Here is a 57,671-nt window from a genome sequence, read left to right as displayed (position 1 = left end):
AGGCTGACACGCAATTTATCGCCGGGTCCGGCAAGATAAATAGCGCATTCAGGGTACACCCATATAGCGCAACAACGCCGTCATGCAGGCCGCGCTCAGAATAATGAAAATCAGCGGAGCTCTACGCCAGGCAAGGAACAGGGCAAACCCGACGCCCAGCACTCTGGCCATCCCTGCAAAATGCTGGCCTTCAAACAGCGTGGTGGTTGCCGCAACCGCAAGCAGCAGTACAGTGGCAGCATCGGATAACATGTTTTGGGTTCGTTCACTGACGGGCAGACGATTGCCGAGTTTAACACCCGCGAAACGGATGGCGTAGGTGCCAGCAGCCAGCAACGCAATACCTGCAATAATCATGGCGTGATTCATTTGCGCGATCTCCATGTAAAGAGGCCCAGCAAGGAAAACAATACGGGCATACCGGCAGGTACGAAAGGCGTGACCACCAGCGACAAAAACGCACCAGTCATAGCAGGAATGCGGGTGCGCGCTTTGCGTAAGGCAGGAAAGATCAGCGCAATCAGGATCGCGGGAAAGACCGCATCCAGGCCGATAGCAGACACATTCGGAATAAACTGCCCTATCGCCGCGCCAGCCATTACGGTCACAGGCCAGATCACGCCAATACTGATGCCGCATATCCAGAATGCCTGGCGACGTTGCGCCAGCGTAGGCTGGGAAATGCCAAACACGACACTTTCGTCATTCATGATGTGGCATCCTAGCAGACCCCGTCTGCCCTGACCGACCAAATCCTTGACAGTGATGCCAAAGGGAAGATGACGCGCATTGACCAACAGCCCCGCCGCTGCCGCCGTGAGAGGACTGCCACCGCCCGCCACGATACCGATAAACAGGAACTCCGACGCCCCCGCCAGCACCAGCGTCGATAACGCCAGCGGCACCCAAAACGGAAAACCCTCTGCAAGAGCGAGCGAACCATATGACAGGCCAACAATGCCATCGGCAAGACAGACAAGGAAAATGGCTTTTATCACGCCCTTGTCCAGCGTCTCTTTTTTATCCAGCATCACGATTAGATCCCATAACGAACGATATACCCATTATAATGAACGGACCGCAGCAGCATTACAAGATGAACGATACGTTCGCTATAACGAACAGGATGCAGGATGAGTACACCCATTGATATTATCGCCAGCAGTTTAGTCAGAGAGCGCCAGCGGGCAGGACTGACTCTCGCAGAAGTCGCGCGTCGGGCTGGCATAGCAAAGTCGACCCTTTCTCAACTTGAGGCGGGGAACGGTAATCCTGGCATTGAGACGTTGTGGTCACTTTGCGTTGCCCTGAATATTCCGTTTGCCCGCCTGATGGAGCCGGAAGCGAACCGCCTGCAGGTTATTCGTCGCGGTGAAGGCCCTGCCGTTGCCGCCGAGCAGGCGGATTATAAAGCCGTCCTGCTGGCAACCTGTCCGCCCGGTGCGCGACGGGATATCTATCTGCTGCACATCCAGCCCGGCAGCGAGCGCCGCTCGCAACCGCATTCGCCGAACACCATTGAGCATCTCATCTTGACTCAGGGACGCGCGCTGGTCGGGCCCACAGACTCGCCCGTCGAACTGGCACCGGGCGACTACATCAGCTATCCCGGCGACACTGAACATATTTTTCGTGCGCTGGAGCCGGATACGCTGGCCGTGCTGGTCATGGAGCACATCTGAGGGTGCTCTGCCTCAGTCATCAGGCAGGCTAATCGCATCAAGGGAAATGACCCGGTGTGCACTCTTCTCAAGTAGCGTGAGATCATGACTGACCAGCAGAATGGCGCAGCGTTGCTGCATGGCCAGGTCAGTCAGTAAGGCCAGCGTCTGTTGCTGAACCACAGGATCGAGACGCGACGTGGGTTCATCGGCAAACAGGAACACGGGATTCAGCAACATCGCCCGAAGCAGAGAAAACCGTTGAAGCTCACCGCCTGACAATCCTGAAGCCGGACGGTGTAACAACGCCTGTCCGAGCCCCAATTGCCGCATCCGCTCATCACGTCGCCTCACCGGGATTGTGTGGCGCTGCAGCAGATCGTCGATGATCTGGGCCATAGTGATATCCGGTGGAAAAACCGCAGAAGGATCCTGGTACAGTTTTTGATAACGCAACGGATGAAACCTGCCCGGTCGGGTTATCGTTCCCTTATCGGGCTTAATCAAGCCCGATAGCGTATCTCCCAGGCTGCTTTTGCCACTGCCGCTCTCACCATAAAGCCCAACGATTTCACCGGCGCGAAAGCATAAATTTACATTGCGGAACAACGTTTTCCCGGCGCGTTTCAGAGTAAGCCCTTCGGCCCGTAATACGAGGGTGTCATCACAGGGCAACAACGTGGCTGGTGGCCAGGCATGGGGTTCGGCGGCCAGCAACTGTTTCGTATAAGCCTTCTGCGGCGCATTCAGGACTTGCGTGGCATTGCCCTGCTCAATCACCTTTCCCTTATGCATCACGACAATGTCACCGCCTAACTGCCTGGCCAGTGCGATATCATGGGTGATGGTCAGCAAGGCTTCGCCGCGGGCTACGGCCAGGTTGAGCATGTCACCAATTTCGTCCCGTCGCGCCACATCCAGTCCTTTCGTCGGTTCATCCGCGATAAGCAGAGTGGCACCGCCCGCCCGCGCAGCGGCAAAGCACACCCGTTGGGCCATTCCACCGGAAAGCTGCCAGGGGAAACGCTCTGCCGCGTGGGCCAGCCCCAGCGAGTCCAGCGCCAAACCTGCCGCCTGCTGTGCGCCCTGACGCGTGTACCCCTGTATGTACCGATAACCCTCTTCTGTCTGGCCTTTCACACGCATCGTCGGATCAAGCGCCAGCAAGGGCTCCTGAGGTAACGCGGCAATACGGTGTCCCCACAGCGCACGGAGTGCTGTCAGATCGGTTTGCAGATTATATTGCTGCCCGTCAATGACTACTGTTCCTTCAGCCCGCAGTCCGTCGGGTAAGGCGCCGAAAATCGCCTGCGCAAACAAACTTTTTCCCGATCCTGTCTCACCAATGAAGGTGACGGGCCTGCCGGGATGGATGCTCAGACTTACAGGCTCAACAATGCAGGTATCCGCGAAGACGGCGACCTGTTTGATTACGATACTTGCCATTTGCGCTCCTTGTTGACCAACAAATTCAGCCCCTCCAGCAGGATAAACAGCACAACCACAGGCTGCAGTAATAGCCAGGGCGCTTCCCAGGCATAGGGGAACAGCTCCGTCATCATCAGGCCCAGCTCAGGTGTGGGTGGACGAACGCCAACACTGATAAATCCCAGCGCCGATACGGCCATAATGGCATTGCTGAATGCATAGACGGTCAGTGTCAGCAATAACGGAGACAGGGCCGGCCAAAGATGTCGGCGAAAGAGATAAACAATGGAGAAGCCAAGCAGTGAAGATGACTGAACGGCTGGCGACATGACCACAGGCCGCAGCGTGGCGCGCGTCACACGGAAAAATTCCACCCACAGTACCAGTGAAAGTCCCAGCCATAACATGAGCGGCGCGTCAGGTGCGATTGCGGCGAGCAGCAGGACTAACAGCAGGCCCGGCAGCGCCAGACACATGTCGGCAAGCATACCGAAAAGTCGATCGACCCATCCGCCGTACCAGGCGCTGGCTATTCCCGCCAGCAGCCCCATAAGCATTGCTGTAATCACACACAGGGCCGCCAGCCCCAGCGACAATCGCAGCGCCGCACTCAGGCGCGCCAGCATCGAACGCCCTAAATGGTCATAACCCAGCCACGCGTTATCCGAGGGTGGCGTTAACATCTGCAACAGATCCTGCTGCAGGGGATCGTTCTGATTCAACAACGGCATCAGCCACGCAAAGGCCAGCAAGGTTAAAATTATCACCAGCCCCGTTTTTTGGCGGTACGTCATACGCGTTTACCTCGGGGATCCAGGACATAACACACGCCATCAACAAGCATATTTAAGGTGACAAAGGTCAATCCCAGTACCACCGCACTGGCCTGAATCACCGGAACATCCCGGGCAAAAATCGCATGTACCAGCGCGTGTCCGACACCTGGCCAGGCAAAAAGAGTTTCGATCACCACCACACCTTCCACTAACCAGACGAACTGCATGCCGATCCAGGTGACGACAGGGACACTGAGATTGCGCAAACCATGTCGCCAGAACAGGTGCGGCGCGGAAAGGCCCTTTTGCGCTCCCCAGCGATACCAGCCTGCTTTCACAGCCTGACAGGTTGCCTCACGGACAACACGCGCCCCTACCGCGCTCAACGTTAATGCCAGCGTCAGCGCCGGGAGGATGACATGTTGCCCTTCCCCATGCCCCGCACTGGGTAGCCAGTTCAGGCGCAGCGAAAACAACATAATCAGAAGTAAACCCAGGGCAAAATGTGGAATCGATTTAAACGTGGGTGCCAGCACGTTAATGAGCCGATCAACAACACCGCCCGGCCGACATCCTGCCCAGACCCCCGCAGGAATAATGAGAATCAACATCATCAGCAGTGCTACACCGGCCAGAGCAAGGGTTTGTGTTAACTGCCAGCCCAGCTCACTGCTGACCGGCTCCCCTGAGACGAGAGATCGCCCGAAATCGAAGCGCAGCAGATCCCACATCCAGTGCCATAGTGCATTTCCCTGAGCGGAAAAGTCCGTCAGCTGTTGCTGCACGCGGGTAACCGCCGCCAGGTCGACCCGGTCATAACCATATCGTCCCGACGCAATGCGCCACGCCATATCGCCCGGTAACGCCTGTACTAAAACGAACGTTAAAATACCGACGGCAAAAATCACAAAGGCAGCCTGACCCAGGCGCCAGACGAGTTGTTTAAGCATTATTCCGTCCATTTCATTTCACGCAGGCCAAAATGGCGTTCAAAGGGATCCAGTTTTATGGCGGCGAGCTTCGCGTTTACTGCTGCTGACTGCTGGTACCAGGCAACCGGAATAACCGGTAAATCACGCTGTAATGCGGCGGTGATGACCGCTCTTGCCTGCTGTCGTTGATCAGGATCGTTGCTACGTGAAAGCGTGCTGAGCGCCTTATCAAACGCGTTGTCGTGCCAGTTCATTGCGCCCCAGTCACCTCCCTGCGAACCGTAATCCTGAAGTAGCGTGCCGCCAGGATCCGGCGTCAGGGCGAAATTACGGGCATAGAGCGCCATTTGCAGGCTGCCATCATGATGACGCGCGGGTATCTCACTGGAATTGGTTGAATTGATGATGACCTCGATCCCGACCTCTCGCAGTTGTTGCTGAATGACCACGGCGATTAAGGGCAGCTCGGGGCGATCGGGATATGTCAGCAGCGTGAGGGTAAAGCGCTGGCCAGCGCGGGTTAACATGCCGTCCCGGCCGGACATCCATCCGGACTGTGCCAGTAAGGCGGCGGCAAGCTGAGGAGCATAATCCAGAGGCTGTAAAGACGCGTTGTGCCACCCGGCCATAGAGGGCGGGAACATCTGTGTTGCCGCACCGGGATAGCGTAATATGGCCGCAGACAGCGCATTCCGATTGATCGCCAGGCTGAGCGCTTCGCGCGTGGTTTGTTCCTTCAGGAACGGATGAGCGACGTTCAGCTTCAGCATCACCGTACGGGGTACGGAAACGGTAAGCACCTGTAGTGAACTTTTGTGTGACAAGCGCTGACGGCTGGCGGCGTCCAGATTAAAGACGTAATCCGCATCACCACTTTCTGCAAGTAATGCGCGCGTTTCGGCCCGACCCGCGGACAAATAACGGGCACGTTCAATGCTGGGTTTCTCTCCCCAGTATCCTTCAAACCGTTTTACACTCAGTGACTGAGGTGGCTGGAAACTGACGAGCTGGAAAGGGCCACTGCCGATGACGCGCGTAATGGTATTAGTATCGTCCCAGGAACTCAGCGCGAGGATTTGCGAACGGCTTTCAGCCAGCACTGCCAGCAGCGGCGTGAAAGGCTCGCTCAGCGTGACCGTCACACGCCGATCTTCTCCGCTGACCGACGTAATGGGTGCCTTGTCGAGTAAACCTGGCTTACTGCGGGCGGTATTCAGCGATTTTACGACGCTCTCAGCAGTAACAGGCGATCCATTATGAAAATGGGCGTTGCTCCGCAGCGTAAAATGCCATTGCAGCCCATCAGGCGAAATGTCCCAGCTTTCGGCTAACGCGGGTACCGCCTTGCCTTTCTCATCCGTTTCCACCAGCGTTTCCACCACATCCATACGAAGCAGAATGTCGCCTGAAAGGGCGGGATCGGGACCTTTAATCTCGAAAGGTGCGGCAATGCGAACGGGCTGATTGCGATCGGCGTAAGCACTTAATGACGCAAACAGCAGGCCAGTAAGCGTACCGAAAAACCAGTATTTGAATTGTGTCATGATATGTCTGTTTACCACATAATGTTTCCCAGAATTAATTATGTTATAACATAACAATTAAAATATGAACCCGTTTAACGCTCAGCCAGTCGCATCAGCCTGCTCGCTTTCAGTCTTAACAGCAAAGAAATGGAAACCCTGAATCCAACAAAGCATATTGAAAATGGCCGCTATTTTGTTATGTTATAACATAATATATTCGCCATTTGAGGATCACTTCATGTCAGGCCACTCTCTTTCATCGCCCACAGACAAACGTTTGCCCGTTTCCGTGCTGTCCGGCTTTCTCGGGGCAGGCAAAACCACCCTTCTCAACCATATCCTCAATAACCGTGAAGGCAGGCGCATCGCCGTGATTGTCAATGACATGTCGGAAGTCAACATCGATGCAGCCTTAGTACGTAATGGCGGTGCGGCACTGTCTCGTACGGATGAAAAGCTGGTGGAAATGAGTAACGGCTGCATCTGCTGCACGCTACGTGAGGATCTTTTGCTGGAGGTGAAACGGCTGGCGTCGGAAGGTCGTTTCGACCATCTGGTCATTGAATCAACCGGCATTTCCGAACCGCTGCCCGTTGCCGAAACGTTTACCTTTGCCGATGAAGAAGGTGAAAGCCTGTCGACGGTGGCAAGGCTGGATACCATGATCACTGTTGTGGATGGTTATAACTTTCTTCGTGACTACCGTTCACTGGACTCCTTACAGGCGCGTGGCGAATCACTGGGCGAAGAGGATGAGCGCTCGGTTGTGGATTTGCTGATCGATCAGATTGAATTTTGCGATGTTTTGATTGTGAACAAAACCGATCTTATCAGCCATGAGGATCAACGTACGCTCAAAGCGATGCTGCACAGGTTGAATCCACGGGCGCGCATTATCACCAGCCATTTTGGTAATGTTCCGCTCGATCAGGTACTGGATACCGGCCTGTTTGACTTTGACCAGGCCGCTCAGGCACCAGGCTGGCTAAAAGAACTTCGCGGCGAGCATCAGCCAGAAACAGAAGAGTACGGTATTCGTAGCTTTGTCTATCGCGCAAGACGTCCGTTTCATCCTGAACGATTCTGGCATGCGGTTAATCATCAGCTTGAGGGGGTGATCCGTTCGAAAGGTTATTTCTGGCTGGCCAGCCGTCCTGAATATGCAGCGTTGTGGTCTCAGGCGGGTGCGATAGCCCGGCATGGCTATGCAGGCAGCTGGTGGGCCAGTATCCCGCGTGATAAATGGCCACAGGACAGTGAATCCCTCGCGTTTATTGCCGACAACTGGATAGACGGGACGGGCGATGCACGACAGGAACTGGTTTTTATCGGCATCGATATGGATGAAACGGCAGTGCGTGCTGCGCTTGATCACGCCTTGTTAACCCCTCAGGAAATGGCGGCGGGGCCGGGATACTGGGTGACGCTTTCCGATCCCCTGCCCGGCTGGTTCGATGACGCAGAATCGTAACGGATCTTTTTCTGCAAAGGATCCTGTTTTGTGTCAGGCAGAAATCAATGTTGTTATCCGATGGGAAAAGACAGTAAGCCGGCGCACTGCTGCGCCGGTGTAGACTCAGGGGATAATAAAATACTGGTTAGCGCCGGTTTTTCCAGACTGTCTGAATATTACAGAACTCATGGACGCCAAAGTGCGATAACTCACGACCATAGCCGCTCTTCTTCACGCCACCGATAGTCACGCGTGGATCGGATGCACCATTGCCATTGATAAATACAGCACCCACTTCGAGGTTTGCCGTCATCTGCTCAGCACGATCGGTGTTGTTCGTCCATACCGTTGCACTGAGTCCGAATTCGCTGTTATTAGCGATTTCCAGCGCATGATCCGCATCACGGGCGACTGCGATAGCGGCGACAGGCCCAAAAAGCTCTTGCCTGAATGCTGTCATGTCACTTGTTACATCAGACAGGATCGTCGGTGCATAATAATTGCCCTGCCCTGCTATTTTTTCGCCACCTAACACCAGACGTGCACCTTCACGCAGACTCGCTTTGACCTGTTCATCCAGTTCATCGCGGAGATCGTAACGGGCCATTGGGCCAATGTACGTTTGTTCATCCAGCGGATCGCCGATTTTAAGCGCCTTAACGGCTTCAACAAAACGCATTTCAAACGCTTCCGCAATCGGCGCTTCAACGATAAAGCGTTTCGCTGCCATACAAACCTGCCCGGTGTTCTGGAAACGGCCTGTGACTGCGGATTTAACGGCTTCATCAAGATCAGCATCAGCCAGCACGATGAAAGGATCTGAACCACCTAACTCCAGCACGGTTTTTTTCAGCGCCGCACCCGCCTGGGCAGCTATAGCGGCACCCGCCCGGACGCTGCCTGTTACTGCAACCGCTGCGATGCGATCATCCCGGATTGCGGTTGAAACGCCTTCGTTATCGACGTTTATCAGGTTAAAACCGCCTTCAGGCAGATCTGTAGCATCGAACAGTTCTGCCATCAGCATTGCGCTTCCCATGACATTAGGGGCGTGTTTCAGCAGATAAGTGTTACCCGCCAGCAGCATCCCTACAGCACCGCGCAGAACCTGCCAGAAGGGGAAATTCCAGGGCATTACCGCCAGAATAGTCCCGATTGGCCGGAATGACTGCCACGCATCGGGAATCTGTGAGGGTTGGTCTTGCAGCATGGCAGGGCCAAATTCAGCGTACCAGTCACACAAACTGGCACATTTCAGGATCTCTGCTCTTGCCTGTGCAACAGGTTTACCCATTTCCAGGGTTATCATTCGCGTCAGTTCTGGCTCACGCTGGCGAAGTTGTTCGCTCAGTTGACGAAGTACGTTGACACGCATGTCCATGCTGCTTTGCCGCCACGCTTTACTGGCCTTGGCACTTGAGTCTAACGTCTGCTCCAGTTCAGAAGCGGTTTGCATTGGATATTTTGCAAGAATTTCACCCGTTGTGGGATTACGCGAAATGGCAAAGTCAGTCATGATCGTGATCCTTAGTAATGACGAAATTCTGTCACCATACGCCGTAGTAATACTGATGAAAAATGAATAATAGTGATGAACTTGTTTCTGAAAAATGAAGGTACAAGTGAGTGCGTTTGTCCGGGACGGGTGGCAGTTACCTTATCTTTTTTAAAAAAAAACGCTATTCAGAGAAACATCACTATGATCTGTTATCGCTGAGTTATCCACTTATACAGTGAATAGTTCCTATATAACGATCATAGAGAGATCCATAATAGATCCAAAGAGATCCCCGATCGCTGCAGGCCGCACCACACAAGGGCTGAGAGGGGGTTGGTGTTCACTGTAATCAGCAAACTATTCACTGTAATCAGTACTTTATTCACTACACACTGTAGAAAGTTCACTATAATCAGTGCTAATGTTCACTGTAATCAGAAAACGATCCTTTTCATCCACAGAATGAAGATCTTATCCCATGGCAGATAAAGATAGTGAAAACAAAGCGTTACTAGAGCCTTTTCTGTCTGTGACTAAAAACAGCGGTGAAGTTATTCAGCTTCATCCCAATAAAAATAACACTGTTCAGCCTGTTGCCTTGATGCGACTGGGACTGTTTGTACCAACCCTTAAATCCACCGCGCGGGGGATTTCAGGCGCGATGGCGTCCACGGATGCGACGAAAGAACTTAAAAACCTCTCGCTGGTGAAAGCGGAAGGGTATGAAAAGATTACCATCACCGGTGCCAGGCTGGATATGGATAATGATTTCAAGACATGGGCAGGCATCATCCAGTCTTTTTCGCGTTATCCTACTCAGGGCGATACGGTCACGCTGCCCTTCATCGATTTCGTTAAAATGTGTGGAATACCTTCAGCAAACTCTTCTGCTGCCTTACGTAAGCGGCTTGATGCATCCCTACGGCGAATTGCGACCAATACGCTGTCCTTTGAAGGAAACGGTAAGGCCTATCACACGCACCTTGTTCAGTCTGCCTACTATGATCGTGAAAAAGATATTGTTCGCATACAAGCTGATCCCAAGCTTTTTGAGCTCTATAACTTCGATCACAAGGTTTTACTTCAGCTACGCGCCATCTCCCGTCTGAAACGTAAAGAATCGGCTCAGGCGCTCTATACGTTCCTTGAGAGCCTTCCCACCAACCCTGCGCCTATATCACTGGCACGCCTGCGTATGCGCCTGAATTTAGGATCTAAAATTACGACGCAGAACCACGTTGTGCGACGCGCAATGGAGCAGCTTAAAGAGATTGGCTATCTCGACTATTCTGAAGTCAAACGCGGACGCTCTGTGTTTTTCATTATCCACAGCAGGACGCCTAAACTGGATGGTATCGGCAATCTTGAAGGCATTGATACCCTTGAAGACATTGAATTTGAAGAATAGCGCGCGCATTTACTGTAATCAGTAAGTTTTGCGTTGCAGTGTCACTTTTAACGAAAAAGTGACACTGCACGCCAGTTCATATACTTCTTTCACTCCTTACCTACAATCATTCACTGTAATCAGCGGCATTCACTATAGTCAGTAACGCCGCTGAAGTTATGCTGTTGGAACGTCTGCCATCTGATTTTATTTTAATAATATTTCAATGACTTATAAGTAAGTATGTGCTTACTATTATTTTATTGATTTTCTGCTTATCCTTTTTTGCCTCGTCTTACTGATTACAGTGAATACTGGCTGCGTTTATTCGCGCCCTGCCTTTTACTGGTTACAGTGAACGTTTGTGGAGAATGATATAACTGACTATAGTGAATTTTTTTATTAATTAATTGATTTTATTTGGTTTTTTTTGGGTTGGACAACGCAGGGTTGAACACGTTGGCATTAATGAACAATCACAGTAAAAAAGTGACAGGGTTAGTGGTAACGCTGATTACAGTGAATGTTATGACGGGTTAAGCCGACAAAATGCATTTACTGATTCCAGTGAATCTGTCCTCTGTTCGTCACGAGGTTCCTGCTGATTACAGTGAACGTTCCGAAGTTAGATCCAGATTACTGACGGTGGCAGCTACGTTTACTGATTACAGTGAACGCTATCAACGTGTCATGGATGGACCACAATGTCAGGCAGCGGCTGATTCAGATCAGGGCGTTTACTGATTACAGTGAATGTTATTGGAAAGCGTATCATTCTTATAGCCTTTCCAGCCTGATGCCATGAGCATTTTCTCCTTCTGAAGGCTGCAAGTGTTACTGATTACAGTGAATATTCAGGGGACCGGGCTGATGAAGCCTCTTCCGGACTTCTCTACCCGACAACAAAGACTGCCACGCTGGTATGGGTTTTCTGCTACTGATTACAGTGAATGTTTACGTCATTCCCCTTCCCTGTTTATTTTTCGCTAAAGGCTCGTCACGGTCTGTATCGCTACGTCTTTATCGCCAGGCCCGGCCTTGAAGCTGGCCCGGCATCGCTTACTGATTACAGTGAATGTTTTAGTCGATGCCTTTCCACATCTGTTGCGACAGAAGCAAGTCGTGTGGCAAATAGCGGCATCTCTGTGGTCAGGCTTTTCATCTGCAGGCAACTGGAAGGGATACTGATTATAGTGAACATTGCGGATGTATATGTTCGCTCTGTCAGATTTTTAGAGAGTTAGCATTGAGACACAGCTTGCTTCAGTGAACACAGGATGGGTCCAGAACGCCCCCGCTGAGTCTGAGTAATAGATATTGATGCTGAATCACCTGCTGTGCTGTTTTAGCTGTCTGTCATCCTGATTCTGGCCACACGCTCGGCGCTCATCCGCTACTGAATACAGTGAATCTTTTACTGATTACAGTGAACGAATACAGGTTAAAAGGCACCTGCTGGTCAGATGCCCGTTAAATACATTCGCCAGCAGTGACGCCACAAGCGCGGTAGCTGCTGACCCTCTGCTACGCAGTTTTGCGCTCATGTGATCGGCGGGCTTTACTGATTACAGTGAATGTTCGCTTCTCGTTGTACGTACTGACGTTCTACTTTTCCTGTATAAACCGAGCGAAGATAGCCTCACGGTATTTTTGTCCAGCTGTATGGGCGAGACGGATTAAGTTCATCCTCCTGTATAGTCCACTCCTGAACGCATCGCAGATGCTTATTACAGTAAATTATGTGTATAGCGTCACATAAATCATAAGTTCAGCATTAAACACAGGATAGCGTTTATAAGATAAATTCTTGCCCGATGTGCAGGATTTAGGTATAAAGTCGTAAATCCTACATATCTGGAGTAAGTATGGCTAACGATGACAGTCAGGTCATGAAAGTTGCTCAGCGTTCTGAACGGATGCTATTGAGCCTTACTGAACAAATTCAGGCGCAAAAGCTTGAGTTACAGGAAAACAGTTATTACCAGATTTATGCGAAGGCTGCGCTGGCTAAACTGCCAAAATTAACCCGCGCCAGTGTGGATTATGCTGTCAATGAGATGGAAGAAAGTGGCTACCAGTTTGATAAGCGCGCTGCGGGAAGTTCGGTCAAATACGCCATGTCCATACAGAATATCATTGATATCTATCACCATCGCGGCGTACCGAAATACCGTGATCGCCATCCTGAAGCCTTTACGTTGTTTGTCGGAAATTTAAAAGGCGGCGTATCTAAAACCGTTTCGACAGTTTCTCTGGCGCATGCGCTTCGCGCTCACCCTCACCTGCTCTATGAAGACCTGCGCATTCTGGTTATCGATCTTGACCCACAATCCTCAGCGACCATGTTTTTAAATCATGAACGCTCAGTCGGTTTGGTTGAGGCTACGGCCGCGCAGGCCATGCTACAGAACGTGAGTCGTGACGAGCTGGTGAATGAGTTTATCGTATCGTCCATCATTCCGGGCGTAGATGTGCTGCCCGCCTCCATCGATGATGCGTTTATTGCATCTAGCTGGGATGAGCTCTGTGCCACGCATCTTCCAGGACAGAATGTTCATTCAGTGCTTTATGACAATGTTGTCTCAAAACTCAAAAAAGATTATGACTTTATCTTCATCGACAGTGGTCCCCATCTGGATGCCTTTTTAAAGAACGCGATTGCTGCTTCTGATCTTCTGATGACGCCGGTGCCGCCTGCACAGGTGGATTTTCATTCCACTCTCAAATATCTGACGCGTTTACCTGAGTTGATTGGCATCATTGAAGAATCGGGGGCAGAGTGTCGCCTTCAGGGAAATATCGGCTTTATGTCGAAACTCTCGAATAAAGCTGACCATAAGCTGTGTCACAGTCTCGCTAAAGAAATTTTTGGCGGCGATATGTTAGATGCAACGCTTCCGCGACTGGATGGTTTTGAACGCTGTGGAGAGTCATTTGACACCGTTATATCTGCTAATCCATCCACCTATGTGGGCAGCAGCGAAGCGCTAAAAAATGCGCGTTCTGCCGCTGAAGATTTTGCAAAAGCGGTTTTTGACCGCATCGAATTTATTCGCCTGAACTGAGGTTTTTATGAGTGCAAAAAGAATAACGATTGGTCGAACCTTCAGCCAGACGCCGTTAACTACCGAAAAATCCTCTGAACTCCCCTCACAAACCTTTGTGCTTTCGACGGGGAAACGCGCCGTGTTCAGGTTTAATCATATACCTGCCAGCGAAGTGGCTGCTAAAACCTTCGTAAATATGGAAACCAATGGTCGCGACCAGTCTGGTCTTACACCTGATTCATTACGCGACATTATTCGTACCATCAAACTCCAGCAGTTTTTTCCTGCCATTGGCATCATGCAGGACGAACGTATCGAGATACTGGATGGTTCAAGGCGACGGGCCGCAGCGTTGCACTGTAAAACCGGTCTTGATGTGTTGGTTACCGATGCTGCAATCACGTCCGATGAGGCACGCAAGCTTGCTCAGGATATACAGACGGCGCGCGAACATAATTTACGTGAAGTCGGCATGCGTTTGCTTGCGCTTAAAGAAGGCGGACTTTCACAAAAAGAAATAGCTGAAAATCAGGGGCTGTCTCAGGCTAAAGTGACCCGTGCATTACAGGCGGCGAGTGTGCCTGCCGATCTGATTTCGCTTTTCCCCAATCAATCTGAACTGACTTATCCTGATTATAAAGCTCTGCTCCAGGCTTCAGACAAGCTCAGTGAAACAGGGCAATCAGTTGACGCATTGATTAATGCGATTTCTGCTGAAATCGATGTGGTCAGAGCGCGTGAAAATTTAGCTGAAGATGAGCTAAAGAATAATATTCTTCGCTTAATCCGTCAGGGCAGCCAGACGTTGATTAAAGAGCCCGAAAAAGACAAAACCACTGCCATTGCGCTGTGGTCTTTCGCAGATAAAGATCGTTTTGCGCGTAAAAAAACGCGAGGAAGGATGTTCAGTTATGAATTTAATCGCCAGTCTAAAGAGCTGCAGGATGAGCTGGATAAAGTGATCTCAGAAACCCTGAAAAAGTTCATGACACGATGAGCGTCTAACCCTGACCAGGCAAATAGCCTTTGCCTGGTTTCTTTCCTCCCTTCCTGCTTTGTTTATGCTGCTATTTACACTCGCAATTTCAGGCTGAAATCGCCATCTAATAATCTTCCTTGTCGATATTAATATATTGAAAAATAGGTTCTTTTTTATCTCAGTGCCGTAAAATTTCGCCCGAAATTCTGTTTCGGGTCTTGGCTGTGCTGGTCGAAATTGTGCATGATCTGTAAGACTGTAATGAAAGCCTGACGTTCAGAAATCCGGTCTTATAATCATCTTATGGATGATATTTGTTCAACCGCTTACGCTTTTATCAGCTCTTCGTGCTGTCTCTCGACTGTTCGTACTAAAAGGAAAGTTTGAAGGAGTGATGGAATGCTTTGATGTTACGCTATAACGGCGATAAATTTGCGATTTTCTCTTATATATGCTTGTATTATATAGCTTTTATTTTGGCGATTTCACCCTGAAATTTTTCTAAAACTGCCAGCAATGTAAACCTCATCGATATGAGCTGACACCGTATCCTCACTAAACTTATTTGCCGCGAGAAAATCTGATAAACAATAAAATTATCAATAATGACGATATACAGAAAATATCCCTTAGTTATCCACAGAAAAAGTGGATAACTAAGGCTGTGATGGATAAATCACTCTGTATGATGATGTGCTAACGGGAAAGTATTTGGTAATGAATAAGCCAAAGTTGTCAATGCATGGCACCATCACGATTTTGCCCGAATCTCTGCCACACGCTGATTAGCGCCCTCATCCCTCCTTTCTTTAAAAGTGAAGCCTGTAGTCGCCCGCACACTGCAGGACTGGGGCCAGCGAGTGAGGAAAGGTGAGACAAATGATATCACCCCTTTTTCTGTAAGGCGCTGTGAATGATGATGCAAATTCTCGTTGTATTAATAAAACCGCTTAAGCCTGCGGGTTGCGTCAGTATCATTGCTGTTGAATCGGCCGCAAAACGTTTCAGGCACCAGAATGCAGGTGACACAATCATTGGCTTTAATCTCACTTTTAGAAAACAAAGAAAGGCTTATTACATCTGCTCCGGCTAATCATGTTCAAAAGGACAAAGCGATGGGAGCTCAGGTTTTAATATTGAATTCACTGTAATCAGTATTCTGGTGCCCTGAGCATGTTGCTCAGGCTTTGACGCTTGCCGATGCTTCACACTACAGATTACAGTGAATCACTTGCCACGCATTGATACCGCTGTTAGTCAGGAATATGCCGTTTACTGACGGCGCGATGCGCAGCCTGGGATGAGTATGGCAATGACATGAGATCTCTCGCTTAGCCTGAAGGGGCTATATGTAAAAATGCAGTTGATTACTGATTACAGTGGACGTCTGCTACATGTTCACTGTAATCAGTGAGCCAAATGAGTTTGGCGATTTCAGGCTGAAATTTGGTCATCAACCTTTCCGGGCGGACGCTAAAAGCTAAGCCGTGAATGCGGTTACGCGCCTGAGTCAATGTTTACAACTCATCACGCTGAAACTGACTCGCATCGTTATTGAAGAAATACAGAATTAATATAATCCGGAAGGCCGCAAAGCGAAATCGGGTAAAAGTTAAACTTAATAAATCACGGCACTATAAAATGCGCGTCCAACTAAGATGACCGTGACATTTTAGCGGCTTGCTGCATATCGCAAGCCTGCGGTACCCGTATTGCTGTCCGTGATTCATGTTCAGCGCGCTTGTCTTTCAGGCCGGCTCAATGACCTTAATATCAAGCGGTCTAGAGCTGCCACTAGCTTCGATCTTAACATCGCCGCAGCATCGCTGTTAGCCGTCCTTTTTATCTGTTTCTAGAATAAGCGTGCCAATAACGCAGTCATCTGTTCACGCGAACTGACTACAGTGAATACTCAAACATTCACTGTAATCAGTGCTTCTCTTTGGCGATTTCAGGCTGAAATTCACATGTCATGGGTTTCTGAATGAATCCCTTTTACGAAGGCCCACGCGAAATACGACTTCACTAATCAGGTGCCTTTTGACAGATACAGCCAGTTTGTCTGAATGAGAAAGCCTTATGCAGATAAACCGCAATTCTGGTTATGACAGGTATGCGACAGGCTGATAAGTGAGCTGCGAAACGTCAGCCACTCGGTTTGTTATTCGTATCGCAACGACAATGTGGCATATCTGTATGGCATGTCAAAAAGCTTTCATAAGTATGAATACAAGCGCGATCGCTGCAATATTAATAGCCAGCCAGCATCTTTCGCGTTGAGCATGCCTGAAAACCAGATAGCCAAGAGGGGAAAGTATAAAAGCCGGCGTCATAAGAGGAATACCACGTCAACGTGCAGAGCAAACGTGTACCGTACTTATCTGAAACGATGTGAAGTCAGAAAAGGATAGGAGATGGAAAATACATTAAGAACATGCTGTACGAAAAGCATGTTCTTACCCGTTGGTGACATTACACATATGAAAAGGGCAGGGCGAACTTTTCTTAAAGTGCGATGATCGCCTCAATCTCAATTAACAATTCAGGTGCAAAGAGGGCGCTAACCTGAACCAGTGAACTGGCTGGGAGAGCGGTGCCATAGCGTTTAAACAATACCTTACGAAGTGCATCAATATCAGTGAATGAAGTAATGAACAGGGTCACCTTTATCAAATTCTCTAACGACGTTTGCTCAGCGCTGGCGATAACCTCAAGCTGATCGAATATCGCTTCTGCCTGAGCTGCTATGTCACGCTGGCTTGCTGTCGTGCCGTGGGCGGTATGGCCTGAAACATACAGTGTTCCATTATGGCTGACGGCGTGAACATATGGCGCTGTTATCTGACCTAGCGCAGCGTAATTTTTACGTTGCAGCATGATTAAGTGACCTTTTGCGCAGTTATTTATTGTGGGTGAGCAAGTGCTGGCACTTCGTATTATTACTGGCGGCGAGTTGCTGCTGGTCGGGCGTCAGATTTTTCCAGACAGTGATGACACGTTTAGCCAGTCCTGGGATAAAATGGATTTTTTGCAATGCATAATCAGAGTTACTGCCTTCGATAACATTATTCATTGCATTGTATATCTGATGTTCATTTTGCTGAGGCACTGCACAGAGCACTGATACATAATAAGCTTCCTCTTCCGCATCATAATGCGGAACGAGCCACCAGGCCAGGCAAGCCAGCACAATAATTACAGGAACAATAAATTTAGGACCAACCTTTGCCATGATACAACCTTAAAAATATGACTGACAGTCTGCACAGTTACGAGTTTGGTTGCGTATCCTGCCATAAACATGAAGTGTTGTTAAAGCACATGGCTGGGGAAACAAGCGAAACAGTCTTTCGTTGTTTTATTAAATCAACTGCGAACACCCATTTTTAACATTTTTACGCGCCTTTTCGTTTCCTGTAAATAACTGTAAATATCAATATAATTAGGGTGTTAACTGTCCAGACTAGTCTGTATTTACCGTTACGGTTCTTAAAACCGACTATGCTAAAAAATCTACAACAGGCGAAATCATAAATGGTGCGGAAAAACAGTAACAGGGGAATCATATGCTGATAAAAAAGAAGAAATTGCGTTCACATACCGAAGACCGTTATCTTGCTCTGGCATTAGCGACAACGGCAGGTATTCTTAATGCCATGGCGCTTGGCGCGTTTGGTTTTTTTCCGTCACATATGAGTGGAAATACCTCTCAAATTTCAACTGAAGTTTTTACATCCGATTTTGACAGCCTCATCTTTCTTGCTGGATTAATTATGGCGTTTGTTGTTGGATGCACGTCGGCAAGATTATTTATCATTGCCGGAGAAAGGCGAAAAATAAGGACGGTTTTTTGTCAGATTATCCTGGCTGAAGGAATTGCTCTGACGTCTGCTTCGCTGTTCGAGAAAATGTTTTATTCTCCTGAGTATAATGGTGAAGTGTTATTGATGCTGGCTTTCCTGATGGGATTGCATAATGCGACGTCTACCCAACTCTCAAATGGTCGTGTTCGATCTACACATATCACAGGTACGCTTACTGATGCCGGAATTGCACTTGGCACGTACGTCTCTTCGTTCGTTTCTCGTGCCGAACCCTGCGACAGACGTTTTGCACAGAAACAGTTGCATACCCATCTGACCACCGTCTTTTCATTTTTGTCCGGGTGTATCGCCGGTTTAATGCTTTTTAAAGGTTATGGATTTAATGCGATGATTGCATTAGGTATTTTCCTTATCACCCTCGCGACAAGCGCCATAATAATCACCCTGAATAATGCAAAAAAGGTAAGCGTACAGCGCAAACCGTCTGCTCATAATCTGAAGCATCCGACAAAGTGATGTTCACCAAATAAGTAGTGGGAACCGAAGTGTCAGATATGCAGAAAAATATGACTCCCGGCAGGCGTAAAGACTGCCCTGATTATTCTCCTGAATTTAAACAGCAGCGCGTTGCTGTCCCCTGCGAACCCGGGAAATTCATTTAAAAGCTGGCGCTTGAAATGGCATTTACGCCAATCTGTTGTTTAAATGGCACCAACAATAGCGTGAGGGAAAGCTGCTATTACCCTCTTCAGAGAGTCCTCAGCTACTTCCTGTGACTCTCGATGCAGCTGCCGTACAGTCAGAGCCACTCGCAGAGGATCCGGGAACCCTTAATATTGGCTGTGAGGTAACGTTCCGGCACGGAACGCTCCGCCTCAAGGGTAGGGTCAGCAAAAATCTGCTGACCCTGCTGATACAGGCGTTCAAACGGTAATCCCGTTACCAACAGGCACCAAAATCTGGCTGGTTGCCGGTATCACCGACATGCGTAACGGTTTCAATGGCCTCGCCACAAAAGTGCAGACGACGCTGAAAGACGATCCGATGTCCGGCCACGTCTTCATCTTCCCGGGCCGCAGCGGCAGTCAGATCATACGGCTGTGGTCTGCCAGTGACGGGCTGTGCCTGCTGACCAAACGGCTGGAGCGCGGCCGCTTCGCCTGGCCGTCAGTCCGCGATGGCGCTGATGTGCAGCCTGATAGGGACGTGCAAACTGAACGATGTGGAACCTGAAAGCGATTTCCGGCATGTCCAGGACGTTATTGCTGACTGGCCGATAAACCGGGCGCATCGTCCTGCCAACCGAGTCGTCCTTGTTCGTCATTACGGTTCTCTCTGTACGCCTACATTTCTGTAAATTTCTCGCCCTTAAACCTTCTTCACTTTCACCTCTCCATTATCATAGATTCTGACGGGGTGGCTTTGGGGGCTTATTTCATATTGTCCAGTTACATACTTATTAATTGCAACTGGAGTAACTAATACGGCGCTAATAATCTCAGGGTTTTAAGTTTTAAAAGGAAATTTATTGGGATGTAAACTCAGTTTATCTTTCAAATGAAAATAATGTGGCTCCAATTGCTGTCTTCCTGGAAGGAGTGTGTATTTTCCATTATCAAAATGAAAAGGATTAATTTGGTGCCGCAACGTAAATATTGTCATATATCAAATAAAAGTTTTTTTTGCGGAACCATTTTTCCCTGAGAATTTCACATACATTCAAACGCTATGCTCATAAATGCAGCAGGTGCGTGCTAAATATCATCTTTATTTTCAATATGATATGTGTTTATTTGCATAATCCACTAGCTGTGGAAAACGATCGATACTTGTTTTTTTGATAGTTGATAACTATCAGATGCCTTTTTATGATCGGGTTTGACGTCGGTGTGTCGTTGTGCATAATGCGCTTGATTTTATTTTTTCGGAAAGTTCTTACCCCCGCGGGGTATTGCCGTATCTGTTAAAAAATATTTATCCATCTGATAAGGGCGGCAGGATGCTTATTTATGCTAAAGGAATGAAGGGAATAAATCCGGTATGACAAGTTGGCTTCAGTCATCACTGATGCGCAGTATTCTTAAAGACAGGATTAGGATTTACGGGTTTATTCAGTGGGGACAAAATATATCTTTTTTGACTATGTATGCGATACATACCCCAGGGAGGCAGAACTGAAATAGGTTCAGGGAAAGTTAGTTGAGTGTCTTGTCGGGCATGATGATGGGAGTATGTTTTTTCCGGGATGAATACTCTGTGACAGGAAGTTAACTCCGCTCTGGTCTGTTGTTCCGCAGGAAATGATCTCTGACTTTTAAGTTGATGCATGAAATAACGTTTTTATCCAGAGCGACTGATGCAGTCACAGGTTTCTGTTTCCCGTGCAGGTCTCGTTGCGCCGTCAATATGGTTATATGCCATCATCAACGGCCGGGGCCATTTATTTCCGCTCTCAGTCATGTTGGGTCTGAAATTATTTTAATCTGAATGTTGACGGTTCAGATAAATGAACATTAATGCCAGTGAGGTTTGTCATGCAGCTTCGTTCACTTATTTTCGGTGTGACTGCGATTTATTGTTTTTTTATAACCGCAGATGCTGCCGCGGCCATGTACGTCTACCCGATGGAAGTCTCTCTGAATGACAAAGGCACCAGGCAACTCAGGCTTTTATCAAAAGATGATGATGTACAATTTGTTAAAGTGACGCTGAAACGGATAGAAAATCCCGGCACGCCGCAGGAGCGTGAGGTTGTGTCTGATATTGGTGGTGATACCGGTATTGCTGTTGTGCCCTCAAAAATTGCGTTGGCAGCCGGTAGCGAAAGGATTGTCCGCATTGTATCAATGCTGCCACCAGAGAAAGAAACAACCTGGCGTATTTACTTTGAATCTGTGGGTAACAATACCTTCAATTCAGAAATTACCGGGGAAAAATCAAATAAAGATATTTCCACCCGGGTGGGTGTCAATATTATCTGGGGTGTTTTATTGCATGTTCCACCTGAGAATGTAGTTGTCAGCATGAAATACCGTCCTGGCTCATCTGAAATCGTAAATGATGGCACGGTCAGGTTGCCTTTAAAGGAAATCGGCATTTGTGATAAGCAGGGGCGCTGTAAATGGCAAAGCAAAGTGAAAACAATTTATCCAGACATGCATGTCATCCTTAAAGATTTTACGTTCAGACCAGGCGAACATTACAAGTTTAAATATACAGACGTTACAACCGGCAATATTAAGGAGATTGCGCCTGAGGTATTGCCATAACACTTTTAATAACAGTTGATTTAAGGGTATCTGATGAAAAAAATTCTTTCCTGTTCACTGCTTTCTGCAGCCATGCTGACGTTCGCATCCGCGCATGCTGTGACAAAAAACATCACCGTCACGGCATCGATTGATCCGACTGTGGACATCACGCTGGCCGATGGCACTGTTTTACCTGACACCATTGCCATGCAGTATGTTGTGGGTTCTGGACTCGGTACAGTCTCAAAAGATGTTAAGCTCTGGTCCAACTCAACCACTGCCGACCTGAACGTTGCCCTGGCCAGTTCACCGGAACTGAGCGCATCCACGACTACCACCACCATTCCGCTGACGGTGACGCTGAACGGTACCGCGCTTAGCACAACTAAGTCGACGCTGTCATATGCCACCTATTTCCCGAACGGAATTACTAACGGTTCAATCACAATTCCCCTGGCGATATCCCAGACAACCAAGGGGGTTGTCAGTACTGCCGGTGAGTACAGCGGGACCGTCTCCCTGATTCTGTCCCAGGCTACAAGTTCCTGATTCATTAATTCATACCTGACGGTAACCCCGTCAGGTATCTTCTGTGCGGGTGTTACGTGAACCGATTTCCCTCTTGGGCTATTTTCTTTCCTTTTGCAGTCATCATTCCTGTGATGTCTCAGGCCGCTATGCGTGTTCCGGCTGGGTTTGAAGAATTGATTCAGGGCCAGGAATTTCAGTCAGAGGTTCAGATATACGGTCAGTCTCTGGGAATGGCCCGTGTGCGGGTGGACCTTGAAAATATAACCTTTCTTGAGCCTGATAAATTATCGCAGGCCATCGCGAAACTTTATGGTAATCCCTCCGGACTTGATTCCCTGCTGACAAAAAATCTTCATCTGCCATTGAGCAGGAATGGCCAGCTGTCATGCAGTGCCCACCGGGGGCGTGTCGGCTGTGATTATCTCAAAACAGACAGCCTCAGTGTCATTTATGATGAAAACAATAATGTAGTCAGACTGTTTCTCAGCGACCTTTACACTCTTCACCTGCCTGAAGACAGTGGTTATTACCAGGCCAACCCGGCAGGCAGAAACGCCTTTATTCACCAGCAGGCTTTGAATCTGGCCACGACGGGTCAGTATCAGTCACTGACCTTAAGAGGTAACGGCACGCTCGGGCTTGGAGAAACCAGCTATGCCAGTGTGGACTGGAGCTGGCTGAGTCAGCGCTCTGGACATTCCGGCACCCAGGAGGCAGAAGCCTCTAATGCGTATTTCAGGCAAGATTTTCTGAAGCGCATCTATATCCAGGCCGGACTGATGAATTCTCAGGATATTTTTACGAATGCAGGGGGGAATATAGTCCTGAATCAGCTGCCGATAGAGCGTATTCGCGGCGTTCGCATGGGGTCGACTCTGGCGTGGGCAAATAAAAGTAAAATGTCAGCAGGCACGCCCGTAAACCTGTTTTTACCCCGGGATGCGCGAGTGGATGCCTACCGGGATAATCAGTTGCTCAATACGTTTTACCTCAAAGCCGGCATGCAACTGCTCGATACCAGTATGTTACCGGCCGGCAGTTACACGCTGACCTTGCGTATTTATGAGAATAACCAGCTCGTGCGAACCGAATCACAACTCTACACCCGCCAGGAGATGGGGTGGGGGAATGGATTTCAGTGGTTCCTGCAGGCGGGCTCACCGGACAGTGAACGGTCCTCCATGACTACTGATGCTTCACATGAGCATTTTGTCATGCATGCCGGCGGCCGCCTCCCTCTGACAGACACGCTGGCGCTGACGGCCGGAACAGCTGTGCTCAGTGACTCTGAATATGCCGAAGCGGCAGCCGACTGGCTTCACGGATTTGACTCAGGAGTACTGGACGGGCAGCTAAGCACACGGGTCAGCTGGCTGCAGGGCAGCGATGGCTCTCGGGGGAATACCCAGCAGGTGAGTTACAACGATGGTTTCGCTCTCAGCTTTTACCGCACATCCCGGACAGCGGATGACTGTAATGTTCAGCGATCGCATATTTACGGCTTCACGGGCTGCTACAAAAATACCAACGTGATGCTGTCTGTTCCCGTAATGAGCTGGCAGGCCTCTGTGGGTTATACCCTTAGCGATAATCAGGGGCGTTATGTTTACCGTCAGGACCTGGATGAAAGCAGTGCTGAATATAATGCCGGTGCCCCCTGGGAGCAGATTTATCAGTCCAGTTCCCGTAGCGAGAGCTGGCAGCTGGGTCTGAATCGTAACTTTTCCGTCAATAGCCTCAATATAAACATGCGGCTGAGCGCTTATGTCAGAAATGTCAGTACCTACAGCAGCCCCGACAAAGGCGGGTACATCGGGGTGTCAATATCCCGCAGTACGAAACTTTCAGACGGCGCCCGACGGACAACCAGTGCGGGCATGAACTGGCAGTCTGAACGGTCGGGTGGGGCGCTTGGGTACAGTACCTCAATGACTCACTATGGCGAAGATAACGGAAATAATCGTGCAGGTGTGGCGTTGTCAGGCATCAATACGGATACGGTGAATGGCTCTGTCACCGGAAGTGCCGGCGGTCAGTACGGTGACGGGACGCTGACGATAAGTGATGCATGGGACCGGTCAGGAAGCCGCCGGCACACGTTTGGCAGCAGCGGAGCCTACAACTCCTCCCTGGTGGTGGACCGGTCAGGCGTGGCGTTGGGACGCTGGAGCAATGACGGCGCGGCCTCAGCCTTTGGTGTCTCCGTCGGGCGGAGTGATGGTGAGACCGGCTCCCAGGTCAGTATCTCCGGTCTTGGGGGTCGGACGGATATCACCAGCGGGCGGCGGGCTGTGTTCACGACGCAGGGGTATCAGGAAAGCACGTTCAGAATCCACGAGTCGGGCGTCTCCTCTGACGGAGTGGCGGCTGAAATCACCCGGGGCGCAGGCACGACCACAGCCTTTATGGCTCCCGGCAAAATACTTAACAAAGAGGTTACCGTCAGTCCGCGCTATATCTGGCTTGGCCGGTTGCTTGATGGTTCACGTCAGCCTCTTGAGAACGTCATTCCTCTCAATGTGACGTCATGGACGTCAGTCGGTGACGGCGGTTTTTCCATGGAGACGGAGTCTCGTATGGACCAGCTGTACGTCATGCGGGCAGACCAGTTCTGGGTGTGTGCACTCAGGGTGCAGAAAGTGCGCGAGGTCGTTCGCTATCTGGGTGCGACCACGTGCCAGAATACCGATATGGCACGCCTGCCGTCAGCAGAGCGTCGTCAGGTTACCCTGATGACAGCCGGGTCAGAGCGTGCAGACAGCCCGGTAGCGATGACAGATTAATACGTTTATACCAATAATTCAGACCGTGAGAGACCATGAAAACAAACATCTATTGCTGGCTGACCGCCCTGTGCTGGCTGGTATCGCTGCCTGTCCTGGCCGACCTGCCGACAAGTAGCACGACGACCGTGACGGAGACGATAGACACCAGTTCGCTGCCCGCTCCGCTGTACATCTGGAATAACGTTACCGTTGGCAGTATTAGTGGAACATCCTCCTTCAGGGTAGGCATGGTCTGTAAAAGTAGCACGGACTCCACAAATGGGGCCTGTGATACTGCTCTTTCCTGGAAGCCTGAAGCCCCGGGAAGAATTACGCTGACCTTCACTCAGGACCGCACCGGGCAGACAAAGCCTCTGACTGTGCTAGGAAGGCGCTCTTATAATGGCCCCAGTGACTGGGCACCCTGGAGCAGTATAAATATGGATACACCAACTGCTCCTGTCTTTACTTATTCTATCGCGCAGAGTGAGTTAAGCAGTCTGACTGACGGAGTCTGGCGTGCCACACTGGTGATGGATTACCACAGCTGGGAATATACGTATGTGGCTACCTGGACTGCCGACATCACCCTGACTGTCACCACTGCCAGTGCCCAGCAGGTGTATTTTCCTGCCTTTACGTCCTCGGATGCAACAGTCGACCTGGGCGTTTCCGGTTTCTGGCCAACCACAAGCGGTTCGGCCTCGCTGGATATGTGCCTGTATGACGGTGCAAATGCGGCGGGGAAAAAGATAATCCTGTCACTGAGCGATGCAGGGGGGAGTCCCTCTGACCGGACATCAGGTCTTTTCTCTGTTTACCGGATCGGAGGGAGTGAGACTAATCCGGCTGACCGCGTTGACTTCGCCATCAGTGTGAGGAATCCGGTTACCAGCGCTGCGCAGACGGTGAAGAATGGAGAGGCCATCACCTGGGTAGCACCCGATAGAGGGTTCACCGGCCGCCTGGTCACCCTGCCGGGTTACACAACCTCCACGTATTGCGTTCCGGCGCCGCTGACATTTACCACCCCGACTTTTAAGCCATCAGCTAAAAACAGCGGCGAGTATATCGGGACGGTAACGGTCACCTATACCCCCAGCACCAGTTGAGAAGTCGCGCTTACTATGACCGCAGGAATTTTTTACGTTTCCGACGGGCGCTCAAAGGAGATGATATACAGGTTACCTGGTGGAAAATATTGAGAAGGTGCATTTGCCTTTACTTTAAATATGACGGGTGATGCTGCCCAGGTCGTATCAGGTCGTGCTGCTATTTAAAATGATGCTAATGCGACATTCTTCCATTCTGCAACAGCCAGTTCTGCTGTTATTTAAAGCATGAGGATGCAGACTGGTAAGGTAGGTGATTTTCAATAAAAGCACCAGAGCTAGCAGCGTGTGACGTTAATAAAAATAATTCACCAATTGGTAATATAGTGTCAGGTACTACATCAAAAAATCCGAGCTTCGCTTTAACCCTCTCTGATACTGCCGCTCTGTATTATCATTCATTCCATAATCGAATATTCAGACAGGTTGCAAGTCTGACCCTGGTGTAGGCTCGAACAGGTCAGGAAAGGTGTTGAATTGATTATATCAGGTGGTCGATAAAGTGATGCTGCTGGCGTCCCGGATATGAGTAGTGATATTCATAATTTAAATCGTGTTGATTACTGAATATTAAGTTATTCGTGTGGGTCAAATCTCTCATTTTCGGTTGGTTTAATCCTTAATGGGGTTTCTTTTATACTCCTTTTCGTACAGGTGAGTGGACATGAATGAAATTGTAAAAATACAGAGCTCACATCCCTCTGGAAGAAGACTTTGCATAATAGATGACTGTAACTTCTTTTCGTTGGCAGTTAAAGAATTGTCAGGCGCGAAATATGACGATATAGCGCATATCCGTTTGCCTGTCGCCGGTAAGTGCGGTTTATTTCCTGAAATGCATTATGATGCTGTCATAATAAATCTTCACTACAGTATCAGCATACAATTCAGTATCCTTCGTTCACTTCTTCGGAGCTGTGTCAGAGGAAAGTTTAAGGGACCGGTTATCATACTTACTGATATGTCTGCTAACTGTATTCAGGTGCTCCTGCGTTTAGCCGGCCTGCCTTATGTCTCAGGTGATAATTTTTACGCAATACCCTCCAGACTTTCACCTCAGCAGATGAAATGCGCATTACAGGACATCATCACGGGTTCCACTGAGTTAAAACCCGTAACTGCACAAGCATTCAATCTCACCCCTCTGCGTCGGGCTTCTCTCATGGCAATGATTGAAGGCGTTCCGGAAAAGCAGCAGGCGCGCAATCAGAACTGTCAGATTAAATCCGTCTACAACCTTCGCCATGTTGTTATCCAGAACCTGGCAGGCGTATCCCAGCATGCGTTCCTCTGTGGGGCCTTTACGCATCGTTTTTCTCATTACCAGGAAAATATGGCTGCATGCTGAAAGTTAACAAGAAACAAAAAGGTAAAGTCATCCAGCCGCCGGGTATGAGGGATGCATCCCGGGTTTTACCCGCGGAGGTGTGCTGGCAGTAGCCTGGTGGGCCAGGTTTTCAGGGCGACCCGTATCCGTCACAGAAAACTCCTGCGCATTCAGGATAAGTACTCAAAGGGCAGGCGATGCGGTAAGTTACATGCTTACTGGTTGTAAAAAACAATGTGATAGCCGAAGGTTTTATTCAGGTTGCACCGGGTGGTGGAGGTACGCGTTTCATTCAGATTCATGACGATGACATCAGGTTTTCAGCCTCGGGACAGTGTTTTCTCACTGCATGGCTGGGTCGATACACGTGCCAGACTTAAGGAAGATCATGCGTTTTTGTCAGCGCTGGGCCGTTTTTTCCTGCTCGGGGGCAAAAAGACAGAGAATGAATTTTCCGGTTTCTGAAATTTTTCTGAGTGGCTACCTGACAGCTTCCAGCGTTGTTTTTCTGTGTTTGCCATATCAGGTAAAACAACTGATATTCGCTCTATGATTGGCCGATTTATTTCATCGGGTAGTCGGCGTCTGCCAGGTAAATATCATCGCCAGTCGTTAGTAATCGCAACAGGCGGCAATCGCTTGACGCAGACTAAAAAAGAGTTGAAGTCGTATTTTATCGGGTGGCGTTATCTGAAAAGCCGCTCTGATTTTTATGATACATCCGCAATATCGGTCAACATATAAAGTAAGGATTGTTAAATTTTCTTCACGTTTTGCTCTTTCAGGAAATATAAATTTACTTTTTATCGTATTTCGTCAATTTATCCTGTACCACGAATCTCGCTATTTACGCACGCTTAGTAATAAATAATTCAGAATAAAATCAAGAGCATAACTTAATGTCACCGCTCCGCTTACGATAAATTTCCATTATCTTCTTTGTTTTTAAGATGATAAAGATGTTAGTCTGTATATACATACACCAGTTGGAGGTTATGTGAATAACCATGAAGACAACGATATTCGTGCGTTGATTGGAGAGGTGGTGAGTGAGCTTTTGAAGATGGGGGAGCCCGTTCAGTTTCATCAGATCACGGATGCACTGTTTCGAATGGGCGAGGATAGCCGGGACAAAAGAGTCAAACATCTGTGCAAGCGCGCCATTCATTTTTTTATGCGTAAAATGCATTAGCCTTATCCTGCAATACAAAGGTGTTGCAGGATAAAGAGGGCGGCCAGGAAATATCGTTGTTTTATTTCCTGGTGATAATATCAAATGCCCGCGTCGTCCGGGGTACGGCCTACTACGATTTCCAGCGTATTGCGTAACAGTTCAATCTGAGATGCATCGTCAGTGCACTCCAGTTCAGCAATTAAGTACAGAATAATGGCTTTATTCGTCACCCGCTTCTTATCGCTGACAATGTTTCTGATCACCCGACCAAGCAATTCAGTTTCTTTGGCGAGGTGATCGCCCTCACTGCGGAAAAATTCGATGATGGCTAAATCTGATGTGCTCTGTTGCATAGTCTCAATTCTCTAAGAAAATTGTCAGTTGAATAGCAGGAAGTCAGCCGACAGTATTATTATTTATCAGGGTTAATCAGGTAACTTACCTGTCTGCAATCACACCGCATCATCGCCGAATGACCAGCCACAAACATTAAGCTCAGTGCTTTTTAGAACCTTCAGGCGGACCATCATTGTTTAAACGGTGCTTATCACGTTCGGAAAGATCCACTCTTCGACGACTGTTTGCAGAAGCCATTCCTTTTTGCACTTCAACGATGGCAACTTTAATCGCACGCAGTCGTGTTGCATCTTCCGTTTCGCCCGCCATCACCTCAAGCTGGGCAATTAATGCATTGCTGGAAATCGGACTTTCGGACTTGAGTAAGGTCAGCACGGCCTCACCTATCATCACATCCGTTATTTTTTCTTCTTCACTTCTGTACATACTGGCTTCTCTGATTACGAATGTGTGGCCATAGTCCGGTCACGATGACGGGGACAGCTAACCTTCCCGCGTCAGCTGTGGACAGTACACTCCCTGTGACTAAACGCAGTACTGTCCGATCAGAATTTACTTTAAAAACGAATTAACGATTAATGCAAAATTTATCAGCCTTCACGGCTAAACAGCAAACCAATCAGGGCCTGATAATGCTGCTGTTGTTCTGATGAAGCGCACCCATCAAGACGATGGAGAAGTTTACTGCAGATAGCTTTACGAGAGAGCGTTTGACCAGCGCGCAGGAGTTCCACAACAATTTCGCCCAATGTTTCCTGCTGAGAGGGCTGGCTGGCCTGGTTAAAATAACGGGCAATGTCGCTGGTATTATCCGGTGCATGTCCGTTCTGACGCATGCTCATATCCTCAAGTGGTTAAAATATACTTCGCCGCTAAGCGAAAGTTATACATGTTTTAAAAACTTGTACAGAATTTTGATGATCTTGAAGGAATATTTTTGTGCAAAAAGTGCTAATTGAGATAAAACAGAGGGTTATAGAGGTTGGCGTTTAAACTTTTTTAACAATTATGGCGTACGGTTCAGCTTGTTTCCCACCAACAGGGATGAAAAACAAGCTTATTACTATTTAAAGAAAATATCATCATAGTCATTGTCAGAAGACGCTGAAAAAGGGTGCTTGCGTGCAGACCAGCCTGTGCCGGGAGACGAGCGTGCACCGATTTTTCTGAATCCCATGAGCCACTTTGTTGCATCGGCCAGTTGCAGAAGTCGTTTTTCATCAACTTCAGATTCTTTCATTACCCTGAGCTCATCCACCAGGGACTCAACACTTACGTCCTGATTAATTGCTATCAGGTTCAGAGCGGCCTCGCCAATGATAGTGTTAGTCAGATACTGTTGTGAAAGTAGCAAAATAACCTCCTTTGGCATGTGTTCCACATTCGTAATTTTAGCAAAGAATACAATCCGCCTTACCGTACAGCGCTGTTTGTACGCTTACACGAACTCACTGCACCTGTTTAGACAGAAAATCTGCATTAGCTGGAGAGGGGTGGATCTATTTTTTACTCTTTAAAATAACGAATTACATACCTCCTGTCAGAAAAAATGAAACTTCCATTCATTTCATTAAAAAACTTCACAAAGTGTTTCTGTCCCTGATTTATAGCTTGTGCTATACAAGTTAGCACAAGCTATATTTGCGCATTAAGCTGAGGACAGCACGATGAACAGGTTTAAAAGGTATTGGATAACCGCGCTGAGTGTCATGCTCGGTGTTGCAATGACAACAAACAGCCATGCCGCTGAAAAATTTAAAGTTGTAACGACATTTACCGTTATTGCCGATATGGCAAAAAATGTCGCGGGGGAGGCGGCTGAAGTAACATCCATCACTAAGCCCGGAGCCGAAATTCATGATTATCAGCCGACGCCCGGAGACATAAAGCGGGCTCAGGGGGCGCAACTGGTGATGGCTAACGGCCTGAATCTTGAGCTATGGTTCCAGCGCTTTTATCAGCACCTGAAAGGCGTACCTGACGTTGTCGTTTCTGCCGGAATCGAGCCCATGGGGATAGGGGAGGGGCCTTACAATGGCAAACCCAATCCTCATGCGTGGATGTCGCCCGATAATGCACTTATCTATGTCGACAATATTCGTGACGCGCTGAGTAAATATGATCCGACCAATGCCCAGATCTATGCACAGAACGCCGCTGCCTATAAGCAGAAAATCATCGCATCGCTTGAGCCTTTCCGAAAACAAATCGCCGACATCCCTGAGAACAAACGCTGGCTCGTGACCAGCGAGGGGGCATTTTCCTACCTTGCGCGCGATTTGGGGCTTAAAGAACGTTATCTCTGGCCTGTCAATGCCGATCAGCAGGGGACGCCTCAACAGGTACGCCAGGTTATTGACCAGATGAAGAAACATGCCATTCCCGTTATTTTCAGTGAAAGCACCGTATCGGATAAACCGGCTCGTCAGGTAGCACGTGAAACACAGGCGCACTATGGCGGCGTTCTGTATGTCGATTCTCTCAGTACCGCCAGTGGACCCGTACCAACGTATCTGGACTTACTTAAGGTCACCACTCAGACATTGGTGAAAGGCATTAATGATGGGATGAAAAAACAATGACGCCGACAATTGATGTTTCTGACCTCTCGGTAATCTACCGCAATGGCCATATTGCCCTCGACAAGGCCAGTTTTTGCGTGCCAGCCGGTTCCATTGCCGCATTGCTTGGCGTCAATGGCTCGGGGAAATCAACGCTTTTTAAAGCGCTGATGGGGTTTGTTCCTGTCCGTGCAGGTACGGTCAGTATCCTCGGTATGACAACGCGACAGGCCTTACGCCGTAGTCTGGTGGCTTATGTGCCGCAGGCAGAAGAGGTCGACTGGTCTTTTCCTGTCCGGGTTGAGGATGTTGTCATGATGGGGCGTTATGGTCATATGGGTCTGATGCGCAGGCCCAGACAACAGGATCGTGACAAAGTCATGGCCGCGCTCGGACGGGTAGATATGCTCGAATACCGGGAGCGGCAAATCGGCGAGCTCTCAGGTGGTCAGAAAAAACGTGTCTTTCTCGCCCGGGCCATTGCTCAGCAGGGAGAGGTAATTTTACTGGACGAACCTTTTACAGGCGTCGATGTAAAAACCGAAGCCAAAATCATTAGTCTGTTGCGTGAACTGCGCGATGAAGGGAAAACCCTGCTGGTCTCAACGCACAACCTCAGTTCGGTGATGGCGTTTTGCGATTACACCGTGATGGTCAAAGGTACCGTTCTGGCCAGCGGGCCGACGCGCACCACCTTTACACAGGCAAATCTCGAACGGGCATTTAGCGGTGTACTTCGCCATGTGATGGTTGAGGGTGAACTACGTGAGGTCATGGATGATAAGCCTCTTTTACCCGCATCGCCTGACAGGCGTTCAGTACGAGGTCAGCCATGACGCTATTATTTGAACCCTTCAGTTATCGATATATGTTGAACGCCATGTGGATTGCCGCAATGGTGGGTGGATTGTGTGCCTTTCTTTCATGCTACCTGATGCTAAAAGGCTGGTCGCTTATCGGCGATGCGCTGTCGCACGCTATCGTGCCGGGCGTGGCAGGCGCGTACATGCTGGGGCTTCCGTTTGCCTTTGGTGCATTCCTGTCGGGGGGATTAGCGGCGGGGAGCATGCTAGTCCTGAATCAGCGTACACGTTTAAAAGAAGATGCCATTATTGGTCTGGTATTTTCTTCGTTTTTTGGGTTAGGGCTGTTTATGGTTTCACTGAATCCCCTGTCGGTGAATATTCAAACCATCATACTGGGCAATATTCTGGCTATCGCCCCCGCGGATATTGTTCAGTTGGCCGTTATCGGGATCACGTCTGCCACGATTTTATTTTTCAAGTGGAAAGATTTAATGGTGACTTTCTTCGATGAGAACCATGCTCGCGCCGTGGGGTTACAGCCGGGACGGCTCAAGATACTGTTTTTCACCTTACTTGCAGTTTCAACCGTAGCGGCATTACAAACGGTTGGGGCTTTTTTAGTCATCAGTCTGGTGGTAACACCGGGCGCAACCGCATGGCTGCTGACCGATCGCTTTCCACGTTTACTGGCTATTGCTGTCGCCATCGGCAGCCTGACCAGCTTTGCGGGTGCCTGGGCAAGTTATTATCTCGATGGTGCGACAGGAGGAATCATTGTGGTGGCCCAGACGTTGCTGTTTCTGCTGGCTTTTGTGTTTGCACCTAAGCACGGTTTACTCGCGAACCATCGGCGTCGCCGGATGCAGGAGATATGATGATGTGGCTGGAACCTTTTCAGTTTGGTTTTATGAACCACGCCCTGTTAATTGCCTGTATCGTTGCTATTCCCTGTGCGCTGTTGTCTGTCTTTCTGGTTCTGAAAGGGTGGGCGCTGATGGGGGATGCCATGAGCCATGCCGTGTTTCCCGGTGTTGTGCTGGCATGGATGCTGTCATTACCGCTTGCCACAGGCGCTTTCAGCGCGGGTTTTTTCTGCGCGATTGCCAGCGGCTATCTTAAAGATAACAGCAGAATCAAACAGGATACGGTACTGGGGATTGTTTTTTCGGGCATGTTTGCCACCGGCCTGATTATGTTTGTTGCGTTAAAACCCGCGATTCATCTCGACCATATTCTCTTTGGCGATATGCTGGGAATCAGCCGTGATGACATTATTCAGACAGGGGCGATGGCTGCGACAGTGGTAATACTTGTTATCCTGAAATGGCGTGACCTGATGGTATTCAGTTTCGATGTCCAGCAGGCGCGGGCTTGTGGCCTGGCGGTGCGCTGGCTGCATTATGGCTTGTTAGCCATGGTTTCTCTGACGATTGTGGCGACGTTAAAAGCGGTGGGCATCATTCTTTCCATTTCTTTGTTGATTGCGCCCGGCGCGATTGCTGTCTTACTGACACGTCGTTTTTCACATGCGTTGATTCTGGCCGCTCTCATTTCCGTAATGGTATCGCTCAGCGGTGTATATTTGTCATTTTTTATCGACAGTGCCCCAGCACCGACCATCGTTGTCTTATTCGCTTTCGTTTTTATGATCAGTTTGTTGATCGCGCACGTTAAAGGCCCACGTTTACCTGCCCATTAATCTTCGCTGTTTCGCTGACCGTTACCCTTGTCTGGACGGTCAGCGTCAAGCACAGCAGACATTCTTCTTGTTTTTATCTCCGACCCGAAAAATAAGTGCTAAACCTAATGACGGACATACGCATGTAAACATCAGGGTTATCCGCGCTTCACGTTTTTAATTTCGCCCGTTAGCGATAAGCCTCACATCACGTAACCGGCCCTGCAACCATGGGAAACAGATAATGTCAGAAAAAATACCACTCACGATGCAGGTCAATGGTGAGACCCGGCAGTTAACGGTCGATCCTCGCGTCACATTATTAGATGCACTTCGCGATCATCTTGATCTGACCGGCACTAAAAAAGGATGCGATCAGGGCCAGTGCGGCGCCTGTACAGTGCTGGTGAACGGTCAGCGTGTCCTGAGTTGCCTGACGCTGGCTGTTCAGACGCAAGAAAAAGCCGTCACCACGATTGAAGGTCTGGAACAGGCATCGGGTGAGCTGCACCCGGTACAGCGCTGTTTTATTGAACATGACGGTTTTCAGTGCGGCTACTGCACGCCCGGGCAGATTATGTCTGCGGTCGCCTGTATTAAAGAAGGTCATACAGGCTCAGACGACGAGATTCGCGAATACATGAGCGGTAATCTCTGCCGCTGTGGCGCGTATCCTTTTATCATTGATGCGATAAAGCAGGCTGCAGCTGAAATGGCGGAGGACGTACGATGAACGAATTTCGCTGGCAGGTTGCCCGGTCAGTAACGGATGCAGCAGGCGCTAAACAGCACGCTGACAATCAGCTTATCGCGGGCGGAACGACGCAACTTGATTTGATGAAATGTGGCGTACTGACTCCCTCACTTCTTACCGATATTGCCGGCTTGTCGGATCTGTCAACGCTCGAATTCGGCGACGATAAAATCACCATTGGGACGCTGGTCACCATGAGTGAACTGGCCAGTCATCCTGATTGTGAGGCCCTGGCCCCCGCGCTGTATGGCAGTCTGTGGCAGGCGGCGTCGCCTCAAATCCGCAATATGGCAACCATCGGCGGCAATCTCTGCCAGCGTACCCGTTGCGCCTATTACCGCGATCCTGCCACCTTTTCCGCCTGCAATAAACGCACGCCAGGCTCCGGATGTGCAGCGCTGCACGGCATCAATGCGAGTCACGCTATTCTGGGCGGCAGTGAACAATGTGTGGCGGTCTATCCTGGTGATCTGGCCGTCGCGCTGACGGCCTTTGACGCGACGATTATTGTCCAAAACAGCCATCAGGATACGCGGCGCATTCCGGTTGACGACTTTTTTCTGTTACCCGGCGAGACGCCGCAGCATGAGCACGCCTTACAACCCGATGAAATTATCGTCGCCATCGAGATTCCCCGTTCCTTAGCATTAAAACAGTCCCATTACCTGAAAGTACGCGATCGGACTTCTTACGAATTCGCCAGCGCGAGTGCGGCCGTGGGATTAACACTTGCGCAGGGACGGATAGAGACCGTTCATATCGCGTTAGGTGGTGTCGCAACCAAGCCCTGGCGTGCCCATCATGTGGAGCATGCGTTAACCGGACAACGGTTTGAGGAACAAAGCCTGTATAAGGCCGCAGAATTAATCACTCAGGAAACGCGCGCGCTGGCGCACAACGCTTACAAAATAACGTTAACGCCGCGCGTGATTGCCCGCGCGCTGCTGGCTGCGGGAGAACTGGCATGACAAAAGACAATAATGATCCGACGCTGTCCGATAATGCCGTGCTGTCCGCGGATGAGCAAAGCGTCAATCCTCACCGTCGCGCCGCTGCCAGCCCTTCCGGTCTTGGCACACCGCGAACCCGCGGTGAGGGCAAGGTCAAAGTCACAGGAAAAGCCCGTTATGCTGTAGAGCATAAGCCCGACCGCGTGCTGCATGGCGTCGTCCTGCAATCGACAATTGCCAGTGGCCGCATCTCACATATCGATACGGCCAAAGCGGAACGTGCGACAGGTGTGATTGCCGTTTATACGCATCTTAATTCACTCAGAATCAATAAGCCGACGGCTATCGCTGATGGCGGTGCGGCGCAGACAACCTATACGCCCATTCAGGACGATGTGATTATTCACAATGGTCAGAACATTGGCCTGGTCGTAGCAGAGACATTTGAACAGGCAACTTATGCCGCTTCCCTGGTCGATATCCACTATGAGACGACGCCTGCTCTGATCTCGGCGACGGATGAAGGGGTGGAGCCTAAGCCGACTACAAAGCAGGACATCGATTTAGGTGAGGCTCAGGCCGCCATGGAACATGCAGACGTGCGGATTAATCAGCGTTATACCACGCCACGCGAATATAACATGCCGATGGAGCCCCATGCCTGTATTGCACACTGGGAGCAGGGCCGCATAACCGTCTGGGAACCCAGCCAGTGGGTGGCAGGGGCGCAGGTTGAAATCGCCGAATGGATGGGGATCTCGCCAAAAGATGTTCACGTCATCTCGCCCTATGTAGGTGGAGGTTTTGGCTCTAAGCCGGTGCCTTATACGCACGTAGCGCTGGCCTGCGTGGCCTCGCGCGCGCTTAATCGTCCGGTTCGCGTGTCACTGACGCGGCCACAAACCTTCACGGGTTTAGGGGGGCGTCCTGCCACCTCACAGCAGCTGGAGATGGGAGCGACACGCGACGGGAAAATTCAGTCGGTGATTTTGCGCAGCTTCAGTGAAACGTCACTGATTGATGTCTTCGCTGAAAACTGCAGTAAGGTGACGGGGCGCATGTACGCCATTGAAAATCTCTCGGCGCAGCACCAGGTCAGGCCCATCAATACCGTCACGCCAGGCTGGATGCGCGCACCGGGTGAGAATCCCAGTGCATTCGGGCTTGAGGTGGCGATGGATGAAATGGCTTATGCGCTAAATCTCGATCCGCTGGCCTTTCGCTTACGCAACTGGGCAGATCACGATTATCAGTTGGGGTTGCCCTGGAGTTCACGTCGTCTGAAAGAAGCCTATGAAAAAGGGGCGGAAGCCTTCGGTTGGGATAAACGCATTATGGCGCCTCGTTCGATGCGCGAAGGGCGTGAATTAATTGGCTGGGGCATGGCATCGGGCACGTATCCGGTTAATACCATGCCGGCTGAGGCAAAAATCCTGCTTTCCTCTCAGGGGCAGATTGTTGTGCAGTGCGCGGGAGCTGACATCGGCACCGGGACGTACACGATTCTGGCGCAAACCGCCGCTGATATCTTAGGGGTGGATTCACACTGCATTGAAGTTGAACTGGGCGATACGCAACTGCCACGAGCCGGCGTTGCGGGGGGCTCTCAGCTGGCAGGAAACCTGACGGCTGCGGTTGATGACACCGCCAAAAAAATGCGCGCGCGCTTAGTCACGCTCGCAAGCGAATTAACGGGCTCGCCTCTGAAAGGCATCCCTCCGCATGAACTCAGCCTGGCGAACGGGGCGATTTGTGTTACCGCTAACCCTTCTCAGACTGTTTCTTTTGGTGCACTGGTCAGCCTGACGAACGCATCCGTGCTGTGCGTCGAAGGCGGCACGTTCTCAGCGGATATGTCTGCCGAGGAACGGGACAGTGTGACCGGTAGCCTGGGTGAAATGAGCCGCCCGGAAGACGTCTCCGCACACAGCTGGAGTGCACAGTTTGTCGAAGTGAGAGTGGACGAGGACTTTGGCACCATCCGGATTAAACGTATGGTCGCGGCGTTTGACAGCGGCCGGCTTTATAACCCCAAACTGGCCCGCAGTCAGTGGGTTGGCGGCATGATTATGGGCGTGGGACAGGCCTTGCTTGAGGAAGGCATTATCGATCCGCGCAACGGCAGAGTGCTGAACAACAATCTTGCCGATTATCTGATTCCCGTGAACGCGGATATACCGGCGATTACCACGATTGATGTTGGCCTGCCGGATTATAAAGCGACCCGGATGGGCGGCAAAACGGTGGGTGAACTGGGCATCGTGGGCGTGGCGGCCGCGATCAGTAACGCGGTTTACCATGCTACGGGCAAGCGGGTTCGCGATCTGCCCATCACGCTGGATAAGATTCTGTAAGCATGCGAAGGAACGCGCTGAGATGAAAACGGCCATTGTATTAACGGCGGCAGGGATGGGCCGCCGGTTTCGGCATGCCAGTGGCGAACATAAGCTACTGACGGCGTGGAATGGCAAAGCCGTGCTGAAACATACGCTTGACCAGGCGAGGGCGAGCGGAATGGAGGTGGTCGTGGTATCGCGTCCCGAAGACGTGGCCATTCATTCTCTGCTAGGTGATGCGGTGCGGGTGTTGTGTGCCAGCGCAGGGCTGGGCGAGTCGATAGCGGCGGGCGTCAGCGCGTGCACGGATTATGATGGCGTGATCGTGGCGCTGGGCGATATGCCGTGGCTTACCGCTGCAAGCTACAGGGCGGTAAACAGGGCGTTAACCACGTATCCGCTGGTGCGTCCCTGGGTTGACGACCGTGCTGGTCATCCTGTGGGTTTTTCGGCCGCTTTTTTCCCCGCGCTGCGCCAGCTGACCGGTGATACTGGTGCGCAGCAACTGTTACAACATCATCCTGTACATTACGTGCCACTTCGGGATCGCGGTTGCCTGGAGGATGTTGATTATCCGGATGATTTACGGCGAATGAGGTGCAGCCCATGATGACGTTAGATCAACGAGTGATTGAAACGGCATTAGGCTGGCATCATGCGGGACGGGCCGTCTGGCTGTGCACTGTGTTGCAGACCTGGGGCTCTTCACCGCGCGCACCTGGCACGATGATGGTGATCAGTGACCGTGGGGAAGGATGCGGCTCGCTTTCCGGCGGCTGTATAGAAGAAGACTTTCTGGCACGGCTGGCTGAGGGGCATTACCGCATCCACAGTCAGGTTGTCCGTTATGGTGAAGGTGGAAGGCAAACGCAGGTGCAGTTGCCCTGTGGCGGTAGCCTCGACGTGCTGGTGGAATATTTGGTTGCCGATAACGACAGCGGCCAGATGTTACAAGCGATGCATCAGGCGTTGCGTGGCAAAACACGACTGCTCAAAACGGTCACTGTGAGCAAACGTGCCACCTGGCAAACTATGACGATGACGGCGGCGCTGCCGGTGCTTCGTTATCAGCATCCAGAGGTCGTGTTACCGGTTGGTGCCGTCCCGGAATTGCTGGTGGCAGGTTACTCTACCGTGGCCTTTGAGTGCATCCGGCTGGCACAAATCCTGGGCTTTCATGTTCGGGTATGTGAGCATCGCTCAGAGATGTTAAGTGAGCTGGAAGGTCATTTTACGGGCCAGGATACGATTACGATCGTCCCTCAGCATCCCGCGCGCTGGCTGGAGCTCAACGGTGCACATGCTGCGGTAGCCATCGTCTCATTAACCCACGATCCGCGCATAGATGAGCTAACCATGATGGAAGCGGTCAACACTCATGCGTTTTACATTGGCATTATGGGGTCCGCTAAAAATACGGCCAGGCGCAAGTCGCGTTTACAGACCATTGCAGGGTTGGATAACGATGAGCTCGCACGGATCATTGCGCCTGTTGGTCTGGCTATCGGAAGTAAAACCCCCGCGGAAATCGCGCTGTCTGTCATGGCCGACATCGTACGGGTAAAAAATCACTGTTAAGACGTTGCGTTGTCCGGCGTCACCATTACGCCGCCGGACAATCCGTGATCAGGTATTGGGTGTCAACTGACAGAAATAGGTGCCGGAATACGGAACCGGCAGAAAATCAGTAAACAGCTGGCGCAGCGTTTTTTCAGGATCAATATCGTTAAAGAGCGCGGGATGAAGCGTTTTGGCAAAAAATTCTGCCGCGACAACGTGCCAGGGGCTGAGGTAAAAATTATGCCACAGGGCCGCCGCGTGGCCGTCCTGCAACGCACGCAACGACTTCAGGCCCGTTTGTTGCGCGGTCAGTTGCCGCAGCGAGGCGCGCGTTTCAGCCTGCGTGATGGCAGGGCCAATACGCAAATCGGACGTATCATTACGATCGCCGCTGCCCGTTGCAAAATAGAAGTCCGGATGTGACGCAATCACCGTTTCTTCATTCAACCGGCCGAAAACGCCGGAAACCGTTTTGCTGGCAATGTTTTCGCCGCCGGCAAACGCCAGTATCTCACCAAGGCTGCCGTTTACCGACGTCACACAGCATTCATTTCGACGTCCCAGATGCAACTGCAGAAGTACGGTGGGCTTCTTCCCGCGAAACTGAGCGAGGCGCTGCGCAAGGGTCTGCATATGTTGCTGATAAAACGCATTAAAAGCCGAGGCTCGCTCACCCTGATCGAGCACCTCTCCCAGAATGGCTACGCTGCGGGTCGTATTTTCAAGAAGATGCACCCGCAGGTCGATTTTCACGACCGGGATATGCGCGGATTTCAGGACGCGCTCCAGCCGTTGTCCGGCCTCACTGCTGCGCGCCAGTGCCGGCAAAATTACCACATCGGGTTGTAATGCGATCACCTTTTCAGGGTTGATGTCATTTGATCCCTCCTGACCTAATGACGCGATATGCTGCATTTCAGGAAACTGACGCGCGAAAATATCCCATGTCTGACGATCGTACTTTTTCAGATCCTCGGGCCAGCCGACCAGCCTTTTGAAAGGGTTGCCGGGTTCCAGCAGTGCGTAGGTGTAAAGCATCCGGCTTTCGCCCAGCACAATACGCACAGGATGATCGGGAACGGTGACCTTATCGCCGTTGATATCGGTGATGGTTTTGCCCCAGCCCAGGCTACTGAAGGTCAAAGCCAAAAGCAGGAGCGTTCGTAGCAGGCTGCGTTTACAGGAATCAGAATTCAACACGGGCTTGTACCATCAGGTTGCGGGTTTCACCTTCACGTACGCGCAGGTTTCCGCCGCTCGACGTGTAATAGTGTTTATTAAACAGGTTATTCAGATTCAGTCGTATCTGTGTTTTCTTGCCCAGCAACGCGTTGTTCCAGGCAATAAAGCTGTCCGCTACGACATAATCCGGTAAGGTAAAACTGTTGTCAGGATCGCCAGCACGACTGCCAACATAGCGGGCGCCGCCGCCGACACGAAAATCACCAGGCACGTTGCTGACGATCAGATTATGGCTCAGGTACAGCGCACCGGACTGCTCTGGTGCGTTCTGTAAGCGATTGCCATTATTCGCCGGGTTAATCCGGTCATCGACAATTTCAGCGTTGTCATAGCTGTAACTGGCACTGACATCCCAGTCCTGGACCACTTCACCATTAAGCTCAACCTCAACGCCCTGCGAGCGCGCCTTGTTGATCGGACGGTTAGTACCGTTGATGTTCAGTGTCATCCGCTTTTCATCGATTCTGTACAGCGCCAGCGAGGCGAAGAGGCGCGGAGAAAGTTGCCATTTGCTGCCAACCTCCCAGGTGGTGCCCTGCTCAGGCTTACTGACGTTTCCTTCATCGTCGACATCCGTCGATGGGGTGAACGATTTACTCATGCTGGCATAGAGCGAAACATCCGGTGTAATTTTGTAAATCAGTCCGGTTTGTGGCAGGAAGGTATTTCCCTCATCATTCAGCGTTTCAACGACCGGATTAAATCCTTTTGACGCGCGTTGCTCATAATGTTGATAACGTCCGCCAATGACCGCAATCCAGTCTGGAGTAAGCGAAATACTGTCTTTCAAATAAACCGAACGGCTGTGGATACGGTTAAGGTTGTTAGCATTTGCCGTATTTTCGGTTGTGCTGTCGGTTACCGGTGACAGCAGGTCATAAGTGGGGTTGAGGTAGTTAAAGCGGCGGTCATTTTTGCCCTGATACTGGTGCGCCCGGTACGTCTGGTTCATTTCATAATCCGTACCGAAGACCAGCGCATGCGCCATGCCGAATATCTCCGGATTCCCCAGGACGTCCCATGACAGATATTTGGTTTGCTGATTAAATCCGCGATTGGCATCGGCGCGCCGGGTAACCACGCCGGTAGCAGGATTAATCGCCGTGACCCGAACTTCGTTATTGTCATAACGGCGCTGATTCCAGCCAAGCGTCAGGCGCGTGCTCCAGCTGTCGTTGAACTGCCAGTCGTAATGCGCGTTCAGTGCCTGATTACGTCCCCAGGCATGATTCGCTTTGTCATCCAGTCGCTGTTTGTAACCGACATCGAGTGGTGCGCCATTAATAAAAGCGGTACCGCGATCGTAAGGAATGTCATAACGATAGTCGCTGTAGCTGACCAACAGGCTGGCTTTCTCACCGTACCATTGCAATGACGGTGCGAGCAGAGAATGCGCATCACTGCCAAAATTGCGCCAGTAATCCTGACGCTGCTTCTCTGCGATGAGCCTGAAAGCAAAACCATTACCCAGCGGGCCGGTGACATCGAGCGTACCGGCTCCACCACCTTCACTTGCGTAGCGCCCACTGACGGAAGACTGCCATGAATAGCGTGGTTTTTTGCTGATGACATTGATGATACCGCCCGGATTTTGAATGCCATAGAGCAGAGATGCCGATCCCTTGAGTACCTCAACCCGCTCCGTGGTCGCATCCAGATTTAACCCCTGGCTGCTTCGTATACCATCGCGATATATCGAGCCATCAGAATTGCTACCGAAGCCACGGCGAACGAAACCGTCCTCTGTTCCTGCCAACGTGTTGGCTTCCGCAACACCACTGACGAAGCGCATCGCATCGCTCAGATTGCTGACCTGATAATCATCAAGCTGCTGTTGTGTCACGGTACTGACAGACTGGGCCTCGTCGAGACGCGCCATCGGCATTTTACTGCCAACGCTGCTGGTGGTGGCTGCATAGCCCTCTTCACGGTCAGCATCGCTGGTGACGGTGACGGTATCATCCCCGGTGGCGGCAAGGCTGTTACCGGCCGGAAGCCAGGCGCTGGAACAGATCGCCACTATTAAAGCCTGCTGAAATCTGAGGTTCTTACTCTCGCCTGGACGTGTTTTCATTATATTTTTTCGCTGATCATCAAAAACAAAATAAACGTAAAGGCCACGTTAAACGTGGGGGTTTTTCGCCTTCAGGCGGAGGTTTTTGCGTCCGTCCTGGTAGGCTGTTTTGTAATTGAGAATCATTCAATCATTGAGTAATGTAGTAGTAAATATAAAAACATTTATTTTTACTACATTTCCAGGAGAGTGTATTAACGATGATTTAACTGTTTTTATATTGTTAAGTCATTAATTTTCATGAATTAAAAAACTTATTCTGGCGAAGTGTATCCAGGTGAAGAAGCATAACCTTGCTGTTCGTGAGGGAGAAAAGGCTTGCTGACTACAGCCGGGCGAGACATGCTTAGCGCAGGCGAAGCAAGAACAGTATCGTCGAAGGGGATTACCCTGTCAGGTTCACACATTATCGTTCAGGATTTAACGGGGGCGTGAGAGTGTTTCATCTCATCGGTGTTTTTAACAGTAATCAGCGGGACAGGCTTCCTTGATGCAGGCCAGAAGTCGTACAGATATATTGGGCGAGCGTTTGCGTTCGCGGGAACAGCAACTCTCACCCCGCCTGCTGGCTGTTGCACATTATCTTCACACCAACCGGGAAACGGTTCTGGACAGCACTGCCATGGATATCGCCCGCGCGAACAACACATCGGATGCGACCGTGATTCGCGCCATTCAGGCGCTGGGTTTTTCAGGACTGCGCGATTTGAAAAACGTCCTTCAGGCCTGGTTTGGTCCCGGCCTCTCTTCAGAAGAGAAAATGCTGAGCACCGTCAATGCTATGACGCGGGATGTTTCGTCGTCGATAGACTTCGTATTGCAGGGGCATCTCCATGCGTGTCAGGTACTGGCCTCTGAGCAAAACCGTCAGGCGCTGGCCGAAGCGACGGGGTTACTGAGTGAAGCCCGCCAGGTGGCCGTTTTCGGGATTAACGCCTCGGGTATTCTGGCTGACTACACCGCCCGCCTGTTAAATCGCATCGGTTTGCCGGCCTTCTCACTTAACCGTTCAGGTATTGCGCTGGCGGAACAGATGCTGGCGCTGCAACGGGGCGATGTGCTGATCATGATGGCGCAAAAGTCGGCACATCGCGAAGGAACAACAGTGGTGCGTGAGGCCAAAAGGCTGGGCATTCCGATAATTCTTCTCACCCATGCGACCGACGCCTTCTTTGCCCGGGAAGCGGATGTGGTTATTGACGTGCCACGCGGCGGGGAAAAAGGGCGCATCCCGTTACACGGCACAGTGATGGTTTGCCTTGAAATGTTGATTCTCTCGGTGGCCGCTTCCCTGCCAGATCGTACGACTAAGACCATGAAACGGCTACAGGATTTCTACCGTGGTCTTAAGCCTGCCATAAAAAAATAAATCCTTCGTTCAGATGTCACACGACAAGAGGAGAGTTGAGCCAGTACATGGCTGGCGCAGCTTAACGCTTTCGCTCACCCTGCATCGCCTGGATGTGTTTCCTCAATACCCGGCGTGATCGGGTTTGCAAAAGGGGCTGACACTTTTCGGAATGGCTTAAAAATTTTTCGTTTTTGCGAACTCACGTCAGCTTTCGTCTGGAGCGTTCTTCAATCTGCGGCTATTACTCAGCCGTGATGTTTATTTGCTGTTCTTTTGATTTATCCATCCTTGTTATTTCCTGAACGGAGCTGGTCATGAAGAAAAATCGTGCATGGTTTCCTGTGTCGTTCGTCGCGCTTGCCATCCTGGTAAGCCCACCAGCGGTGATGGCCTGGGACAGTCTTACCGTATTTGGCGACAGCCTGAGTGATACAGGCAACGTCGGCCGTTTTACCTACGATTCTGCCAGTCATCCACTCTATGATGAAATCATCGCCCGTGATGCGGGACTGATGCTGCAGCCGTCCTCTCAGGGCGGGAGTAATTACGCGGCAGGCGGTGCTGTGGCGGTGCCTGCTCTCAATCCGCAGTTTAATACCCAGGATCAGGTTGCCCGCTATCTGTCGTCAACGAATGGCAGGGCCGATTCCAACGGGCTCTATATTCACTGGATCGGCGGGAATGACCTGGCCGCTGCCACGCTCATTCCCAGCCCCTCGCTGGCGCTTTCTCTGGTTGACAACAGCGCCGGTGCGGCCGCCAGCCAGGTCAGCGCGTTACTGAATGCGGGCGCTGGTACGGTGATAGTGCCAACCGTGCCGAATGTCGGTGCGACGCCTGCCCTGATAGAGGGAATACTTCAGGGGGCCGGTTCCGCAGCGGTGGCGGCGGCGTTTCAGTCACTGAACGCGGCGACCACGTTCACTACGGCGGAACGGCAGCAGGCTATCCAGACGGCTTTCGGTCAGGCCGCTGCGCAGCTCTCTGCCATACCGGCGGTTCGTGACCTGATCGCACAACAGCTGTTCGCCACCTGGCAGCAGTTAAGCGATCAGGCGGCTTCTCTGACGGCCCGTTACAATCAGCAGGAAGAAAACGCGCTGGCGGCTGCACAGGGGAATATTGTTCGGGTCGATATTAATGGGCTTTTTAATGAAGTGATCGCCAGTCCGGCGCTTTATGGTCTTACTAACACCGCAGGCATGGCCTGTCCACCGGGCACCTCTTCCGCCGTCTGTACTTCGTCGACAGCGGGTTTCTCATCGCAACAGACTTTTTTGTTTGCCGATCGTCTTCATCCCAGCCCTGCGGTGCATGCCCTGATTGCTGACTACATTCAGTCAATCCTGGATGCACCAGCCCAGGTCGCGGTACTGACGCAGGCACCGCTGACGATGCTGCAGGATGTGCATAACACGCTGGACAGTCATCTCCAGCAGCAGCGCAGGCAACCCGCTGAAGCCGGAGAATTCACCGTGTTTGGCGGTTACGCCGGTCAGCACGCGCGCAACAAAAGTGATGTTTTTAATGATGGCGACACAGATACTGCAAACCTGTCAGCCGGCATGGGTTATCAGCTGACCGACAACCTGCAGGCAGGGGCGTTGCTGTCAACGGCCAGCCAACGACAGCATCCCTCTGAACGTTATGATTACCGGTTGCACGGCAACATGGTGGCACTCTGGAGCCAGCTACAACTGATGGACAGACTGTGGGTCAACGCCGATATCCATTATGCGGATCTGGATTACGACAGCATTGAACGTCAGATAAAACTTGGCCCTGCGGTCCGCACTGAACAGGGCAGCAGTAGTGGAAAGCTGATGGGCACGCGGGTTCAAACCGGTTGGGATTTTCCCTTAAACGAGACGATTACCACGGGGCCTGTTGTCAGCTATTCGCTGGATTATGTGCGGGCCGACGGTTATCAGGAACGCGGCGACAGCAGCAGTGCGATGCGTTTCTCCGATCAAACACGGCATTCACAAACTGGCGCAGTGGGGTGGCGCATTGATACCCAGGGATTAGGAATCAATCCCTGGGCACAGGTCAGTTATAACCATCAGTTTGGCGACACGGATACATCGGTGAGTGCAGGTCTGAAATCGACACGAACGGCTTTCCGACAAAGCCGTTCGAATCAGGATAAAGACTGGGCGGATATAGCTGTAGGAGCCAATGTCCCCATCGGCGACGCGGTTAGCGCTTTTGCCGCTGTGTCGACGGTGGCGGGCGCGCGTGATTATCATGAGGTCACCTGGAACCTTGGCATGAGCGCGCGGTTTTAGTACCTGCCCGGTGCAGAGCTATGGGCGTCGCATCGATCAGGCCCGGGTCAGCGCCATCGAAAAAGGCGCGGGACGAGACTGATGTGTCACGTCGTCTGCCTGCACTTTCAGGTTCAAAACGCAGAGGATATGGCCTGATTTTACTTGCCGATGAAGGGGCCAAAAGTTTAATGCCTTCTGCTTCGCAAGCGAGAGCGGGTAAGGTATAGTGCGCGTTTTTGGAGGAACCATGCTGACGCATTCATCAACACGACTCAATAAATACATCAGTGAGAGCGGAATCTGCTCCCGCCGCGATGCCGATCGCTTTATCGAACAGGGCAACGTTTTTATCAATGGTAAACGCGCAGCCGTTGGTGCCCAGGTTTTTGCTGGCGATGTCGTAAAAGTGAATGGTCAGCTGATTGAGCCTCGTGATGAAGATGATTTGGTGCTGATCGCGCTGAATAAACCCACAGGCATTATCACCACAATGGAAGAGGGCGAACGCGATAACATCAGTGATTTTGTTAATCACAGTAAACGCGTTTTTCCCATCGGTCGTCTCGATAAAGATTCGCAGGGACTTATTTTCCTGACCAATCATGGCGATCTGGTCAATAAAATTTTGCGTGCAGGCAATAACCACGAAAAAGAATATGTCGTCACTGTTGATAAGCCCGTTACCGATGAATTTATTGCCGGTATGGCAGCCGGCGTTCCCATGTTGGGCACGGTAACCAAAAAGTGCAAAGTGAAGAAAGAAGCACCCTACGTGTTTCGTATTACGCTGGTACAGGGGCTTAATCGGCAGATCCGTCGTATGTGCAAACACTTTGGGTATGAAGTCACCAAACTGGAACGCACGCGCATTATGAATGTAAATCTCAAAGGTATTCCTTTGGGTGAATGGCGCGATCTGACGGATGATGAATTAATCGAACTGTTTAAGCTGCTCGAAAATTCCACTTCTGATGACAAATCGGCAAAAAAGACGCCGCAGAAAAAATCTCCTGCAAAAAAACCAGGGAATAGCCAACCTAAATCGGGCGTAAAAGCTGATGATAAGCCCGCTTCACGCAAGCGATTTACGCAGCCGGGTCGCAAGAAAAAAGGGCGCTAAAAAGCGAAATGATAAACGGGCGTCAGATAATCGTGAGTGAGTATTGCCCTGAATGGGCGAATCATTTCTCTGCTGAGGCGGCTGTGTTAGCGGCGAGATTGGGTAAACACCTTGTCGCTATTCATCATATTGGTAGCACTGCGGTGCCAGGATTAGCGGCCAAACCGATCATCGATATTTTGCTGGAAGTGATTACTCATGATTCGTCTGACATTACGTCAGCGTTGTGCGCCTCTGGCTATCAGGCGCGTGGCGAAAACGGTATGCCAGGAAGACGCTATTATACCAAGGGCCTTCAGGGCCGCCGTACGCATCACGTCCATGCTTTTATCCAGGGCAGTCCAGATATCATCCGGCATCTGGCGTTTCGGGATTATTTGCGAAAATATCCAGACATCCGCGACAGCTATGCGGCAGTGAAATACGCCGCGCAACGTGACTGCCGGGGGGAGAGTAACGTTTACTGTGAATTAAAAAATGCGTTTGTTCAGACCCATCAGCAACGCGCACTAGCCCTCTATCCCTTCTGAATTATCTCTCTGAACGCGTCTTTTTTTCCTTTTGCAAAATTTAGCCTTGCCTTGTCTGCACATTCAATGATGCAGCCTGATGCTTATGGCTACAGATGGCATCACAGAACGATAAGTAAGACGGTGCCCAAAAGGAAAGCGCAACGTCGCATAATCAGATGACGGCACCTTTTCAGTAGTAAAATGGCATGGCAGGATACGCTAAATTACAAAGGAGTGGGCCTGATGTTACTGAAAGGTATGAATGATCCGTTGTTCAAAGCGTATCAGCATCCCAAAGCAAGGCTAATGATAAGTCGTTTCAGAGGATTAGCCGGTGACCGGCGGCTTAGCGACTGGCAGGTATTTTGTATTCTGGTCAACGGTTTTACTAACTACTGGTATGTGCATTCAGGCAATTTCACCATCAATGTCACCTTAACCAAGACGCGTCAGTTCGATTTTATGCAGGATTTTTTGCATTTCACGGTGACGCTGGATGGTCTGTTAAGCGACGAGAATTTCCGCTGTCCCGACTTTATTTTGCCCCATTATGATGTGCCTTATGAATTTTGCCGTTGGCGGAGTAAACGTGGCTACGATTCGCAAACCACCTATGTGGGCAAACATGGTGTGAAGTCCCACAAAGGCCTGTTTATTGCAACTCATGATCCGATCAGGGATGAATATCAGATGAAATGGGAAGGCATTATTACGGTTTTTGATAAAGCCTTTTTTAAAATGGGAAACTTCAACACCACCTGCGATTTTTTAATCAACGATATTACCAAGACCATTCATGAGGGCGTGGTGAAACATCTGAGCCTGTATCGCGATCTGTACCATTATCTGTTTCCCTCACCCACAGAAGCGCGTATCCAGGCCCGTGATACGAAACGCCATCTGGCCAGAAAATAAATACCAGCAGGATGGTCCACGAGTACAGAACGGGGAGAAAACGCTTACCCCGGTAACTTCCATTTCAGCCAGGGATCGAGTTCCGTTTCTGTCATGGGTTTAATGTTGAAATATTCATAGGTAGCCTCACTGTTATCTGAGGTGACCACAGAGGCGGGACGATCGCTGTAGGCTAAAACAAGGAGATTGAGCTCTTTAAGCGTCGTAAAAATACTGTGTGCGATAAGTCGGGAAGTAATATTTGCATGGATTTCATTGGCCAGTGTTTTATCCAGTTTTATAACATCAGGCGGCGTCCCGCGCAGATAGCGTATTTTGCGATAGCCTTTCGCGATATATTCCCATGTCATTGTGAATCCCATACGTCTTAGCATTTCCAGGCCCAGCATGGCTGAGGGGCTGTCAATGATATGCTCTTTTTGAACGATTTTGATGACCAGCATTGACACAGGTAAGGTTGCCTTAAGCATTTTTTCCGCCAGCTTTTCTGCAAACGCCCGATCTGTCACATCCCGTTCATGAATACTGATCGTGACAGGTAACTGAATAGGATGATTACGTAGACGTTTAAGCCGGGCAATGGTGCTGTCAATCAGCCAGGTCGTGAGTGTTGTGCCCAGCTCAGTCCCAACGGCCAGTGAAGTAAAGTTATCGGCTGCCAGCTCTCCACGTTGGGGATGATGCCAACGGATCTGCGCTTCGAGGCCAACCGGTTTACCACTGAGCAAGCAAACGTTGGGCTGGAAAACCAGATACAGTCCCTGGTTGCGCCGCAGCGCGTCTGCAAGATCACGCATTAAGGTGAAATCAGCGGGGGAACTCGCGTCTTTAATTCCATCACCAACAGCATCACACAGACGAACGGACGGACCGCTCACGCGTTCCAGCGCATTGACTGCCCGTCTGAGAACGTCCTGGGGGAAGGTCTGGCCGGCGATAAAGTCGATCTGCGCGGTACAGGTCGCCAACGCCATAGTGAGGCCGTCGCCCATATCGGCATGAATTCCGTTTAACCGTTCCTCAACCCATTTTGCGCTAACGTGGCTTTCTGCACGGGTCAAAATCGCAAAGCGGCCAGTCGCGATCGTGTAAATCGACTCACCACTGGCAGGCCGAAGACGTAACCTTAACAGGGTGGCGACATCCTTAAGCAAGGACTCCAGCGACGCCATGCCCAGTGACCGGGACAGGTCGTAGGCGCGTGACATATCAATACAGTCGATAAGCACCAGACGGCGCAGTGCCGTGTCATTCAGCGTGGCAAGATGCAGAATGTCGCGAAAGAGACGTTCCCGATTGGCCATGCCGGTAACAGGTTCGATAAAGGCCGCCGAATGCCAGGCTTCAAGAAAGGCAACAACCAATCCAGCCAGTGACTCTATGATCTGTTTCTGCTGGTGGCTAAAAGTCCGTGGCACCGTATCCGTCAGGCATAGCGTTCCCAGTATCTGTCCATGAGCGTTTTTCAGCGGCGTACCGACATAAAAGCGAATATAAGGGGCATGGACAATCAAAGGGTGATGGGCATAACGCGGATCAAGTCGGGTATCAGGTGCAATGACCGTCGCATCACTTTCGACAACATGCCGGCATAAGGCCTGTTCGCGCGTCGTGTCACTCAGCTCAATATTGTAATTGGCACGCACACTATGCTTATCGTCATTTAAGACAGCGATATAACTTCCATTAATACCAACTAACTGACAGGCCAGACGTAAAAACTTTTTCAGCACCTCATCCCGGCCTCTGTCTGAGAAGCGCAGTGACTGTGTTGTTCTGGTGCGGTGATATTCCTTGTCGCCAGGTTCCTGAGCCATTGCCGCTCCTGCCCATATGCTGAATGATATTGCAAAAAATAATTGTACGTTGATTTTAAAAAATAAAAGCCAATCACTATAAAAGGCGAAAGCAATTAATGCGTTGCGATATTAAACCGTCATGGAATAACCGTTTACGTCCCGGATGAAGGCCGTTTATTTTTTGAGTTAATGCGTATTGATTAATACGGCAGGTGAGGAAAGAACAGAAACCCTGGAGCCTCGGACGAAGATTTTATTTTCGCTTACGCTTTTTTATAAGGCAAATTTCTGGCTGCGATACATTTCCCGACGTGCTCCGTGCGGCATGTCGGGCCGGCTTCAGGTGGATAAATCTGCAAACCCAGAAGCGCGAGTCATCGGCAGGTGGGTTAAAACCTTTTAAAACATAGAGTTAAAAATAAATAAAAGCGCACTCATTCGCAGTTAAGAAAATATCTCTTTTAAAAGAGGTCAGGGCAGCAATCGTTCCCCGCTGAAAAAGTAACGATAATTAATGAGAAGTTGTTCCGGGTTTACCTTGTGTTATTTTGTCTCGCGCGCCATCACCGTTCATCCCTGATGCAATTTAATGTAAATTATTGCGTCAGTCCGCCACCGAGACCTGCATGTTAAAGGAATAACTGATAAGCTGACGACTACAATCACGTTGATGTTGGAGATGCCCTTTGCTGACCACAATAATTTATCGCAGCCATATCTCGGATGACGTTCCTGTTAAGACGCTACCCGGAATGGTGGATGATGCCAGCATACTGAATGCGTCTCATGATGTGACCGGTATTCTGTTGTTCAATGGCACGCACTTTTTCCAGTTACTGGAAGGCCCGGAAGAGGGCGTGCTTGCCATTTATCAGCGCATTTGTGCTGATCGACGTCACCATAACCTGGTCGAGTTGATGCGTGATTATGCGCCCTCGCGTCGGTTCGGTAATGCCGGCATGGAATTGTTTGATTTACGTGAGCATGATCGTTCCACTGTGCTTCAGGCGGTGCTGGATAAAGGCACGTCGAAGTACCAGTTAACTTATGCTGACCGCGCGTTGCAGTTCCTGCGTACCTTTGTAGAGGCGCGTGAGAAAGAGAATTACTTCGAGGTATTGCCCTCCGAATACTGGGAATTCATTCCGGAAAGCACCACTGCCAGCAAGGTGACGCCTTCGGTATCGGGTATTACTTTCCGTCCCGTCGTCGATCCGCTTGCCCGTCAAGTGACGGCGATTGAGGCGATAGCGGACGCACGGCTTCGTCGTACTGAACAGCGCGATTCGTCAAAGCAGTTACATGATGCCGATCTTGACGCGGTGATTACAGCGTTCAGGATGGCCGGGCGGGCCTGCCCGGACGAGATGACGCTGTATGTCAGTCTGCTGCCTATGACGCTGGTTGTCGTACCTGATGCGGTTCAGACCATTGTTGCGGCCATAAATGCTGCAGGACTGGTCCCTGAGCAGGTGGTCATTGGTGTCAGCGAAACGGAAGTTATTTCACGCGTGGAAGCTTTTTCGGTTGCCGTCAGGGAGCTTAAGGCTGCGGGCATCAGTCTGTCCGTCGATAATTTTGGTGCCGGTTCCGCCGGGCTCTCGTTATTGACACATATTCAGCCCGACCGGATTCGCATTGACTCAAGTATCACTTCCGATGTTCACCGCAGTGGTCCGAAACAAGCCGTGGTTCAGGCCATTATAAAATGTTGCTCTGCCTTAGAGATTACGGTCATTGCTGCCGGCATCGTGAAAGCGGAGGAGTGGATGTGGCTGGAAGCAGCGGGCGTGATTAATTTCCAGGGCAGTTTATTTGCTCCTTCAGGTGCGCTTCATTCAGACGCGGTGGCCTGGCCGGAATATCGAAGCGCGATGTAAGGTCCGGTTAATATTATATGTCACGATAAAGACATCGTATCACTCGCAGCAGGGACCGCTGCCGTTTTGATTGCGTCAGCAGTGCTCCAGATACCGCATTCAACCTGTCCCGACTTCACGCCTGAATCAGTCATCTCGCCTTTCACATCAAATTTTTACCGTCCTCGTTTCAGACGAAGTGGGACGAAACCTTATATTCATCTAAGAGCATTAATACGCCGTCGCTCGCTGAGAAGTCATGCTGAACAGAATGCTTTCGCGATGAGAGTATGCATGGCGCAGGAAAGCGGATCACCATCATTTCAGTCGTGCAGTGAGGAATCCAAAGGTATTTACTCACCCGTGAGCTGAGTTAATCACCTTCTCAGTATTACCTGGACAGAAAAATCGCACTTTGCGATCATATCTGCATGATCCAAAAAAAGAAAACGCCCTGGTCAATGTGAAGATGAAAGAAAACAGTCGCTTAGAATCGATAATGAATTACCTGAAAGGAAATAATCTGGTAACGGTTGAACAGCTTGTTTCGGTCACAGGCGCTTCTCCTGCCACTATCAGGCGTGATCTGATTAAACTCGATCAGGAAGGAGTGGTCAGCCGCACGCACGGGGGCGTAACGCTTAACCGCTTTATTCCATCGCAGCCCACCACGCTGGAAAAATCGTCACGGAATCAGCCTGAAAAACATGCTATTGCGCGCGTTGCAGCCACCTTCATCAAAGCAGGCGATGCAGTAATCCTTGATGCAGGGACGACGATGTTTGAGCTGGCCCGGCAAATTACCCATATGCCGCTACGTGTGATCACCAATGACTTACATATTGCACTGTTCCTCTCCGAGTTTAAGCAGATTGAAGTAACCATCATTGGTGGGCGAATCGATGAAAGCAGCCAGTCCTGCATTGGCGATCACGGTCGGAAGATGCTGAACAATATCAATCCTGACATTGCTTTCCTGAGTGGTAATGGATGGGATATGACGAAAGGCGTGACATCGCCCACGGAAGAAAAAGCGGCTCTGAAACACGATTTGATCATCAATGCGAGGCGACGTGTTTTGCTGGCAGACAGTTCAAAATACGGTGCCTGGTCTCTTTTCAATGTGGTTCATCTGGATGCGCTGACGGATATTGTCACTGACGCTAATCTGGACGCAGATGTCAGGAAAGCGCTCCTGTCCAGCAGCAAGCCTGCGTTGACTATCGCTCATCCTGCCTGAGTTGCCTGCATTATTTTGCCAGTAACAACTTACAAAAACTGATGGGCGCAGAAGCCGCAACGATGGGGCCCAAAGAAATGCGGTCAACCCGCGTTTTCTGACTCGCCCGGTGGCGGCTGAGAACGGTGATCGCGTGTTGTGATGATATGGGGTCTCGCTTAAATCACGCGCTTGTCGCATCACATCAGTGATTCAGTAAGTGCAGAGCCGGGACAGATGCCAACAACCACAATGGACGGCATCGGTATGCGTTGACGATGAAAAGTGACCGAATCGCTTATCTTTCTGCAGAGCGGGTGGTCACGCCACACGCATCATGGCAGCGCCAGGCAGTGTCTCAAATCAAACTAAACATGGATAGATGAAGTGTTGATGCTACGGGGTGAAGAGCAGGGCTGACTAAGGGAGTATCAGTGTGTAACATGAGTCTCGAAGCGTTGACATGAATGAAGGTGAACGGGGGCGTGCCAGGACGGGGATTTACAGATGTGTAAGTATGAATATGTCACAACGGTTATTCTTCCATTGATGGTCTGAGGTAGAGCGGCGTATCGCCTTCTTCGTAGTGTTTCGGATGCCACACCATCGCGCCATTTTCATCGCCAATAAACGTCATACCTAATGGTTCAATGATCGCATAGGGCTGTGCGAACGCAGCACGGTAAACCCGTATCTCTTTCGCCATTGCCACAACCTGATCTGAAAATTCGTCGGGGTGGCTGAGAATGTAATTCAGTTGATCGTCAGTCAGCATACTTCATTTCCTGAGCAACCCAGACCTGCTGGCGCCAACTGGCAGGGTTGTTTAACCTGTTAATCGAGTTCAGCATTGGCATTGTTCCGCCAAGGCAATAAGTGTACCAATTATCAGCGTGTCAGCCCATCATTACCGTCAGGGCGTCGTTTAATAAGCGAAAAGAAAAGCTGTTCAGCATACTGTAGCCGGCGATAGCGGGCTAACGTCCATTTCCTTACGCTTTCAGCCAGAAGTCTGCTGACATTTATCGTGTCTGCAGACACTAAGATGCCTGAACTGTTCTGTATTCCTCGCGCCATCACGAAGCCCCGACCGTGTTTGTTAATCTTTGCTTCCATAACTTTACATTTTGCATTTAATTAACGCCTGTGCCGTCAGGATGTTTTGCCATTATTAAGTTCTTATCTCTGACAGAAAAGCTTAAGTAATATTTCATAACGGCAGTCTTACAGGCTCGCAACAGGTAATAACATAACTGAATGCGCATTCATTACTGAGAGAGGCAGCCTGTGGCAAGATAAAGCGTCGGGAGAAAAAACCGCCTAACGTGGACCAATACCCTTAATGGGGTAAGCGGATCGATTATTGTGCCTGAACATTGACAGCGATGTCGTCTCCTCACCAAAAGTGCCGCCTGTGTGTCGGGCATAATGCAGAACGTTGTGACATTTACGGTTAAAAATGACTTAAAACCTTTTCTTGCATGTTATACAGTCTCGCATGGCCTCTTGTTTGCTATAAATTGTCGGTCAATGTGGCGCTAAATATTTAAAATTAGGCTAAATTGTTTTCTGCGTTTTGCACCCGCACATGGGGAGGCTGTTGTGCACGATAATCAAAGTGGCAATGAAGAAAATCGTCTTAAAGCGGTTAAAGCACTTTTGTCACCTGATGTAACCAGGGATGAGGTGCTGGAAAAATTTGTACAGCTTGCCGCGCAGGCACTCGGCATTTCGGGCAGTTTTATCTCAATTATTGACGACAAAAATCAATACATTAAAGTTTCCCGCAACTTTAATCTTAAGGCGTCGTCACGTGATGTTTCCTTATGTCGACATGTTATTGATGGCGACGGCCAACTGGTCATTCAGGATACACTGCAAGACAATCGGTTCTCTTTCCATCCGTTAGTGGAAGGCGAGCCGCATATCCGCTTCTATGCGGGCGTGTCATTATGTAATGTTGAAGGGTTGGTTCTGGGCACGTTATGCGTCACAGATACGCAACCCCATACCTTTAACGATGCGCAACTCGAAACCTTAAAGTCGTTAGCGAGGCTGGTCACCTCATTTCTGGATGCCTGGAATCTGGCCAGTTTTACTGACCTGATTACGCATCTTCCTAATCGCCCGCGGTTGTTGCGTGATATGCAGCAGCTGGCCGTGAGCAATCCTGATCGACGCTTCCGCCTTATTCTTATCGACTGCATTGATATTCCGCATGCTTATGAACTCTCGCGCACCTTTGGTATCGCGCCGGTAGAAAACCTGCTCCGGCAAATCGCCGGCCTGGTCAGTGCGCGCCTCGAACTTGAGTCCGATGATATGCTTTATTCATTCGCACCGGGTCGGTTTGCCCTCATCCAGCCCTATCTTGAAGGGTACACGGCACAAAGCACGATTGATGTTCTCAAGAATTTGAAGGCGGATTTAGCGGACAATATCACGATCGATATCGACGTTTATGTAGGTGAAACAGAATTTGTCTCCCGAGAGATAGATGCCAATGAAATCGTTCGTCAGGCGGTAAGCGCACTGCATGAATGCATTTATCAGAATTGCGGTGCCATGACCTTCGATCATGCTTATGATTCGCGCCGCACGGATGATTTTCTCATCATGAATGATTTGGCACAGGCGCTGAAAAAAGACGAAGGTCTTTATCTGGCTTATCAGCCCAAAGTGTGTTTAAAAACCGGCAAAACCGTGGGGCTGGAAGCGTTGATCCGGTGGCATCACCCGGAACGAGGCGAGCTGTTCCCTGCCGATTTCGTTCCCCTGGCTGTAAAAACAAACCTGATCTCGGTGCTGACGGACTGGGTCATCGATCGTGTCATCGTTCAACTCAAAACGTGGAAACAGGAATATCAGTTAATTCCTGTCTCAGTTAACGTCAGTGAACGTGACTTTTCACGCCCCGGCTTTGCGGCAGATTTGGCCAGTAAAATGCAGGCTGCTGATTTGCCTACGTCCTTTATGGGCGTGGAGTGCCTTGAAAATGAACTCATTACAGAAAGCCATGTTGCTATAAACGGCCTGGAAGCGCTGAGAACCGAGGGGTTTGTTATCTCTCTGGATGATTTTGGCACAGGCTACAGCAACATCAGCTATTTACAGGAAATTCCCTTAGACGTTATCAAAGTTGATATGTCTCTGATTAACCGCATGGACAACGATCAGGCGTCCAGAGTGATTGTCAGAAGCATTATTCAGATGTTGAAGGAGCTGAATTATACGGTTCTGGCGGAAGGGGTCGAAACCGAAGCGACGCTGAGTCTGCTGAAGCAATATGGTTGCGACCAGATTCAGGGCTACTTTTTTTCTAAACCGCTGCCAGCCAGCGAGATTGAACACTGGCTGCTGCAAAAATAACCGGACCAGAAGGCGACAGTATTATCTGTCGCCTTATCCTCTTAAATGCTTCACCGCCGTCGCGGCTGGTCACGTCTCGTGGCTGCACACCGACTCAATCCAGATCGCGGCCATTGCTGGCGATGACTTTCTTGTACCACCAGAACGATTTTTTCCGGCGTCTTTCCAGCGTCCCGTTACCGTGGTCGTCCCGATCAACATAGACAAAACCATAGCGCTTGCTCATTTCACCGGTTGAAGCCGCCACCAAATCAATGCAGCCCCATGT

49 protein-coding genes and 2 pseudogenes (1 of these 51 cut by a window edge) are annotated in these 57,671 nt (G+C 50.3%); 32 read left to right on the top strand and 19 right to left on the bottom strand.

Annotation, left to right across the window (positions count from 1 at the left end; genetic code table 11):
- Window positions 1-48 precede the first annotated feature (48 nt).
- Window positions 49-369, bottom strand: a complete 321-nt coding sequence (locus C7433_RS15845; RefSeq protein WP_039339579.1) for an AzlD domain-containing protein — start codon at window positions 367-369, stop codon at window positions 49-51.
- Window positions 366-1,031: an AzlC family ABC transporter permease gene (locus C7433_RS15840; RefSeq protein ID WP_039339577.1), complete on the bottom strand. Its 666-nt coding sequence runs from the start codon at window positions 1,029-1,031 to the stop codon at window positions 366-368. Before C7433_RS15840 ends, C7433_RS15845 begins: the two co-directional genes overlap by 4 nt.
- 102 nt (window positions 1,032-1,133) lie before the next feature.
- Between C7433_RS15840 and C7433_RS15835 the strand changes: the two genes are divergently transcribed.
- Window positions 1,134-1,682: a helix-turn-helix domain-containing protein gene (locus tag C7433_RS15835; RefSeq protein ID WP_006122031.1), complete on the top strand. Its 549-nt coding sequence runs from the start codon at window positions 1,134-1,136 to the stop codon at window positions 1,680-1,682.
- 12 nt (window positions 1,683-1,694) lie between these two features.
- Here C7433_RS15835 and C7433_RS15830 read toward each other — a convergent pair whose 3' ends face one another.
- The 4 genes from C7433_RS15830 to C7433_RS15815 are packed head-to-tail and all read right to left on the bottom strand — an operon-like array spanning window position 1,695 to window position 6,341.
- On the bottom strand, window positions 1,695-3,107 hold the full coding sequence (locus C7433_RS15830) for an ABC transporter ATP-binding protein (RefSeq protein ID WP_110268529.1): 1,413 nt from the start codon (window positions 3,105-3,107) through the stop codon (window positions 1,695-1,697).
- Window positions 3,092-3,883, bottom strand: coding sequence for an ABC transporter permease (locus tag C7433_RS15825; RefSeq protein WP_110268528.1), 792 nt, complete (start codon window positions 3,881-3,883; stop codon window positions 3,092-3,094). Before C7433_RS15825 ends, C7433_RS15830 begins: the two co-directional genes overlap by 16 nt.
- A complete protein-coding gene (locus tag C7433_RS15820; protein WP_033742319.1) occupies window positions 3,880-4,815 on the bottom strand; it encodes an ABC transporter permease in 936 nt (311 codons plus the stop codon). The genes C7433_RS15825 and C7433_RS15820 overlap by 4 nt, the downstream gene beginning before the upstream one ends.
- Window positions 4,815-6,341, bottom strand: a complete 1,527-nt coding sequence (locus C7433_RS15815) for an ABC transporter substrate-binding protein (protein WP_110268527.1) — start codon at window positions 6,339-6,341, stop codon at window positions 4,815-4,817. The genes C7433_RS15820 and C7433_RS15815 overlap by 1 nt, the downstream gene beginning before the upstream one ends.
- A 220-nt stretch (window positions 6,342-6,561) precedes the next feature.
- On the opposite strand from C7433_RS15815, the gene zigA reads away from it, so the two are divergent.
- The gene (gene zigA / locus C7433_RS15810; protein WP_110268526.1) at window positions 6,562-7,794 is read left to right on the top strand and encodes a zinc metallochaperone GTPase ZigA; all 1,233 of its coding nucleotides are present in this window, start codon (window positions 6,562-6,564) and stop codon (window positions 7,792-7,794) included.
- Window positions 7,795-7,921: 127 nt separating this feature from the next.
- Here the strand turns inward: zigA and C7433_RS15805 are convergent, their stop codons facing one another.
- Window positions 7,922-9,292, bottom strand: coding sequence for an aldehyde dehydrogenase family protein (locus tag C7433_RS15805; RefSeq protein WP_110268525.1), 1,371 nt, complete (start codon window positions 9,290-9,292; stop codon window positions 7,922-7,924).
- A 460-nt stretch (window positions 9,293-9,752) separates the two neighbouring features.
- On the opposite strand from C7433_RS15805, the gene C7433_RS15800 reads away from it, so the two are divergent.
- From C7433_RS15800 to C7433_RS15780, 4 genes are all read left to right on the top strand, one after another.
- Window positions 9,753-10,682 carry a RepB family plasmid replication initiator protein gene (locus C7433_RS15800; protein ID WP_006122024.1) on the top strand — a complete coding sequence of 310 codons (930 nt, stop codon included), beginning with the start codon at window positions 9,753-9,755 and terminating at the stop codon, window positions 10,680-10,682.
- 1,844 nt (window positions 10,683-12,526) lie between these two features.
- Entirely contained in the window at window positions 12,527-13,726 is a 1,200-nt protein-coding gene (locus C7433_RS15790; RefSeq protein WP_039339560.1) for an AAA family ATPase, read from the top strand.
- A 7-nt stretch (window positions 13,727-13,733) separates the two neighbouring features.
- Window positions 13,734-14,705 carry a ParB family protein gene (locus tag C7433_RS15785; RefSeq protein WP_006122021.1) on the top strand — a complete coding sequence of 324 codons (972 nt, stop codon included), beginning with the start codon at window positions 13,734-13,736 and terminating at the stop codon, window positions 14,703-14,705.
- A gap of 895 nt (window positions 14,706-15,600) precedes the next feature.
- Window positions 15,601-15,780: a hypothetical protein gene (locus tag C7433_RS15780; protein WP_110268523.1), complete on the top strand. Its 180-nt coding sequence runs from the start codon at window positions 15,601-15,603 to the stop codon at window positions 15,778-15,780.
- Window positions 15,781-17,192: 1,412 nt separating this feature from the next.
- Here the strand turns inward: C7433_RS15780 and C7433_RS15775 are convergent.
- Window positions 17,193-17,564, bottom strand: coding sequence for a RidA family protein (locus C7433_RS15775; protein ID WP_110268522.1), 372 nt, complete (start codon window positions 17,562-17,564; stop codon window positions 17,193-17,195).
- A gap of 22 nt (window positions 17,565-17,586) precedes the next feature.
- On the bottom strand, window positions 17,587-17,919 hold the full coding sequence (locus C7433_RS15770; RefSeq protein WP_110268521.1) for a hypothetical protein: 333 nt from the start codon (window positions 17,917-17,919) through the stop codon (window positions 17,587-17,589).
- A 334-nt stretch (window positions 17,920-18,253) separates the two neighbouring features.
- On the opposite strand from C7433_RS15770, the gene C7433_RS15765 reads away from it, so the two are divergent.
- From C7433_RS15765 to C7433_RS15730, 6 genes and pseudogenes are all read left to right on the top strand, one after another.
- Window positions 18,254-19,027, top strand: coding sequence for a YoaK family protein (locus tag C7433_RS15765; RefSeq protein WP_039339554.1), 774 nt, complete (start codon window positions 18,254-18,256; stop codon window positions 19,025-19,027).
- Window positions 19,028-19,495: 468 nt separating this feature from the next.
- Window positions 19,496-19,693: pseudogene (gene tnpB, locus C7433_RS15750) on the top strand (IS66 family insertion sequence element accessory protein TnpB); the annotation flags it as partial.
- Window positions 19,692-19,868: pseudogene (locus tag C7433_RS23940) on the top strand (transposase domain-containing protein); the annotation flags it as partial. The pseudogenes tnpB and C7433_RS23940, both read left to right, overlap by 2 nt.
- Before the next feature lie 1,177 nt (window positions 19,869-21,045).
- Window positions 21,046-21,780, top strand: a complete 735-nt coding sequence (locus C7433_RS15740; RefSeq protein WP_110268517.1) for a fimbrial protein — start codon at window positions 21,046-21,048, stop codon at window positions 21,778-21,780.
- A 33-nt stretch (window positions 21,781-21,813) separates the two neighbouring features.
- On the top strand, window positions 21,814-22,311 hold the full coding sequence (locus C7433_RS15735) for a CS1 type fimbrial major subunit (RefSeq protein WP_033742332.1): 498 nt from the start codon (window positions 21,814-21,816) through the stop codon (window positions 22,309-22,311).
- 128 nt (window positions 22,312-22,439) lie between these two features.
- A complete protein-coding gene (locus C7433_RS15730) occupies window positions 22,440-25,076 on the top strand; it encodes a TcfC E-set like domain-containing protein (RefSeq protein ID WP_110268516.1) in 2,637 nt (878 codons plus the stop codon).
- A 49-nt stretch (window positions 25,077-25,125) separates the two neighbouring features.
- Here C7433_RS15730 and C7433_RS23935 read toward each other — a convergent pair whose 3' ends face one another.
- On the bottom strand, window positions 25,126-25,326 hold the full coding sequence (locus tag C7433_RS23935; RefSeq protein WP_226375812.1) for a hypothetical protein: 201 nt from the start codon (window positions 25,324-25,326) through the stop codon (window positions 25,126-25,128).
- On the opposite strand from C7433_RS23935, the gene C7433_RS15725 reads away from it, so the two are divergent.
- From C7433_RS15725 to C7433_RS15715, 3 genes are all read left to right on the top strand, one after another.
- On the top strand, window positions 25,307-26,170 hold the full coding sequence (locus C7433_RS15725) for a CfaE/CblD family pilus tip adhesin (RefSeq protein ID WP_318528900.1): 864 nt from the start codon (window positions 25,307-25,309) through the stop codon (window positions 26,168-26,170). The genes C7433_RS23935 and C7433_RS15725 overlap by 20 nt on opposite strands.
- A 664-nt stretch (window positions 26,171-26,834) precedes the next feature.
- Window positions 26,835-27,518 carry a hypothetical protein gene (locus C7433_RS23565; RefSeq protein ID WP_146212565.1) on the top strand — a complete coding sequence of 228 codons (684 nt, stop codon included), beginning with the start codon at window positions 26,835-26,837 and terminating at the stop codon, window positions 27,516-27,518.
- A 976-nt stretch (window positions 27,519-28,494) separates the two neighbouring features.
- Window positions 28,495-28,689: a hypothetical protein gene (locus tag C7433_RS15715; protein ID WP_072021715.1), complete on the top strand. Its 195-nt coding sequence runs from the start codon at window positions 28,495-28,497 to the stop codon at window positions 28,687-28,689.
- 80 nt (window positions 28,690-28,769) lie between these two features.
- Here the strand turns inward: C7433_RS15715 and C7433_RS15710 are convergent, their stop codons facing one another.
- The 4 genes from C7433_RS15710 to C7433_RS15695 form a co-directional block, all read right to left on the bottom strand.
- Window positions 28,770-29,024, bottom strand: a complete 255-nt coding sequence (locus tag C7433_RS15710; RefSeq protein WP_033742340.1) for a biofilm/acid-resistance regulator YmgB/AriR — start codon at window positions 29,022-29,024, stop codon at window positions 28,770-28,772.
- A 142-nt stretch (window positions 29,025-29,166) separates the two neighbouring features.
- Window positions 29,167-29,454, bottom strand: a complete 288-nt coding sequence (locus C7433_RS15705; RefSeq protein ID WP_033742341.1) for a hypothetical protein — start codon at window positions 29,452-29,454, stop codon at window positions 29,167-29,169.
- 164 nt (window positions 29,455-29,618) lie between these two features.
- The gene (gene ycgZ, locus C7433_RS15700) at window positions 29,619-29,864 is read right to left on the bottom strand and encodes a regulatory protein YcgZ (RefSeq protein ID WP_033742343.1); all 246 of its coding nucleotides are present in this window, start codon (window positions 29,862-29,864) and stop codon (window positions 29,619-29,621) included.
- A 227-nt stretch (window positions 29,865-30,091) separates the two neighbouring features.
- Entirely contained in the window at window positions 30,092-30,382 is a 291-nt protein-coding gene (locus tag C7433_RS15695; protein WP_039339632.1) for a hypothetical protein, read from the bottom strand.
- A gap of 370 nt (window positions 30,383-30,752) precedes the next feature.
- Between C7433_RS15695 and C7433_RS15690 the strand changes: the two genes are divergently transcribed.
- The 9 genes from C7433_RS15690 (at window position 30,753) to C7433_RS15650 (ending at window position 39,691) form a co-directional block, all read left to right on the top strand.
- Complete coding sequence (locus C7433_RS15690; protein WP_269750711.1) at window positions 30,753-31,610, top strand: metal ABC transporter substrate-binding protein; 858 nt, start codon at window positions 30,753-30,755, stop codon at window positions 31,608-31,610.
- On the top strand, window positions 31,607-32,425 hold the full coding sequence (locus tag C7433_RS15685; RefSeq protein WP_054687853.1) for a manganese/iron ABC transporter ATP-binding protein: 819 nt from the start codon (window positions 31,607-31,609) through the stop codon (window positions 32,423-32,425). Before C7433_RS15690 ends, C7433_RS15685 begins: the two co-directional genes overlap by 4 nt.
- Complete coding sequence (sitC, locus tag C7433_RS15680; protein WP_110268513.1) at window positions 32,422-33,270, top strand: iron/manganese ABC transporter permease subunit SitC; 849 nt, start codon at window positions 32,422-32,424, stop codon at window positions 33,268-33,270. Before C7433_RS15685 ends, sitC begins: the two co-directional genes overlap by 4 nt.
- A 2-nt stretch (window positions 33,271-33,272) precedes the next feature.
- A complete protein-coding gene (locus C7433_RS15675) occupies window positions 33,273-34,094 on the top strand; it encodes a metal ABC transporter permease (RefSeq protein ID WP_033742614.1) in 822 nt (273 codons plus the stop codon).
- Between the two features lie 223 nt (window positions 34,095-34,317).
- Entirely contained in the window at window positions 34,318-34,806 is a 489-nt protein-coding gene (locus C7433_RS15670) for a (2Fe-2S)-binding protein (RefSeq protein ID WP_033742349.1), read from the top strand.
- Window positions 34,803-35,795 (top strand): xanthine dehydrogenase family protein subunit M, encoded by a 993-nt coding sequence (locus tag C7433_RS15665; RefSeq protein ID WP_110268512.1) that lies wholly within the window; start codon window positions 34,803-34,805, stop codon window positions 35,793-35,795. The genes C7433_RS15670 and C7433_RS15665 overlap by 4 nt, the downstream gene beginning before the upstream one ends.
- A complete protein-coding gene (locus tag C7433_RS15660) occupies window positions 35,792-38,131 on the top strand; it encodes a xanthine dehydrogenase family protein molybdopterin-binding subunit (protein ID WP_110268511.1) in 2,340 nt (779 codons plus the stop codon). The genes C7433_RS15665 and C7433_RS15660 overlap by 4 nt, the downstream gene beginning before the upstream one ends.
- A 22-nt stretch (window positions 38,132-38,153) precedes the next feature.
- Entirely contained in the window at window positions 38,154-38,723 is a 570-nt protein-coding gene (locus tag C7433_RS15655; RefSeq protein WP_110268510.1) for an NTP transferase domain-containing protein, read from the top strand.
- Window positions 38,720-39,691 carry an XdhC family protein gene (locus C7433_RS15650; protein WP_110268509.1) on the top strand — a complete coding sequence of 324 codons (972 nt, stop codon included), beginning with the start codon at window positions 38,720-38,722 and terminating at the stop codon, window positions 39,689-39,691. Before C7433_RS15655 ends, C7433_RS15650 begins: the two co-directional genes overlap by 4 nt.
- Window positions 39,692-39,739: 48 nt before the next feature.
- Here C7433_RS15650 and C7433_RS15645 read toward each other — a convergent pair whose 3' ends face one another.
- Both C7433_RS15645 and C7433_RS15640 read right to left on the bottom strand, forming a co-directional pair.
- Window positions 39,740-40,873: an ABC transporter substrate-binding protein gene (locus C7433_RS15645; RefSeq protein ID WP_233255792.1), complete on the bottom strand. Its 1,134-nt coding sequence runs from the start codon at window positions 40,871-40,873 to the stop codon at window positions 39,740-39,742.
- Window positions 40,860-42,989: a TonB-dependent siderophore receptor gene (locus C7433_RS15640; RefSeq protein WP_110268508.1), complete on the bottom strand. Its 2,130-nt coding sequence runs from the start codon at window positions 42,987-42,989 to the stop codon at window positions 40,860-40,862. Before C7433_RS15640 ends, C7433_RS15645 begins: the two co-directional genes overlap by 14 nt.
- A 490-nt stretch (window positions 42,990-43,479) precedes the next feature.
- Between C7433_RS15640 and C7433_RS15635 the strand changes: the two genes are divergently transcribed.
- The 5 genes from C7433_RS15635 (at window position 43,480) to C7433_RS15615 (ending at window position 49,157) form a co-directional block, all read left to right on the top strand.
- Complete coding sequence (locus C7433_RS15635) at window positions 43,480-44,358, top strand: MurR/RpiR family transcriptional regulator (protein WP_033742361.1); 879 nt, start codon at window positions 43,480-43,482, stop codon at window positions 44,356-44,358.
- Window positions 44,359-44,654: 296 nt separating this feature from the next.
- Window positions 44,655-46,628: an autotransporter outer membrane beta-barrel domain-containing protein gene (locus C7433_RS15630; protein WP_110268507.1), complete on the top strand. Its 1,974-nt coding sequence runs from the start codon at window positions 44,655-44,657 to the stop codon at window positions 46,626-46,628.
- 229 nt (window positions 46,629-46,857) lie between these two features.
- Window positions 46,858-47,730, top strand: coding sequence for a 23S rRNA pseudouridine(2604) synthase RluF (rluF, locus tag C7433_RS15625; RefSeq protein ID WP_006122011.1), 873 nt, complete (start codon window positions 46,858-46,860; stop codon window positions 47,728-47,730).
- A gap of 8 nt (window positions 47,731-47,738) precedes the next feature.
- Window positions 47,739-48,260: a GrpB family protein gene (locus tag C7433_RS15620; RefSeq protein WP_226374660.1), complete on the top strand. Its 522-nt coding sequence runs from the start codon at window positions 47,739-47,741 to the stop codon at window positions 48,258-48,260.
- 225 nt (window positions 48,261-48,485) lie between these two features.
- The gene (locus tag C7433_RS15615; protein WP_033742365.1) at window positions 48,486-49,157 is read left to right on the top strand and encodes a hypothetical protein; all 672 of its coding nucleotides are present in this window, start codon (window positions 48,486-48,488) and stop codon (window positions 49,155-49,157) included.
- Between the two features lie 44 nt (window positions 49,158-49,201).
- On the opposite strand, the gene C7433_RS15610 is transcribed toward C7433_RS15615, so the two are convergent.
- The gene (locus C7433_RS15610; RefSeq protein WP_110268506.1) at window positions 49,202-50,974 is read right to left on the bottom strand and encodes an EAL domain-containing protein; all 1,773 of its coding nucleotides are present in this window, start codon (window positions 50,972-50,974) and stop codon (window positions 49,202-49,204) included.
- A 668-nt stretch (window positions 50,975-51,642) separates the two neighbouring features.
- Between C7433_RS15610 and C7433_RS15605 the strand changes: the two genes are divergently transcribed.
- Both C7433_RS15605 and C7433_RS15600 read left to right on the top strand, forming a co-directional pair.
- The gene (locus C7433_RS15605) at window positions 51,643-52,836 is read left to right on the top strand and encodes a diguanylate phosphodiesterase (protein ID WP_054634040.1); all 1,194 of its coding nucleotides are present in this window, start codon (window positions 51,643-51,645) and stop codon (window positions 52,834-52,836) included.
- Between the two features lie 448 nt (window positions 52,837-53,284).
- Window positions 53,285-54,055, top strand: a complete 771-nt coding sequence (locus C7433_RS15600) for a DeoR/GlpR family DNA-binding transcription regulator (RefSeq protein WP_110268554.1) — start codon at window positions 53,285-53,287, stop codon at window positions 54,053-54,055.
- A 514-nt stretch (window positions 54,056-54,569) separates the two neighbouring features.
- On the opposite strand, the gene C7433_RS15595 is transcribed toward C7433_RS15600, so the two are convergent.
- Window positions 54,570-54,809, bottom strand: a complete 240-nt coding sequence (locus tag C7433_RS15595) for a hypothetical protein (RefSeq protein ID WP_006122003.1) — start codon at window positions 54,807-54,809, stop codon at window positions 54,570-54,572.
- 827 nt (window positions 54,810-55,636) lie between these two features.
- On the opposite strand from C7433_RS15595, the gene C7433_RS15590 reads away from it, so the two are divergent.
- Entirely contained in the window at window positions 55,637-57,403 is a 1,767-nt protein-coding gene (locus C7433_RS15590; protein ID WP_110268505.1) for a GGDEF and EAL domain-containing protein, read from the top strand.
- Between the two features lie 94 nt (window positions 57,404-57,497).
- Here C7433_RS15590 and C7433_RS15585 read toward each other — a convergent pair whose 3' ends face one another.
- On the bottom strand, window positions 57,498-57,671 hold the end of the coding sequence (locus C7433_RS15585) for a 6-phospho-beta-glucosidase (RefSeq protein ID WP_033742371.1). 1,257 nt of this gene lie beyond the right edge of the window; the window shows 174 of its 1,431 coding nt (coding positions 1,258-1,431); the start codon falls outside the window, past its right edge; its stop codon occupies window positions 57,498-57,500.

Origin of the sequence: Pantoea sp. PNA 03-3 (assembly GCF_003201175.1) — a bacterium.
In the GTDB taxonomy this organism is placed as follows: Bacteria; Pseudomonadota; Gammaproteobacteria; order Enterobacterales; family Enterobacteriaceae; genus Pantoea; species Pantoea stewartii.
The sequence above is the reverse complement of the archived record's forward strand: the minus strand, read 5'-3'. Positions and strand labels throughout refer to the sequence as shown.

Bases quoted from the DNA above. Each gene is read 5' to 3' on its own strand.
- C7433_RS15845 (WP_039339579.1), bottom strand. From the start codon at position 369: ATGAATCACGCCATGATTATTGCAGGTATTGCGTTGCTGGCTGCTGGC.
- C7433_RS15840 (WP_039339577.1), bottom strand. From the start codon at position 1,031: ATGCTGGATAAAAAAGAGACGCTGGACAAGGGCGTGATAAAAGCCATT.
- C7433_RS15835 (WP_006122031.1), top strand. From the start codon at position 1,134: ATGAGTACACCCATTGATATTATCGCCAGCAGTTTAGTCAGAGAGCGC.
- C7433_RS15830 (WP_110268529.1), bottom strand. From the start codon at position 3,107: ATGGCAAGTATCGTAATCAAACAGGTCGCCGTCTTCGCGGATACCTGC.
- C7433_RS15825 (WP_110268528.1), bottom strand. From the start codon at position 3,883: ATGACGTACCGCCAAAAAACGGGGCTGGTGATAATTTTAACCTTGCTG.
- C7433_RS15820 (WP_033742319.1), bottom strand. From the start codon at position 4,815: ATGCTTAAACAACTCGTCTGGCGCCTGGGTCAGGCTGCCTTTGTGATT.
- C7433_RS15815 (WP_110268527.1), bottom strand. From the start codon at position 6,341: ATGACACAATTCAAATACTGGTTTTTCGGTACGCTTACTGGCCTGCTG.
- zigA (WP_110268526.1), top strand. From the start codon at position 6,562: ATGTCAGGCCACTCTCTTTCATCGCCCACAGACAAACGTTTGCCCGTT.
- C7433_RS15805 (WP_110268525.1), bottom strand. From the start codon at position 9,292: ATGACTGACTTTGCCATTTCGCGTAATCCCACAACGGGTGAAATTCTT.
- C7433_RS15800 (WP_006122024.1), top strand. From the start codon at position 9,753: ATGGCAGATAAAGATAGTGAAAACAAAGCGTTACTAGAGCCTTTTCTG.
- C7433_RS15790 (WP_039339560.1), top strand. From the start codon at position 12,527: ATGGCTAACGATGACAGTCAGGTCATGAAAGTTGCTCAGCGTTCTGAA.
- C7433_RS15785 (WP_006122021.1), top strand. From the start codon at position 13,734: ATGAGTGCAAAAAGAATAACGATTGGTCGAACCTTCAGCCAGACGCCG.
- C7433_RS15780 (WP_110268523.1), top strand. From the start codon at position 15,601: ATGATGATGCAAATTCTCGTTGTATTAATAAAACCGCTTAAGCCTGCG.
- C7433_RS15775 (WP_110268522.1), bottom strand. From the start codon at position 17,564: ATGCTGCAACGTAAAAATTACGCTGCGCTAGGTCAGATAACAGCGCCA.
- C7433_RS15770 (WP_110268521.1), bottom strand. From the start codon at position 17,919: ATGGCAAAGGTTGGTCCTAAATTTATTGTTCCTGTAATTATTGTGCTG.
- C7433_RS15765 (WP_039339554.1), top strand. From the start codon at position 18,254: ATGCTGATAAAAAAGAAGAAATTGCGTTCACATACCGAAGACCGTTAT.
- C7433_RS15740 (WP_110268517.1), top strand. From the start codon at position 21,046: ATGCAGCTTCGTTCACTTATTTTCGGTGTGACTGCGATTTATTGTTTT.
- C7433_RS15735 (WP_033742332.1), top strand. From the start codon at position 21,814: ATGAAAAAAATTCTTTCCTGTTCACTGCTTTCTGCAGCCATGCTGACG.
- C7433_RS15730 (WP_110268516.1), top strand. From the start codon at position 22,440: ATGCGTGTTCCGGCTGGGTTTGAAGAATTGATTCAGGGCCAGGAATTT.
- C7433_RS15725 (WP_318528900.1), top strand. From the start codon at position 25,307: ATGGTCTGTAAAAGTAGCACGGACTCCACAAATGGGGCCTGTGATACT.
- C7433_RS23565 (WP_146212565.1), top strand. From the start codon at position 26,835: ATGAATGAAATTGTAAAAATACAGAGCTCACATCCCTCTGGAAGAAGA.
- C7433_RS15710 (WP_033742340.1), bottom strand. From the start codon at position 29,024: ATGCAACAGAGCACATCAGATTTAGCCATCATCGAATTTTTCCGCAGT.
- C7433_RS15705 (WP_033742341.1), bottom strand. From the start codon at position 29,454: ATGTACAGAAGTGAAGAAGAAAAAATAACGGATGTGATGATAGGTGAG.
- ycgZ (WP_033742343.1), bottom strand. From the start codon at position 29,864: ATGCGTCAGAACGGACATGCACCGGATAATACCAGCGACATTGCCCGT.
- C7433_RS15690 (WP_269750711.1), top strand. From the start codon at position 30,753: ATGACAACAAACAGCCATGCCGCTGAAAAATTTAAAGTTGTAACGACA.
- C7433_RS15685 (WP_054687853.1), top strand. From the start codon at position 31,607: ATGACGCCGACAATTGATGTTTCTGACCTCTCGGTAATCTACCGCAAT.
- sitC (WP_110268513.1), top strand. From the start codon at position 32,422: ATGACGCTATTATTTGAACCCTTCAGTTATCGATATATGTTGAACGCC.
- C7433_RS15675 (WP_033742614.1), top strand. From the start codon at position 33,273: ATGTGGCTGGAACCTTTTCAGTTTGGTTTTATGAACCACGCCCTGTTA.
- C7433_RS15670 (WP_033742349.1), top strand. From the start codon at position 34,318: ATGTCAGAAAAAATACCACTCACGATGCAGGTCAATGGTGAGACCCGG.
- C7433_RS15665 (WP_110268512.1), top strand. From the start codon at position 34,803: ATGAACGAATTTCGCTGGCAGGTTGCCCGGTCAGTAACGGATGCAGCA.
- C7433_RS15660 (WP_110268511.1), top strand. From the start codon at position 35,792: ATGACAAAAGACAATAATGATCCGACGCTGTCCGATAATGCCGTGCTG.
- C7433_RS15655 (WP_110268510.1), top strand. From the start codon at position 38,154: ATGAAAACGGCCATTGTATTAACGGCGGCAGGGATGGGCCGCCGGTTT.
- C7433_RS15650 (WP_110268509.1), top strand. From the start codon at position 38,720: ATGATGACGTTAGATCAACGAGTGATTGAAACGGCATTAGGCTGGCAT.
- C7433_RS15640 (WP_110268508.1), bottom strand. From the start codon at position 42,989: ATGAAAACACGTCCAGGCGAGAGTAAGAACCTCAGATTTCAGCAGGCT.
- C7433_RS15635 (WP_033742361.1), top strand. From the start codon at position 43,480: ATGCAGGCCAGAAGTCGTACAGATATATTGGGCGAGCGTTTGCGTTCG.
- C7433_RS15630 (WP_110268507.1), top strand. From the start codon at position 44,655: ATGAAGAAAAATCGTGCATGGTTTCCTGTGTCGTTCGTCGCGCTTGCC.
- rluF (WP_006122011.1), top strand. From the start codon at position 46,858: ATGCTGACGCATTCATCAACACGACTCAATAAATACATCAGTGAGAGC.
- C7433_RS15620 (WP_226374660.1), top strand. From the start codon at position 47,739: ATGATAAACGGGCGTCAGATAATCGTGAGTGAGTATTGCCCTGAATGG.
- C7433_RS15615 (WP_033742365.1), top strand. From the start codon at position 48,486: ATGTTACTGAAAGGTATGAATGATCCGTTGTTCAAAGCGTATCAGCAT.
- C7433_RS15610 (WP_110268506.1), bottom strand. From the start codon at position 50,974: ATGGCTCAGGAACCTGGCGACAAGGAATATCACCGCACCAGAACAACA.
- C7433_RS15600 (WP_110268554.1), top strand. From the start codon at position 53,285: ATGAAAGAAAACAGTCGCTTAGAATCGATAATGAATTACCTGAAAGGA.
- C7433_RS15595 (WP_006122003.1), bottom strand. From the start codon at position 54,809: ATGCTGACTGACGATCAACTGAATTACATTCTCAGCCACCCCGACGAA.